Source organism: Hylemonella sp. GW821-FHT10B10 (assembly GCF_059415585.1).
On sequence record NZ_JBWKNN010000001.1, the window covers coordinates 1,743,499 to 1,799,423 of the forward strand.

The 55,925-nt window shown below is 65.2% G+C and carries 53 protein-coding genes and 1 other RNA gene (2 of these 54 only partly in view); 17 read left to right on the forward strand and 37 right to left on the reverse strand.

All coding sequences use genetic code 11. The features are described 5' to 3' along the window. Both gloB and AC07NT_RS08480 read left to right on the forward strand, forming a co-directional pair. Positions 1 to 39: the 3' end of a hydroxyacylglutathione hydrolase gene (gene gloB / locus AC07NT_RS08475; protein WP_498596894.1), read on the forward strand. The gene continues 729 nt to the left of window position 1, outside the view; the window shows 39 of its 768 coding nt (coding positions 730–768); its start codon lies beyond the left edge, outside the window; its stop codon occupies positions 37 to 39. Then, complete coding sequence (locus AC07NT_RS08480) at positions 36 to 1,547, forward strand: transglycosylase SLT domain-containing protein (RefSeq protein ID WP_498596893.1); 1,512 nt, start codon at positions 36 to 38, stop codon at positions 1,545 to 1,547. The genes gloB and AC07NT_RS08480 overlap by 4 nt, the downstream gene beginning before the upstream one ends. Before the next feature lie 6 nt (positions 1,548 to 1,553). Here AC07NT_RS08480 and AC07NT_RS08485 read toward each other — a convergent pair whose 3' ends face one another. From AC07NT_RS08485 to AC07NT_RS08530, 10 genes are all read right to left on the reverse strand, one after another. After that, entirely contained in the window at positions 1,554 to 2,399 is an 846-nt protein-coding gene (locus tag AC07NT_RS08485) for an ABC transporter permease (RefSeq protein WP_498596892.1), read from the reverse strand. A gap of 1 nt (position 2,400) precedes the next feature. Continuing rightward, positions 2,401 to 3,222 carry an ABC transporter ATP-binding protein gene (locus AC07NT_RS08490; RefSeq protein WP_498596891.1) on the reverse strand — a complete coding sequence of 274 codons (822 nt, stop codon included), beginning with the start codon at positions 3,220 to 3,222 and terminating at the stop codon, positions 2,401 to 2,403. A 13-nt stretch (positions 3,223 to 3,235) separates the two neighbouring features. Beyond that, complete coding sequence (locus AC07NT_RS08495) at positions 3,236 to 3,856, reverse strand: hypothetical protein (protein WP_498596890.1); 621 nt, start codon at positions 3,854 to 3,856, stop codon at positions 3,236 to 3,238. Then, on the reverse strand, positions 3,853 to 4,410 hold the full coding sequence (locus AC07NT_RS08500) for a hypothetical protein (protein WP_498596889.1): 558 nt from the start codon (positions 4,408 to 4,410) through the stop codon (positions 3,853 to 3,855). Before AC07NT_RS08500 ends, AC07NT_RS08495 begins: the two co-directional genes overlap by 4 nt. An 88-nt stretch (positions 4,411 to 4,498) precedes the next feature. Continuing rightward, positions 4,499 to 5,545, reverse strand: a complete 1,047-nt coding sequence (locus AC07NT_RS08505; RefSeq protein WP_498596888.1) for an ABC transporter substrate-binding protein — start codon at positions 5,543 to 5,545, stop codon at positions 4,499 to 4,501. Positions 5,546 to 5,681: 136 nt separating this feature from the next. Then, positions 5,682 to 6,095, reverse strand: a complete 414-nt coding sequence (locus AC07NT_RS08510) for an MAPEG family protein (protein WP_498596887.1) — start codon at positions 6,093 to 6,095, stop codon at positions 5,682 to 5,684. 59 nt (positions 6,096 to 6,154) lie between these two features. Further along, on the reverse strand, positions 6,155 to 6,745 hold the full coding sequence (recR, locus tag AC07NT_RS08515; protein WP_498596886.1) for a recombination mediator RecR: 591 nt from the start codon (positions 6,743 to 6,745) through the stop codon (positions 6,155 to 6,157). A 10-nt stretch (positions 6,746 to 6,755) separates the two neighbouring features. Beyond that, positions 6,756 to 7,088: a YbaB/EbfC family nucleoid-associated protein gene (locus AC07NT_RS08520; RefSeq protein WP_498596885.1), complete on the reverse strand. Its 333-nt coding sequence runs from the start codon at positions 7,086 to 7,088 to the stop codon at positions 6,756 to 6,758. Positions 7,089 to 7,096: 8 nt separating this feature from the next. After that, positions 7,097 to 8,944, reverse strand: a complete 1,848-nt coding sequence (gene dnaX, locus AC07NT_RS08525; protein WP_498596884.1) for a DNA polymerase III subunit gamma/tau — start codon at positions 8,942 to 8,944, stop codon at positions 7,097 to 7,099. Positions 8,945 to 8,953: 9 nt separating this feature from the next. Beyond that, on the reverse strand, positions 8,954 to 10,342 hold the full coding sequence (locus AC07NT_RS08530; protein ID WP_498596883.1) for a tetratricopeptide repeat protein: 1,389 nt from the start codon (positions 10,340 to 10,342) through the stop codon (positions 8,954 to 8,956). 75 nt (positions 10,343 to 10,417) lie between these two features. Between AC07NT_RS08530 and ffs the strand changes: the two genes are divergently transcribed. After that, an RNA gene (gene ffs / locus AC07NT_RS08535) (signal recognition particle sRNA small type) lies at positions 10,418 to 10,514 on the forward strand. 86 nt (positions 10,515 to 10,600) lie between these two features. Here ffs and AC07NT_RS08540 read toward each other — a convergent pair. From AC07NT_RS08540 to AC07NT_RS08555, 4 genes are read right to left on the reverse strand one after another with little or no spacing between them, the layout of a single operon-like run. Then, positions 10,601 to 10,846, reverse strand: a complete 246-nt coding sequence (locus AC07NT_RS08540; RefSeq protein ID WP_498596882.1) for a hypothetical protein — start codon at positions 10,844 to 10,846, stop codon at positions 10,601 to 10,603. A 7-nt stretch (positions 10,847 to 10,853) separates the two neighbouring features. Then, entirely contained in the window at positions 10,854 to 12,185 is a 1,332-nt protein-coding gene (locus tag AC07NT_RS08545) for a TIGR03862 family flavoprotein (RefSeq protein WP_498596881.1), read from the reverse strand. Further along, on the reverse strand, positions 12,182 to 15,415 hold the full coding sequence (locus tag AC07NT_RS08550) for a UvrD-helicase domain-containing protein (protein WP_498596880.1): 3,234 nt from the start codon (positions 15,413 to 15,415) through the stop codon (positions 12,182 to 12,184). Before AC07NT_RS08550 ends, AC07NT_RS08545 begins: the two co-directional genes overlap by 4 nt. Further along, complete coding sequence (locus tag AC07NT_RS08555) at positions 15,412 to 17,895, reverse strand: PD-(D/E)XK nuclease family protein (RefSeq protein ID WP_498596879.1); 2,484 nt, start codon at positions 17,893 to 17,895, stop codon at positions 15,412 to 15,414. Before AC07NT_RS08555 ends, AC07NT_RS08550 begins: the two co-directional genes overlap by 4 nt. Before the next feature lie 103 nt (positions 17,896 to 17,998). On the opposite strand from AC07NT_RS08555, the gene trxA reads away from it, so the two are divergent. From trxA to AC07NT_RS08580, 5 genes are all read left to right on the forward strand, one after another. Further along, the gene (gene trxA / locus AC07NT_RS08560; RefSeq protein ID WP_498596878.1) at positions 17,999 to 18,331 is read left to right on the forward strand and encodes a thioredoxin TrxA; all 333 of its coding nucleotides are present in this window, start codon (positions 17,999 to 18,001) and stop codon (positions 18,329 to 18,331) included. A gap of 187 nt (positions 18,332 to 18,518) precedes the next feature. Further along, complete coding sequence (rho, locus tag AC07NT_RS08565) at positions 18,519 to 19,781, forward strand: transcription termination factor Rho (RefSeq protein ID WP_498596877.1); 1,263 nt, start codon at positions 18,519 to 18,521, stop codon at positions 19,779 to 19,781. 98 nt (positions 19,782 to 19,879) lie between these two features. After that, positions 19,880 to 20,137: a type B 50S ribosomal protein L31 gene (locus tag AC07NT_RS08570; protein WP_057676441.1), complete on the forward strand. Its 258-nt coding sequence runs from the start codon at positions 19,880 to 19,882 to the stop codon at positions 20,135 to 20,137. A gap of 93 nt (positions 20,138 to 20,230) precedes the next feature. Further along, on the forward strand, positions 20,231 to 21,952 hold the full coding sequence (locus AC07NT_RS08575) for a hypothetical protein (protein ID WP_498596876.1): 1,722 nt from the start codon (positions 20,231 to 20,233) through the stop codon (positions 21,950 to 21,952). 3 nt (positions 21,953 to 21,955) lie between these two features. Continuing rightward, entirely contained in the window at positions 21,956 to 23,299 is a 1,344-nt protein-coding gene (locus tag AC07NT_RS08580; protein ID WP_498596875.1) for an MATE family efflux transporter, read from the forward strand. A 19-nt stretch (positions 23,300 to 23,318) separates the two neighbouring features. Here AC07NT_RS08580 and phoR read toward each other — a convergent pair whose 3' ends face one another. Genes phoR through pstS form a run of 7 tightly spaced genes read right to left on the reverse strand, consistent with a single transcriptional unit; the run spans position 23,319 to position 29,849 of the window. Next, positions 23,319 to 24,680 carry a phosphate regulon sensor histidine kinase PhoR gene (gene phoR, locus AC07NT_RS08585; protein WP_498596874.1) on the reverse strand — a complete coding sequence of 454 codons (1,362 nt, stop codon included), beginning with the start codon at positions 24,678 to 24,680 and terminating at the stop codon, positions 23,319 to 23,321. Positions 24,681 to 24,710: 30 nt separating this feature from the next. Beyond that, positions 24,711 to 25,424 carry a phosphate regulon transcriptional regulator PhoB gene (phoB, locus tag AC07NT_RS08590; RefSeq protein WP_498596873.1) on the reverse strand — a complete coding sequence of 238 codons (714 nt, stop codon included), beginning with the start codon at positions 25,422 to 25,424 and terminating at the stop codon, positions 24,711 to 24,713. Next, complete coding sequence (phoU, locus tag AC07NT_RS08595) at positions 25,421 to 26,122, reverse strand: phosphate signaling complex protein PhoU (protein ID WP_498596872.1); 702 nt, start codon at positions 26,120 to 26,122, stop codon at positions 25,421 to 25,423. Before phoU ends, phoB begins: the two co-directional genes overlap by 4 nt. A 13-nt stretch (positions 26,123 to 26,135) precedes the next feature. After that, positions 26,136 to 26,921 carry a phosphate ABC transporter ATP-binding protein PstB gene (gene pstB / locus AC07NT_RS08600; RefSeq protein ID WP_498596871.1) on the reverse strand — a complete coding sequence of 262 codons (786 nt, stop codon included), beginning with the start codon at positions 26,919 to 26,921 and terminating at the stop codon, positions 26,136 to 26,138. 40 nt (positions 26,922 to 26,961) lie between these two features. After that, on the reverse strand, positions 26,962 to 27,819 hold the full coding sequence (gene pstA, locus AC07NT_RS08605) for a phosphate ABC transporter permease PstA (RefSeq protein WP_498596870.1): 858 nt from the start codon (positions 27,817 to 27,819) through the stop codon (positions 26,962 to 26,964). Beyond that, positions 27,816 to 28,781, reverse strand: a complete 966-nt coding sequence (pstC, locus tag AC07NT_RS08610; protein WP_498596869.1) for a phosphate ABC transporter permease subunit PstC — start codon at positions 28,779 to 28,781, stop codon at positions 27,816 to 27,818. The genes pstA and pstC overlap by 4 nt, the downstream gene beginning before the upstream one ends. 24 nt (positions 28,782 to 28,805) lie before the next feature. Beyond that, the gene (gene pstS, locus AC07NT_RS08615) at positions 28,806 to 29,849 is read right to left on the reverse strand and encodes a phosphate ABC transporter substrate-binding protein PstS (protein WP_498596868.1); all 1,044 of its coding nucleotides are present in this window, start codon (positions 29,847 to 29,849) and stop codon (positions 28,806 to 28,808) included. A 172-nt stretch (positions 29,850 to 30,021) separates the two neighbouring features. On the opposite strand from pstS, the gene AC07NT_RS08620 reads away from it, so the two are divergent. Beyond that, a complete protein-coding gene (locus AC07NT_RS08620; RefSeq protein WP_498596867.1) occupies positions 30,022 to 31,164 on the forward strand; it encodes an ABC transporter substrate-binding protein in 1,143 nt (380 codons plus the stop codon). A 74-nt stretch (positions 31,165 to 31,238) separates the two neighbouring features. Beyond that, positions 31,239 to 32,735 carry an exopolyphosphatase gene (gene ppx / locus AC07NT_RS08625; RefSeq protein ID WP_498596866.1) on the forward strand — a complete coding sequence of 499 codons (1,497 nt, stop codon included), beginning with the start codon at positions 31,239 to 31,241 and terminating at the stop codon, positions 32,733 to 32,735. A gap of 54 nt (positions 32,736 to 32,789) precedes the next feature. On the opposite strand, the gene AC07NT_RS08630 is transcribed toward ppx, so the two are convergent. From AC07NT_RS08630 to asd, 4 genes are all read right to left on the reverse strand, one after another. Next, the gene (locus AC07NT_RS08630) at positions 32,790 to 33,083 is read right to left on the reverse strand and encodes a hypothetical protein (RefSeq protein WP_498596865.1); all 294 of its coding nucleotides are present in this window, start codon (positions 33,081 to 33,083) and stop codon (positions 32,790 to 32,792) included. A gap of 150 nt (positions 33,084 to 33,233) precedes the next feature. Next, positions 33,234 to 33,887 carry a GDSL-type esterase/lipase family protein gene (locus tag AC07NT_RS08635; protein ID WP_498596864.1) on the reverse strand — a complete coding sequence of 218 codons (654 nt, stop codon included), beginning with the start codon at positions 33,885 to 33,887 and terminating at the stop codon, positions 33,234 to 33,236. A gap of 75 nt (positions 33,888 to 33,962) precedes the next feature. Continuing rightward, positions 33,963 to 34,532 carry a YdeI/OmpD-associated family protein gene (locus AC07NT_RS08640; RefSeq protein WP_498596863.1) on the reverse strand — a complete coding sequence of 190 codons (570 nt, stop codon included), beginning with the start codon at positions 34,530 to 34,532 and terminating at the stop codon, positions 33,963 to 33,965. A gap of 220 nt (positions 34,533 to 34,752) precedes the next feature. Beyond that, positions 34,753 to 35,616 carry an archaetidylserine decarboxylase gene (gene asd, locus AC07NT_RS08645; RefSeq protein WP_498596862.1) on the reverse strand — a complete coding sequence of 288 codons (864 nt, stop codon included), beginning with the start codon at positions 35,614 to 35,616 and terminating at the stop codon, positions 34,753 to 34,755. An 86-nt stretch (positions 35,617 to 35,702) separates the two neighbouring features. On the opposite strand from asd, the gene AC07NT_RS08650 reads away from it, so the two are divergent. After that, positions 35,703 to 37,349, forward strand: a complete 1,647-nt coding sequence (locus tag AC07NT_RS08650) for an aminotransferase class III-fold pyridoxal phosphate-dependent enzyme (protein ID WP_498596861.1) — start codon at positions 35,703 to 35,705, stop codon at positions 37,347 to 37,349. Between the two features lie 43 nt (positions 37,350 to 37,392). On the opposite strand, the gene AC07NT_RS08655 is transcribed toward AC07NT_RS08650, so the two are convergent. Next, the gene (locus tag AC07NT_RS08655; RefSeq protein WP_498596860.1) at positions 37,393 to 38,040 is read right to left on the reverse strand and encodes a hypothetical protein; all 648 of its coding nucleotides are present in this window, start codon (positions 38,038 to 38,040) and stop codon (positions 37,393 to 37,395) included. Positions 38,041 to 38,221: 181 nt separating this feature from the next. Between AC07NT_RS08655 and AC07NT_RS08660 the strand changes: the two genes are divergently transcribed. Beyond that, positions 38,222 to 39,460, forward strand: a complete 1,239-nt coding sequence (locus AC07NT_RS08660; protein ID WP_498596859.1) for a glycosyltransferase family 4 protein — start codon at positions 38,222 to 38,224, stop codon at positions 39,458 to 39,460. Here AC07NT_RS08660 and lplT read toward each other — a convergent pair. From lplT to AC07NT_RS08675, 3 genes are all read right to left on the reverse strand, one after another. Next, positions 39,434 to 40,705, reverse strand: coding sequence for a lysophospholipid transporter LplT (gene lplT, locus AC07NT_RS08665; RefSeq protein ID WP_498598478.1), 1,272 nt, complete (start codon positions 40,703 to 40,705; stop codon positions 39,434 to 39,436). The two genes, AC07NT_RS08660 and lplT, sit on opposite strands and share 27 nt — an antisense overlap. 11 nt (positions 40,706 to 40,716) lie before the next feature. After that, positions 40,717 to 42,168: a UDP-glucose dehydrogenase family protein gene (locus tag AC07NT_RS08670; protein ID WP_498596858.1), complete on the reverse strand. Its 1,452-nt coding sequence runs from the start codon at positions 42,166 to 42,168 to the stop codon at positions 40,717 to 40,719. 113 nt (positions 42,169 to 42,281) lie between these two features. Then, positions 42,282 to 44,102 carry a GGDEF domain-containing protein gene (locus AC07NT_RS08675; protein ID WP_498596857.1) on the reverse strand — a complete coding sequence of 607 codons (1,821 nt, stop codon included), beginning with the start codon at positions 44,100 to 44,102 and terminating at the stop codon, positions 42,282 to 42,284. 238 nt (positions 44,103 to 44,340) lie between these two features. Between AC07NT_RS08675 and AC07NT_RS08680 the strand changes: the two genes are divergently transcribed. After that, positions 44,341 to 44,715, forward strand: a complete 375-nt coding sequence (locus tag AC07NT_RS08680; RefSeq protein ID WP_498596856.1) for a hypothetical protein — start codon at positions 44,341 to 44,343, stop codon at positions 44,713 to 44,715. 6 nt (positions 44,716 to 44,721) lie between these two features. Here the strand turns inward: AC07NT_RS08680 and AC07NT_RS08685 are convergent, their stop codons facing one another. The 5 genes from AC07NT_RS08685 to AC07NT_RS08705 all read right to left on the reverse strand — a co-directional run bounded on the left by AC07NT_RS08685 (position 44,722) and on the right by AC07NT_RS08705 (position 49,684). Then, a complete protein-coding gene (locus AC07NT_RS08685) occupies positions 44,722 to 45,183 on the reverse strand; it encodes a SixA phosphatase family protein (protein ID WP_498596855.1) in 462 nt (153 codons plus the stop codon). Continuing rightward, positions 45,184 to 47,301 (reverse strand): polyphosphate kinase 1, encoded by a 2,118-nt coding sequence (ppk1, locus tag AC07NT_RS08690; RefSeq protein WP_498596854.1) that lies wholly within the window; start codon positions 47,299 to 47,301, stop codon positions 45,184 to 45,186. Positions 47,302 to 47,406: 105 nt separating this feature from the next. Further along, the gene (locus AC07NT_RS08695) at positions 47,407 to 48,234 is read right to left on the reverse strand and encodes a UDP-2,3-diacylglucosamine diphosphatase (protein WP_498598477.1); all 828 of its coding nucleotides are present in this window, start codon (positions 48,232 to 48,234) and stop codon (positions 47,407 to 47,409) included. A gap of 47 nt (positions 48,235 to 48,281) precedes the next feature. Beyond that, positions 48,282 to 49,106 (reverse strand): GNAT family N-acetyltransferase, encoded by an 825-nt coding sequence (locus AC07NT_RS08700; protein ID WP_498596853.1) that lies wholly within the window; start codon positions 49,104 to 49,106, stop codon positions 48,282 to 48,284. A gap of 77 nt (positions 49,107 to 49,183) precedes the next feature. Next, positions 49,184 to 49,684: a hypothetical protein gene (locus AC07NT_RS08705; protein ID WP_498596852.1), complete on the reverse strand. Its 501-nt coding sequence runs from the start codon at positions 49,682 to 49,684 to the stop codon at positions 49,184 to 49,186. Positions 49,685 to 49,805: 121 nt separating this feature from the next. Between AC07NT_RS08705 and AC07NT_RS08710 the strand changes: the two genes are divergently transcribed. From AC07NT_RS08710 to arsB, 4 genes are read left to right on the forward strand one after another with little or no spacing between them, the layout of a single operon-like run. Continuing rightward, on the forward strand, positions 49,806 to 50,156 hold the full coding sequence (locus tag AC07NT_RS08710; RefSeq protein ID WP_498596851.1) for an ArsR/SmtB family transcription factor: 351 nt from the start codon (positions 49,806 to 49,808) through the stop codon (positions 50,154 to 50,156). Beyond that, positions 50,153 to 51,475 (forward strand): hypothetical protein, encoded by a 1,323-nt coding sequence (locus tag AC07NT_RS08715; RefSeq protein ID WP_498596850.1) that lies wholly within the window; start codon positions 50,153 to 50,155, stop codon positions 51,473 to 51,475. Before AC07NT_RS08710 ends, AC07NT_RS08715 begins: the two co-directional genes overlap by 4 nt. Then, positions 51,472 to 51,975 (forward strand): arsenate reductase ArsC, encoded by a 504-nt coding sequence (locus tag AC07NT_RS08720; protein ID WP_498596849.1) that lies wholly within the window; start codon positions 51,472 to 51,474, stop codon positions 51,973 to 51,975. The genes AC07NT_RS08715 and AC07NT_RS08720 overlap by 4 nt, the downstream gene beginning before the upstream one ends. A 1-nt stretch (position 51,976) precedes the next feature. Further along, positions 51,977 to 53,053 carry an ACR3 family arsenite efflux transporter gene (gene arsB / locus AC07NT_RS08725; protein WP_498596848.1) on the forward strand — a complete coding sequence of 359 codons (1,077 nt, stop codon included), beginning with the start codon at positions 51,977 to 51,979 and terminating at the stop codon, positions 53,051 to 53,053. 3 nt (positions 53,054 to 53,056) lie between these two features. Here the strand turns inward: arsB and glmM are convergent, their stop codons facing one another. From glmM to ftsH, 3 genes are all read right to left on the reverse strand, one after another. Beyond that, positions 53,057 to 54,388, reverse strand: coding sequence for a phosphoglucosamine mutase (glmM, locus tag AC07NT_RS08730; protein ID WP_498596847.1), 1,332 nt, complete (start codon positions 54,386 to 54,388; stop codon positions 53,057 to 53,059). A 38-nt stretch (positions 54,389 to 54,426) separates the two neighbouring features. After that, positions 54,427 to 55,290 carry a dihydropteroate synthase gene (gene folP / locus AC07NT_RS08735; RefSeq protein ID WP_498596846.1) on the reverse strand — a complete coding sequence of 288 codons (864 nt, stop codon included), beginning with the start codon at positions 55,288 to 55,290 and terminating at the stop codon, positions 54,427 to 54,429. 71 nt (positions 55,291 to 55,361) lie between these two features. After that, positions 55,362 to 55,925, reverse strand: partial view of an ATP-dependent zinc metalloprotease FtsH gene (ftsH, locus tag AC07NT_RS08740; RefSeq protein WP_498596845.1) — the final stretch only. It continues 1,353 nt past the right edge of the window; 564 of the gene's 1,917 nt are visible here — the last part of the coding sequence; its start codon lies off the right edge, out of view — the gene reads right to left on this strand; its stop codon occupies positions 55,362 to 55,364.

The window sequence follows — 55,925 nt, forward strand, 5'->3', positions numbered from 1 at the left end:
TTTGCCGCCCTGCGCGAGTGGAAGAACCAGTTCAAATGAAATTTTTCAGCTACGCCTGCCTCGCCGGCCTCTTCCTCGTCGTGAGCGGCTGCGCCAGCGTCGGCCCCGGCGACAGCATCGCCAGCCCGTCCCAGCCGACAGCCCCCGCTGTCGCCAGCACCCGGCCTTACAGCCCGCCCGCCGCGCCGCCCAGCCACAAGCCCGAGTACCCGGCCGGCGATCTGACCCCCATCACCCCGCACGAATCCGCATCGCGCACCGTGGCGGCCACCACGGCCCCCACCGACCTGTGGGAACGTATCCGGCGCGGTTTTGCCATGCCCGACCTGGAGAGCAGCCTGGTACCCGGCCGCGAGCAGTGGTACGCCGCACGCCCCGAGGAACTGGAGAACATGGCCGAGCGTTCGCGCAAGTACCTGTTCCACATCGTCGAGGAACTGGAGCGACGCAACATGCCCACCGAGCTGGCTTTGCTGCCCTTCATCGAAAGCGCCTTCAATCCCCAGGCCTACTCGCGCGCGCGCGCCGCCGGCATGTGGCAATTCATCCCCAGCACCGGCAAGCTCTACCAGCTCAAGCAGAACGCCTTTCGCGACGATCGCCGCGACGTGCTGGCCTCCACCCGCGCCGCGCTGGACTACCTGGAGCGTCTGCACGGCATGTTCGGTGACTGGCACCTGGCCCTGGCGTCCTACAACTGGGGCGAAGGCAGCGTGGGCCGCGCCATCGCCAAGAACAAACGCCAGGGCAAGGGCACGGGCTACCTGGACCTGACCATGCCCATGGAGACGCGTTACTACATCCCCAAGCTGCAGGCCATGAAGAACATCGTGGCGCGTCCCGAGGCCTTCAAGGTCAAGCTGCCGGTCATCGACAACCATCCCTATTTTGAAAGCGTCACGATCACGCGTGACATCGATGTGGCCCTGGCCGCCAAGCTGGCCGAGATCCCGCTGGAGGACTTCAAGGCGCTCAACCCCTCGCTGCATCGCCCAGTCATCCTGGCCGGCGGCACGCAGCAGATCCTGCTGCCCTGGGACAACGCCGCCATCTTCCAGCGCAACCTCGACGCCTACGCCGGCGACCGCCTCTCCAGCTGGACGGTGTGGATCGCGCCATCCACCATGAAAACGGCTGACGCCGCCAAGCGGCTGAAGATGAGCGAGAACGACCTGCGCTACGTCAACAACATCCCGACGCACATGATCATCCGCGCCGGGTCCACCCTGCTGGTGCCGCGACCGGCCAGCCAGGAACGCGACGTGACCGTGCGCATCGCCGACAACGGCCAGCTCTCTCTGGTGCCTGAGACCGTGCTCAAGCGCATCGTGCTCAAGGCTGGCAAGAAAGACTCCGTGTCCACCGTGGCGCGTCGTTACGGGCTGCCGCCGGCCAAGGTCGCGGAGTGGAACCATGTCAGCACCTCGGCCAGCTTCAAACCCGGCCAGGACATCGTGGTGCATCGCTGGGTGCCGGTGCGCCCGGCTCAGCAAGCCCCGGTCAAGGTCGCCGCGCGCAGCAAGCCGGCTACGACCGTCAGGCGCTGACAGTCCTCAAAGCTTCTCGGTCTCGCCCTGGCGCGGCTGCCACTTCATGAGGTGGCGCTCGATGCGCCCGACCAGGCCGTCGAGCAACAGGGCGAAGGTGGTGAGCACCACGATGCCGGCGAACACGGTGTTGACATCAAACGTCCCCTCGGCCTGCAGGATCAGGTAGCCCACGCCACGCGCCGAGCCCAGGTACTCGCCCACCACCGCCCCCACAAAAGCCAGGCCCACCGAGGTGTGCAGGCTGGAGAATACCCAGGCCGTGGCGCTGGGCAGGTAGACCGTGCGCAGCAGCTGGCGCTGGTTCGCACCCAGCATACGGGCGTTGGACAGCACCACGGGGCTGACCTCGCGCACGCCCTGGTAGACGTTGAAGAACACGATGAAGAACACCAGCGTCACAGCCAGCGCCACCTTGCTCCAGATCCCCAGGCCGAACCACATGGCGAAGATGGGCGCCAGGATCACGCGCGGCATGGCGTTGGCTGCCTTGATGTAGGGATCCAGAATGGCGCTGGCCAGGGGCGAGAGGGCCAGCCACAGGCCGCAGACCAGGCCCAGCACCGTGCCGATGCCGAAGGCCAGGAAGGTCTCGAGCAGCGTTGTGCCCAGGTGGCGGTAGATGTCGGCATTGCCACTCAGGCCCTCGGGAAAGAGCAAATTGGGCGCCACCGCCCAGGGCAGGAACCAGGACCAGACGCGCCCGGCCACCTTGATGGGCTCGCCGATGAAAAAGGCCAGCTGTACGTCGCGCGAGGCCAACTGCCACAGGCCCAGGAAAACCAGCAGCACGCCGATCTGCCACAGGTGCAGGTTGCCGGCACGGGGTTTGAAGCGCTGCCAGAGTCCCATCTCAGGCCGCCTTCTTCAATTGCTGCTGGTAGCCCTTGAGTACCTCTTCGCGCAACACACCCCAGATCTGCGTATGCAGCTCGATGAAGCGCGGCGTCGCCCGCACCTCGGCCACATTGCGTGGACGCGCCAGGTCGATGCTGAACTCGCCGATCGGGCGCGTGGCCGGCCCGGCCGACAGCACCACCACACGGTCACTCATGGCGATGGCCTCATCCAGGTCGTGCGTGATGAACAGCACCGCCTTCTTCTTGGCGCTCCAGAGTTCCAGCACCTCGTCTTCCATCAGCTGGCGGGTCTGGATGTCCAGCGCGCTGAAGGGTTCGTCCATGAGAATGATGTCCGGGTCCAGCACCAGTGTCTGGGCCAGGGCCGTGCGCTTGCGCATGCCCCCCGAAAGCTGGTGCGGGTAACGGTCACCAAAACCGGCCAGTCCGACCCGCGCCAGCCAGTCCTGCGCCTGCGCGCGGGCCTCGGCCGGCGGCACGCCACGGTACTGCAGGCCCAGCATCACGTTGTCCAGCGCGCTGCGCCAGGGCAGCAAGGCATCGGTCTGGAACATGTAGCCTGCGCGGCGATTCAGTCCCCGCAGCGCTTCGCCGAACACGCGCACCTCACCCGCGCTGGGCGCCAACAGGCCCGCGCCCACGTTGAGCAGGGTGGACTTGCCGCAGCCTGTGGGGCCGACCACGGAGACGAACTCGCCGGCCGCCACCCGCAGGGTGGTATCGGCCACGGCCGTGTAGGACGGTCCGCCGTCGGGAGCCGCGAAGGCGCAGGTGATGCCCAGCAGTTCCAGCGCGTGGTGAGAGCCCGTGGTCATGCGTTCAGGGATATCAGGGAAGGACCACCGGCACGGCCAGCGACTTGCGCAAGCTCGTGCTTTTGCCAAAGCGGCGCTGGAACTCCGCGTTGGCGCTGGCGTAATCGTCACGTACCATGACCTTGGTCGTGCCGAAGAACTCGTCGCGTTGGTAGCGGATGGTGCCGATATAGACCGCCTTGTCGCCAGGGCGCGCATCGACACGGAACAGGCCGTGCAGGGGCGCGGTCGCATCGCCCGGCGCCGACGAATTGCCTGAGCGGACTTCGACCTTGGCGTACATCACGACCCAGGACTTGAGGATGTAAAAAGGCTGCGCCGGATGGTTGACGAAGAAGTGCTGGCCGAAAGGCGCGTTGATGCGTCGCTTCAGATCACCCAGGCTCAGGCTGTCCATCTCACGCGGTTCATCACCCACGATCACCAGCGCCAGGCGTTCGTACTCCGCATAACGCTCGCTGAGCTTCTGCTCACCAGGCTTGAGTGGCGGGTCGAGTTCGATGCGACCGACCAGCACGGCTTCACCCGCGGGGACATCGGCCAGCTTCTCGACCGCCTGGATGCGGCTGGTGGGCACACAGGCCGACAAGAGCAACAGCGCCCCGGCCCCGACCAGCAGCCTGCCCAGCCTCACTTCCTGAGCTCCGCGATGCGGTTGCGCAGACGGGCCTCCCACTGCGTTCCCTTCACCCAATCCTCTTTCTGGATGCGTTGCAGCAGCTCAAGCTCTGTGGGTGTGTTGATGCGTTCGATGGCGAACTTGCTGGCCTCGAACACACCGGTCTTGACCTTCACATAGCGGTAGGAACCCATGAAGTAGATGCCGGGCTTCTGGATGCGCAGGGCCGTCTCGTTGCGGCCATAGGTGGGAAAACGGTAGACGTTGTTGCCGGCAAAGAAGCCAGAACCCTGCAGCGTGGCGAGCTGGTAAGCCCCAGGCGGCAGGTAGGACTGCGTCAGCAACTGGCCATCCTTGGCCACACCCATGTGCCAGTAGCCTTCCTCGCCCTGGGGTTTGAGGCTGGCACCGTCTATCTTGGTCGGCGCTTCGGACATGTCGACGAAGGCAAAAACCAGGGAATTGGTCGGATCGTTGATGTCGCGCTCGGGCCCGATGGAGCCGCTGCCGCAGGCTGCTAAAACGAGAGAAGCAGCGAGCAAACCGATGCTTTGCAAATGACGGATCATGATGTTTCGGCTTCTGAGGGTCATGACGATGAGAAGGGCGCAAACCCTGCGCCGGACCGCAGCATACGCGAAACCGGCACCCCGGCCCTCAGGCCTTGAAACGGGCCTTGGCCCGGGCCGCATACAGATTGGTGTAGGTCTTGGCCAGGTCGATCTTGTCCACCTTGAGCGTATCGTCAAAGCTGGCCAGGGCGCGCAGGGCCGTCTTGCTGCCCTCTTCGGGGAAGACACCGTCGAGTGCGATCGACTCGCGTACCTTGTCGAAGGAAGCCAGGTAGAGGCCGCGATCGCCCAGCAGATAGGACTCGGGCACGGTCTTGATGATGTCACCGGGACCGGCCGTCTGCAGCCATTTGAGACCGTGCACGATGGCATTGGTCAGCGCCTGAGCCGTGTTGGGGTTCTTCTGCAGGAACTCCATGGGCGCGTACAGGCACCCCGCCGGCATGGGGCCGCCGAAGACCTCGCGCGTCCCCTTGAGCGTGCGCGTGTCGAAAACAATGCGCACGTCGCCCTTCTGCTCCAGCATGGTCATGACTGGATCGATATTGCAGATGGCATCGATCTGGCCCGAGCGCAGCGCGGTCAACGCCCCGGCCGCGGTGCCCACACCTATGAAGCTCACGTCGCCAGCCTTGATGCCGGCGCGCGCCAGCACCATATTGGCCATCATGTTCGTGGAAGAACCCGGTGCCGTCACGCCGATCTTCTTGCCCTTGAGGTCGGCAACCGACTTGTAGCCGGCCAGGGTCTTATTGGAAATGCCCAGCGCGATCTGAGGCGCACGGCCCTGCAGCACGAAGGCCTGGAACATCTGGCCCTTGTTTTGCAGGTTGATGGTGTGCTCGTAGGCGCCACTGACCACGTCGGCCGAACCGCCCACCACGGCCTGCAACGCGCGCGCGCCGCCGGCAAAATCGCTGATCTCGACCTCCAGCCCCTCTGCCTTGAAATAGCCCAGTTGCTCGGCCAGCGTGAGCGGCAGATAGTAGAAGGAGGCCTTGCCACCGACGGCGATGGCCACCTGGGTCTTTTCCAGCTTGTTCTGGGCGCGCAGGGCTGGTGCGGCCAGCGTGGCGGCCGCCAGCGCAGCGCCGGCCGTGAACACACGACGGTTGATGGGTTGGGTGGACATTTTTAACAACTCCCGAAACACAAACGATCTTGATGTTTCCAGCCTATCAAGGCGCAAAAAAACCCGCATCAGGAAACATCCCGAGCGGGTTTACACCTAAAAGCGAGGCCTTGAGAGGGGGACCGCCGGTCCAGGCTCAGTGATAACCGAGGAAAAAGATGGCAATGTTCACAAGGAGGCCCGCGCCCCAGACCACCGACCGGGCCGTGCCCATGCCCGCGACGTAGGCCATGATGTAGATCAGACGCAGGAAGACAAATAGGAAAGCCAGCACATCCAGCCGGGCCTGATGGGCGCCCAGCTGGTGCGCAATGATGACCGCGCCGATGAAAAAGGGCAGCACCTCGAAGCTGTTCTTCTGTGCCGCGTTCGCGCGCGCCCGCCAGTCGGTCTGCTGGGCCAGCCAGGCACGCGGGTTGTCGTTGTCAAAACCGCCTTCGCGCCGAGGCCTGCCTTGCATGCCCGACTTGGCGATCCAGGAGCAGATGATGGGCAGCAGCGCGACGATCAGGACACACCAGTAGGCCAGGGTGAAGCGGGCAAAAGTCATGATGTTGAGGACAGAAGAATAAGTGTCGGTGGCTTATGGAAACTGCGGCGGATTATCCCTTAGCGCCGATCCACCAGGGCATGGGCGATGGTGCCGAGATCCACGTATTCGAGCTCGCTGCCTATGGGCACGCCACGCGCCAGCCGTGTGAAGGCCACACCACGGACTTTGAGCGCCTCGGCGATCACATGCGCCGTGGCTTCACCTTCGGCGGTGAAGTTGGTCGCCAGGATGACCTCGCGCACCGTGCCGTCGCTGGCCCGCTCCAGCAGGGTCTTGATGCCTATGTCGCGTGGACCGATGCCATCCAGCGGGCTGAGCTTGCCCATGAGCACGTAGTACAGCCCCTTGTAGGCACCGGTGCGCTCCAGGGCCATCTGGTCGGCCGGGGTTTCCACCACGCAGAGCTTGCTGGCGTCGCGCGCCGGATCCTGGCAGGTGGGGCAGATCTCAGCCTCGCTGAAGGTGTGGCAACGCGTACAGTGGCGCACGCTGGTGGCGGCCTGCTGCAACGCCCGTGACAGCAGTTGCGCGCCTTCACGGTCGTGCTGCAGCAGGTGAAAAGCCATGCGCGAGGCCGATTTCACGCCCACACCCGGCAAGCGGCGCAGGGCCTGGATCAGAACGTCAAGGGAATGGGCGCTGGACACGCGTCAGCGATCAGAACGGGAATTTCATGCCACCCGGCAGGCCGGGCATCCCGGCCGTCAGCTTGCCCATCTTGGTCTGGCTGGTTTCCTCGGCCTTGCGCACGGCGTCGTTGAAAGCCGCCGCCACCAGGTCTTCCAGCATGTCCTTGTCGTCGGACAGCAGGCTGGGATCGATGGTCACACGCTTGACGTCGTGCTTGCAGGTCATGAGTACCTTGACCATGCCCGAACCGGATTCACCTGTCACTTCGATGAAAGCCAGCTCTTCCTGGGCCTTCTTCAGGTTGTCCTGCATGGCCTGGGCCTGCTTCATGAGGCCGGCGAGTTGTCCTTTGTTGAACATGGCGTTCCTTAAGCGTTGTTGTCGATGGGCTTGATGCTGCCAGGCACGATTTTCGCGCCGAAGTCACGCATCATGGTTTGCACGAAGGGATCTTCGTAAATCAGTTTTTCTGCGGCCTGCTGTTTCTCTTCTGCGATGGCAGCATTGCGCTTGGCCGGGCTGTCACCCACGCGGCCAATCTCCACGGCCAGGGTCACAGCGTGACCAGCGGCTTGCAGGGCCGCTTGCAGACGCTCGCGGCTCGAGGCCGAATTCAGCGACTCGCGCTCCACACGCAGCAGCCACTGGTCGCTGTCGCGCGCCACCAGCTGCGACTGCAGGGCCAGTTCCCGCACCAGAGCGGTCACGGCCTCGCTGGCGATGAGTCCGCGCACCACTTGGTGCCAATAGCCGCCCTCCTCGGTCGGCACAAGGGGCGAGCCCTGGGTCGCGCCGGGTACAGGGGCGTCGGCCCGAGATTCAGGCGCCACCCGTACGGGCACGGCCACGACCTGGGCGGCCTGAACGGCCGTCATCGGCCTGGCTGGCTGCACGGGATGTTCGTCATCCACCACGGACAGGACCTGGCCCGGCGGCGTGCCGCCGGCAGGCCGAACCGGGGATGGCACAGACGCCGCAATAGGGCGCGCGGCCACGGGCGGCGCAGGCACAGGGGGCACGGGCCTCGGTGCGGCAGCCTGTGCTGCCGTCGCCACAGGCTGGGGCCGCGAAGCGACCTCAGGCGATTTCAGTGTTTTTTTTTCAGCCGACCCGGTGGCACCAGGTTTAAAGGCCAGCAGGCGCAGCAGCACCATGGTCAGCGCCGCATATTCGTCGGGCGCCAGGCCCAATTCGCCACGACCGTGCAGACACAGGCTGTAGAGCAGCTGGGTTTCGTCGGCCGGCAGCAGGGCCGCCAGGCGCGCAGTTTCAGCCGCGTCGGGATCGGATTCATCAGCACTGTCGGGCACGGCCTGCAGCACGGCCATGCGCTGCAGCACCACGCTCATCTCCTCCAGCGTGGAAGCGGCGCTCAGGCCGTTGACACGCAGGTTCTCCGAGCTTTCCACCACGGTCTTGCCGTCGCCTCTGGCCAGCGCATCGATGAGCTTGAACACGTGCGAGCGGTCCACGCTGCCCAGCATCTGGCGCACCGTGTCCAATTCCAGCTGGCCCGAACCAAAGGCAATGGCCTGGTCGGTCAGGGACAGCGCATCGCGCATGGAGCCACGTGCCGCGCGCGCCAGCAGGCGCAGCGCCGGCGGCTCGGCCGGCACATTCTCGGCTGCCAGCACCTTGACCAGGTGCTCCAGCACCGTCTCAGGCGCCATGGGCCGCAGGTTGAACTGCAGGCAGCGCGACAGCACGGTGACCGGCACCTTCTGCGGGTCGGTCGTGGCCAGCACGAACTTGAGGTACTCGGGCGGCTCTTCCAGCGTCTTCAGCATCGCGTTGAAGGCCGTGTTCGACAACATGTGGACTTCGTCGATCATGAAGACCTTGAAGCGTCCCTGCACCGGCTTGTAGACCGCCTGCTCCAGCAGGGCCTGGACCTCGTCCACGCCGCGGTTGGACGCGGCGTCGAGTTCGGTGTAGTCGACAAAACGACCGGCATCAATGTCCGTGCAGGCCTGGCAGACGCCGCAAGGCTGGTCGGTGATACCGCCTGATCCGTCCGGGCCCACGCAGTTGAGCGATTTGGCCAGGATGCGCGAGACCGTGGTCTTGCCCACGCCGCGCGTACCGGTAAACAGATAGGCGTGGTGCAGGCGCCCCGTCTGCAGCGCATTGCCCAGCGCCCGCACCACGTGCTCCTGCCCCACCATTTCGGTGAAGCTTTTCGGCCGGTATTTGCGCGCGAGCACGAGATAGGACATGCGGCGATTCTAAGGTGTGCGAGAGCCCGCCCCGGAGGCTGCCCAATCCGCCAGCGACAAGCGGACCTCTTCCACCACGGACGCCCAGTCCTGCCCCGGCCCCTGGCGGAACAGGCGCAGCAGGCCTGGGTACCAGGGCGTATCACTGCGGTCCTCAAGCCAGCGCCAGTCGGTCTTGTAGTGCGGCAGCAGCACCCAACAGGGCCGGCCCAGCGCGCCGGCCAGATGGGCCACGGCCGTGTCCACGCAGATCACCAGGTCCAGCCCGGCCACGATGGCGGCCGTGTCTGCAAAGTCTTCGATCTCCGAGCCCAGGTGCAGCAGGGACAGGCCCGGCGGCGGGAACCGCGCCTGATCTTCGCCCTCACCTTTCTGCAGGCTGATGAAACGCACACCGGCCACCGCGCCCAGCGGCGCCAGCAGCTCCAGCCCCGGCAGGGAGCGGTCCGCGTCGTTCTCGAAACGCGGGTTGCCTTTCCAGACCAGTCCGACCCGCAGACCCTCGGCTGGCAGGCATGCCTGCCAACGGTTGCGACGCTCCGGCAAGACCCGCAGATAAGGCAGCGCAGCGGGAATGCTCTCGACTCGTGTGCCGCAATACAAGGGAATGCTCAGCAAGGGCGTCCAGCAATCCCAGCCCTCGGCCGGCATGGGCTCGTCCCAGGCCAGCACGGCGTCCACGCCCTGCAACGTGAGCAGCAAGGGCTTGAGCGCGGGCGGGCACAGCACGGTGATGCGTGCCGCGCCACCTGCCTTGAGCAGGGGCGCATAACGCACGAACTGAATCATGTCGCCGTAACCGGCCTCGGGCCCGATCAGCAGGGATTTGCCTTCCAGAGACTCCCCTGCCCAGCGCGGACACTGGAGCTGCGCCTGCAGCGCGGCATACCAGGCACGCGCCTCCAGGCAGGGCCAGCCTTCCTCATAACGCCCCTGGCGTAGCAGCACATAGGCCAGATTGAAACGAGCTTTGGCGTGCTCCGGCTCGCGTACCAACGCCTGGCGACAGCAGAGCTCGGCCTCGGCATCGCGTTTCATGCCCGCATACAACCCGCCCAGGTTGGACCAGCCGCTGGCGGTCTGCGGCTCCAGCTCAATGGCGCGGATGTAAGCCGCCTCGGCCTCGGCTAGGCGCTTGCGGCCCGCCAGCAGGGTGCCGAAGTTCAGGTACAGCTGTGCGTGGTCCGGCTGGAGTTCGAGCGCACGCCGATAACAGGCCTCGGCCAAGTCCCATTCGCCACGCTCGTCATGCAGATAAGCCAGGTTGGCATGGGCCTCGGCCAGTTGCGGGTCCAGCGCCAGCGCGGCCCGCCAGCAGGCTTCGGCCTGCTCGGCATCACCCGCCTGCAGGTGTTCGGAACCTTGGTAGAACAAATCAACAGCAGAAACCACACTCATGCGCATAGGTTACAGCGTGTCTTTATTACTGCTGTTCGCCTTGAAGCCTGGCTCCCAGCCCTTACAATAGGAAGTGACGGGCCTCCCTGCATGGTGAAGCGGCCAACCGGGTCAGGTGGGGAACCAAGCAGCCCTAACTGTGGAGTCAGTGCCAGGATCCAGGTCCGTCACCTTATTCTTTCGAAGCGAAGTTCCATGCGGCTTGCCAGATGCTCGGGGCCGGTTGAGCTTCCTTGTCGATCACACGCGACTCCCGGTCTAGGTGATCTTGAAGACAGTTCTGATCTTCTTGCCCCCCGATTTTTCCTCGTAGGCCGCCCACTGCTTGATGCCTTTCACCAGCACGGCAGCACTGACATCCTTCACGGGTGACTTCGCCTTGAGCCGGCTGGTCACCCAGTCCTGGACATGGGGAAGGGTCGGCCCCTGCTCACCCGTGGGGATCAGCAACTCCTTGCCGGCAACGACTCCTGCCGTTGTGACCTTGATTTCGTTGGCGGGCATGTCTGTCCTAAGCAGGGGATGAGGAAACCAGATAACGCAGTGCCCCTTCGCCGGCCCGCTTGCCACTGGCAAAACAGGCCGTCAGCAGATACCCGCCCGTCGGCGCTTCCCAATCCAGCATCTCGCCCGCACAGAACACACCCGGCAGGGCCTCGCACATCAGGTCGGCGTTCAGCACCTCGAAGAGCACGCCACCGGCACTGCTGATGGCCTCGTCGATCGGCCGTGCCGCCACCAGCTGCAGCGGCAAGGCCTTGATGGCGCGCGCCAGCGCAGCGTTGTCGTGCATCTCTTCCTTGCCCAGCAGCTCGTGCAGGACGGCCGCCTTGATGCCCTCGATGCCGAGACGGCTCTTGAGGTGGCTGGACAGCGAACGCGAGCCGCGCGGGTGCGACACCTCGGCCAGCACTCGTTCGGGCGACATGTCGGGCAACAGGTCCAGCGCCAGCGTCGCGTGGCCCGTGCGGATGATCTCCTCGCGCAGCAGGCTGGAGGCCGCGTAGACCAGGCTGCCTTCTACACCCGTGGCCGTGGCGACGAACTCGCCCTTGCGCTGGAAGATCTGCCCTTGTGCATCGGTGCATGAGATGGAGACGGTCTTGAAGGGCTGACCCGCATAACGGCTCGCGAAGAACTCGCTCCAGCCGACGCGCGGCAGCACGGCCTGCACAGGCAACACCTGCCCCTGGGGCGGCAGCACCCGCTGCGCACTCACGTCGAAACCGCAATTCGACGGTAGCAAGGGCGCCACCGCCACACCACGGGCAGCCAGCAGCGGCACCCAGGCCCCATTGGAGCCCAGCCGCGCCCAACTGCCGCCGCCCAGGGCCAGCACCAGCGCATCGGCCTGCACCAGCACCTCACCCTCGGGCGACTCAAAACGCAGCGTGCGGCCATCCTGCGCCCAGCCGGTCCAGCGATGTCGCATATGGAAGGCCACTCCCGGGCCAACCCGCGCCGGATGGCGCAGGCGCTGCAGCCAGGCGCGCAACAGGGGTGCGGCCTTCATGTCCTTGGGGAACACTCGACCCGAACTACCGACAAAGGTATCGATGCCCAGACCCTGCGCCCACGCCCGCAGCTGCAATGCGCCGAAGTGCTGCAGCAAAGCCTCGATCTGCGCACGCCTGGTACCGTAACGCTCGGCAAACCGGTCGGCCGGTTCGGAATGGGTGAGGTTCATACCGCCCTTGCCGGCCAGCAGGAACTTGCGGCCCACCGAAGGCATGGCGTCGTACAGGTCCACGGCCACACCGGCGCTCACCAGCACCTCGGCCGCCATCAGCCCGGCCGGGCCGCCGCCGATCACCACCACTTGCTTCTTGCTGCCTTGGCTCATTCAATTTCTTCCAGAGTTCCCTGCGCGCTCAGAAAGGCCGCGCGCACCGTCTCACCGGGGCTGGCTGCCTGCACCGCGGCGCGGTAGCCACGCAGCTGCAATTTCAGTTCTTCCTGCGCTTGCGGCTGTGCCGCCGACTTGTAGTCCAGCACCCACCAGGTTCCGTCCTTGCGTTGAACCAGACGGTCGATGCGGCGCACGCTGCCCTGCAATGTCACCGGCACCTCGTTGCCCTGCCAGGCCAGTTCGCTGGCGCGCCATGCCCAGGCCCCTTCGCCCTGCAGGATGCGCATGGCCATGGCTGCGGCCTGGCGAGCCTGCGCTTCGTCCAGGCCGAACTCGGCAGCGGTACGCTGCACCTGCACCGGTGTCCAGCCCCTGGCGTCCAGGTGGATCCACTCCAGCAAGCGATGCATGGCCTGGCCCACCAGGGCTTCCGGGACAGGTGTTTCTTGTTTAGCTATATTTTTTATAGCAAATTTCCGGGTCTCGACGGACAGGCTGGGCAACACCGGCAGGACGATGCGTTGCGCAGCCTGCGCCGCGTCAACACCCGGGGCCACCGTCATATCCTCTGCCGCGACGGGTTCAGCACCTGTCTGCAGCCGTTGCCACCAACTCCCCTCATGGGCCTGGTATGGCTGCACCGACGACAGCACCAAGCGCCGCTGCGCGCGCGTCAGCGCCACATAAAGTGCATTCAATTCCTCGCGACGGCGTGCCTGCTCTTCCACCGCCATGGCGTCACGAACGCTGGGCGGCAGGCGGCTTTCGCTGGCCAGGAAAATGAAACTGCGCGGCGCCTCGTCCTCGCCCGGCCAATCCAGCAGGACGCTCATGGTCTGGGCACGTTGGGCCGGGGCATCGGTGTCCAGAAGAAGCACCAGCTGGGCCTCTAGGCCTTTCGCACCATGCACCGTCAGCAAGCGCACGGCATCGGCGTCAGCTTGTGTGGGCGCCGGCACACCACCGGCCTTGAGCGCACGCACCAAGGCATAGGGCGTGGCATAGCGCGCTCCGTCCACCTGCAAGGCGGCCGCCAGCAGGGCCTGCAGATTGGCGTGCATGCCATCGCGCAAGGTCGCGGGCGCGGCAGCGACAAAACGTGCCATCACGTCGCCATCGTCGTAGATGGCGTCCAGCGCATCGTGCGGCGGCAGCGTGTCGAGCCAGCGTTTCCAGCGCTGCAACTGCGGGCCTATGGCTTGCAGGGGCGGTGGCAGCCACTCCCCCGACAGCAGGTGATCGAACCAAGGCTGTTTCAGTTCGCGCTGACGCATGGCCAGCTGAGCCAGATCTGCATCGCTGACACCGAACAGCGGCGACCGGAGCGCGCGCGCCAGTGAGAGATCGTGTGCGGGTGAGACCAGCGCGTCAAGCAGCGCCACGATGTCCTGTACCTCGGGCGCCTCGCCCAGCCCGCTCTTCTCGGCCTGCTGGGCCGGAATGCCCAGCTCGCGCAGTTCCTCCTGCATCACTGCCAGACGGTCGCGCTTGCGCGCCAGCACCATGATGTGTTTCGGGTGCAGGCCACGCCCGATCTCTTGTGCCAGCCAACGTGCCGCCTGACGGCATTCCAGGGTGCGAAGGGTGTCTTCGGTTGTGACACGCGGCTGGGTCAGGCTGTCGCGCCAGAGGGTCGGCGCAGCCTCCTCCTTGGCGTCCTTGCCAGGCCGCAGGATTTGCGGCAAGGCCAACACCCCGCCCGCCGCATCCGACTCGGTGGTGTGGGCACGAAAACCCTCGTACTCACCCTGCGCCTGTGCCTGCCTCATGGCCTGGTTTACCAGGGCCAGCACGGGAGGCGCATTGCGGCGGGTGTGGTCACAACTCAGCAAGTCGCCGCCCAGCTCGCGCACAAACGTCTGCGCCGCGATAAAGACCTGAGGCTCGGCGCGGCGGAAGCGGTAGATGCTCTGCTTGGGATCGCCCACGATGAACAGGCGCGGCGCCTGCCCACCGCCGCCGCTGCCCGCATAGCCGCTGAGCCAGGCGTGCAGGGCCTGCCATTGCAGGGGGTTGGTGTCCTGGAACTCGTCGATCAGCAGGTGGCGCGTGCGCGCATCCAGCCGCTCCTGCACCCAGCCGCCCAGCACCGGGTCGGACAGGAGGTGCAGCGCCCCGCGCTCGACGTCGCTCATGTCCACCCAGCCGCGTTCGCGCTTGAGGGCGGCGTATTCGTCGATCAGCAGACGTGCGAGTCGCGTCAAACGTTGCTGATACAGCCAGGCTTCGTGCTGCATGTCCGCCTCCAGCACACGCAGCACTTGCGCCTGGACCTGTCGCACCTGTTCAATGCCCGTGACCTTGTCGCTGAACTTGCGCGGACTCCCCGTCTGTGTCAGCAGGGCCGCCAGTACCCCTCGAACGTCGTCGCTGGTCAGGGCCGTTTCCAGCTCGACACCCTTGGCACTGAAGGTGGCCTGACTGGTCTGGCCCAGCCAACGCGCAGCCTCCTGCAAAGCCTGGCGCATGGAACCGTCGGCCAGCAGGACGGCCAGCGGCTCCTCGAAGGCCGCCCACTCCGGATACTGCTCACGGAAATGCGGCACCGAAGCCATCACCGCACCCTGTGCATCGGCCAACATGAACTCCACACGGCGTTGCAAGGCGGCGGTCAGGGCGCTCTCGGTCTGGAAACGACCGTGGCTGGCCACCACAGCCTCGTAGTCTTGCCGCGCCTCGGCCACTTTCAGCAGACGCGCATGGAAGGGGCGCCAGACCTGGGCGACCGCCTGCGTGTCGTCTTCCAGCAATTCGTAGCCTGCCGGCAGGCCCAGGGTTTCCAACACGGAAAATGGCGCGTTGCGCAGCAGCGCGGCAAACCAGCTGTGAAAGGTACGGATCTGCACCGGTCTTCCCTGGGCGAGCAGCTGCCCATAGAGTTGACGCAGCGGTTCGACAAGCTCGGGAATCTGGGCCGCATCGACACCGCGAACGCGCAGCTCTTCCTGCAACTGCACATCACTTTCGTGCGCGAACTTTTCGAGCCACTCCATCAGGCGCTGGCGCATTTCGCCGGCCGCCTTCTTGGTAAAGGTGATGGCCAGGATCTCGTGCGGTTCCGTGCCTTCGAGCAAAGCGCGCAAGATGCGCGAGACCAGCATCCAGGTCTTGCCGGCGCCGGCGCAGGCCTCCACCGCGACGCTGCGCTTCGGGTCGCAGGCGATCCTGTAGAAGTCTGCGCGACTGACGGGATGGTTATTGAGTTCGTAGGCGGGCTGGGTCATCGGGCGCCCTCCCCGAGGTCTTCGGCCCAGAAGTCCTTGCGACACAGACCACGTGCCGCGCAGAACTCGCAGACAGCGCCCTCACCCAGGGCCGGCAGGGCCGCCCCTTCGGCGATGCGCTGCAGGTCGTGCACGATGCCGTGGATCAGCGCATCGCGCACCTCCACCACATCGTCCTGCTCGAATGCCCGCGTGCCATCCTTCTCACCTACATTGACGTAGGCTGCACGCAGCGTGTCCTGTGGCAACAGCGCGGCATAGAAGGCCAGCTGGGTGTCCTCCAGCGGCGTCTTGATGCGCTCCCGCGTGACGCCCTGCGGCTCGGTCTTGTAGTCGATCACCATGACCTCGTCCGCTGCGCCGCGGTCGACGCGGTCCAGCCGGCCCACCAGCATGAGTGTGCCCAGCGCCTGTGATGCATCACGCTCGCCTTCTGCAAACTGCAGACCTGATGCTTCGTGCTTGCCCAGCCAATCGAGGTAGCCCTCGCGCACGCGCGGCCAGGCAGCCTGGAAAGGCAGGAATTCATCCTCCGCCAGGCGCTGGGTTTCGGTCACTTGCCGGGCGGCGGCATCCAGCAGGGCACGCCGCTCCTCAAGACCCGACACAGCATCTTGCAGAAGCGCATCGTGAAAGGCCTTGAGCACAGCGTGCAGCCAGAGACCGAAGTCGCGCTTGTCGAGTTCACCCTCGATCTCCTCGGCCTCCTTCAGGCCCAGCTGGCGCAGCGCGAAGAAACGGTAAGGACAGTGGCGCAGGTCCTGGTAGGCACTGGCCGACAAACGTGTCACCCCCAGTTGCGGTGCCACCGGCAGCGGGCGCAGCACCGGCGCAGCCAGCAGCTCACGCCTGTCGCGTGGGTCCTCGGCTGGGCCGTCGCCCGATGCAAGCCGTATTTGCTGTACCAGCGTACTTGGCAACAAGGGTTCTCCCCCGTCGTCATTGCTGCGCCAGAGCAGGTCGACCCGCGGCATGGACAGGGCGTAGTGCCAGGCCGCGCGCAGGGCAGCATCCAATACCTCACGCGTCGGCAGCCCCAAGGCCGCACGCTGCGAAGAGGTCCACAGACCGGGCGGCTCGGGCGAGGGGTTCAGACGCACCTCGTCACAGCCGGGCAGTACGGCCGCAGCAAAAGACCGCCCCAGCATCTGCGCCAGTGGCAGGATGACCACCTGTTCGTGCAGGGGGTACTCCGGCTTGAAGCTCTGGGCCTCCAGCACCTGGTCAACCCAGTGCGTGAACTCGGACAGTGAAAGACGCCGACGTGCCCACAGCGCATCGGGCGGCAGCGTGGCCCCACCCTCGGCCAGCCGCAAGGCGGACAGCACCGTGTCGCCGGCCACGTCGTCCTGCAGCAGGTCCCATTGGCCGGTGCGCTGCAACAGCTCTCGCAGGGCGGGCAACCACAAGGCCAGGGTGCGCCCGCGCTGCAAGGGCTCGCGCAAGGCCTCCACCTCGGCCAACAGAGTGATCAAGGCGGGCTGCTCGCGCTCGTCCAGCGTGCCCGGCACATTGCGCCAGGCACGCTGAGGCTGGCGGCGCAGGCCGGTTTCAAGTTGGCGCACCGCCAGTGCCTCGAAGGCCGGGGCATTCTTGAGCCAGTCCAGCACCACGTCAGTGGCGGCGTTCCAGGCGCAGGCACGCAGGGCCCCCATGAGCTGGGCACCGGCGCGGCTGGTGGAAAGCTTCCAGCCGGTTTCATCACGGATCTGCACGCCCTGGCTGGCCAGCATGGCACGCACACGGCGCGTGAGCGCCCGGTCCGTGACCACCAGCGCCGCCGGCGTGCGCCCCGCCTGCACGTGCCTCAGCACACAGGCCGCGGCGCGCTGGGCTTCGTCTTGCGCGTCACACGCGCAGTGCAGGGCCGGCACGGTGCCCGTTGCGGCAGTATCCTCAAGTGGCAACACGGCCATGCGCTCACCCCAGACAGATTGCAGGGCGGCAGGCAGGGGATCGGGCTGGAAACCGGGTACGGCGATCAAACAGTCGGTCGCCTCCATCACCCGCGATTCAAAAAGTACATCACTGGGATAGGAAGAATTTGCGGCCCAGGCCACGGCCAGCTGGGTCACGGCCGCTTCCAGGGCCAGCGCGCCAGCCTCCATGCCGGTGGCGGCCGCGCTGCGGGCCCGCACACCCCAGGCGGCGCGCTGCGCCGGCGGCACGGCCGCTGCCAGAGGCCCCAGTTGCTGCGCAGCTTCCAGCAAAAGGGGCGTGGCCGCCTCGGCACGGGCCCCTAGGCCGGCCTGCTCCAGCAGGGCATGCGCCGTCAACACGTCGAGCGAGGCATCAAAGCTCAGATCGGTTGGCGAGGGGCTGAATCCACCCAGGCTGCGACACCAGTTCTGCGTGGTCTCGAAACGCGGCGCAAAGCCGTCAGGATGGGTCTGTGCCCACAGGCGGGCGGCCTGCGGCATGAGCTGCGCGTAGGGCAGCAGGACCACGGTGCGGGCCGGGTGAGCGCCGCGTGCGCGCATGTGGGCCTCGATGCCGGCAAGCCCCTGCTGCCAACGAAAATCCGTGGTTTCTGTCACAATGCCGCAACTGTAGCCGCATTGCCTCATCGAACAAGGAGCCCTCATGGCCAGCGACCTGATCAAGCACGTTTCCGACGCCTCTTTTGAAACCGACGTCCTCAACGCCAGCCAGCCCGTGCTGGTGGACTACTGGGCCGAATGGTGCGGCCCCTGCAAGATGATTGCCCCCGTGCTCGACGAAGTGGCCGGTACCTACCAGGGCAAGCTGCAGGTCGCCAAGATGAACGTGGACGAGAACCGTGACATCCCGGCGAAGTTCGGCATCCGTGGCATCCCCACGCTCATGCTCTTCAAGGGTGGCCAGCTCGCTGCCACCAAGGTTGGTGCCATGAGCAAGGCCCAGCTGACCGCCTTCATCGACCAGCAACTGGCCTGAAGCCGTCCCGTCCGCTCTGAACAGGGCCGCCGACGCAATACTGCGCGGCGGCCTTTTTTCCTGTCATAATCACCAGCAATCGCCGGTTGGCTTCAAACCGGCTCGAGTTCCCGGCTGGCAAGACCCCGGCGTCTGCTCAGTCCCACATCCCCCCGATTGTTAGCCACACCCCACTGGGGCTCCTTCCATGCACTTAAACGAACTCAAGGTACTGCACGTATCTGAAATCCTCCAGCAGGCCGAGGCCCTCGAAATCGAGAACACTGGCCGCATGCGCAAGCAGGAGCTGATGTTCGCCATCATCAAGAAGCGCGCCAAGACCGGCGAACAGGTGTTTGCCGACGGCGTGCTGGAAATCCTGCCCGATGGTTTCGGCTTCCTGCGCAGCCCGGATTCAAGCTACACCGCCAGCACGGACGACATCTACATCAGTCCCAGCCAGGTGCGCCGTTTCAACCTGCACACCGGCGACATGATCGAAGGTGAAGTGCGCACCCCCAAGGATGGGGAACGCTACTTCGCGCTGAACAAGCTGGAGAAGGTCAACGGCGGCTCGCCGGAGACCAACAAGCACAAGGTGATGTTCGAGAACCTGACGCCGCTGTTCCCCAAGGTGCAGATGAAGCTGGAACAGGACATCAAGGGCGAGGAAAACATCACTGGTCGTGTCATCGACATCATTGCCCCCATCGGCAAGGGCCAGCGCGCCCTGATCGTCGCTCAGCCCAAGAGCGGCAAGACCGTGATGATGCAGCACATCGCGCACGCCATCTCTGCCAACTACCCCGACAGCTATCTGATGGTGCTGCTGATCGACGAGCGTCCGGAAGAAGTGACCGAGATGCAACGCACCGTCAAGGGCGAGGTGATCGCCTCCACCTTCGACGAGCCCGCCGCCCGCCACGTGCATGTGGCCGAGATGGTGATCGAGCGCGCCAAGCGCCTGGTCGAACTGAAAAAGGACGTGGTGATCCTGCTGGACTCCATCACCCGCCTGGCCCGCGCCTACAACAACGTGGTGCCCTCCTCCGGCAAGGTGCTGACCGGTGGTGTGGACGCCAACGCCCTGCAGCGCCCCAAGCGTTTCCTGGGCGCCGCCCGTAACGTGGAAGAAGGCGGTTCGCTGACCATCATCGCCACCGCCCTGGTCGACACCGGCAGCCGCATGGACGAAGTGATCTTCGAAGAGTTCAAGGGCACCGGCAACTCCGAAATCCACCTGGACCGCCGCCTCTACGAGAAGCGCGTTTTCCCCTCCATTCAGCTCAACCGCAGCGGCACCCGCCGCGAAGAACTGCTGCTGCAGCCCGAAATCCTGCAAAAAACCCGGATCCTGCGCCAGTTTCTCTACAACATGGACGAAATCGAGGCCATGGAAATGGTGCTCAAGCAGATGCGCGCCACCAAGACCAACAACGAGTTCTTCGACATGATGCGTCGGGGCGGCTGATCAGCTTGCGCAAGTCCTTGATTTACTTGTATAATCTGCGTTTTCGCGGAAAGTAGTCTGGGTGGTCCAGGCCGGCTCCCGCAACTAGAGGAAGCATCATGAAAGAAGGCATTCACCCGAACTACCGCGAAGTCTGCTTCGTGGACCTGTCCAACGGTTTCAAGTTCGTGACCCGTTCCTGCGCCAACGCCAAGGAAATGATCAAGATGGAAGACGGCCGCGAACTGCCGCTCTTCAAGCTGGACACCTCCAGCGAGTCGCATCCCTTCTACACCGGCACCCAGAAGTCGGTGGACAACATGGGCGGCCGCGTGGAGAAATTCCGCAACCGCTTCGGCAAGACCGCCGCCAAGTAAACCGGCCGCAGTTTTCCAGTCAAGGGCAGCCCGGTACGCCGCGCTGCCCTTTTCCATTCTGAAACCACACCGCTCTCTGGCATCATCGCCCTCGTGAACCAGCCCAGCCCCGCCATCGTTCCCCAGGGTGCCGTGCGCCGCTTGCCGCACCTCGCACTCTGGCTCTTTGCCCTGGCCTATGTGCTGCCCGGCTTCATCGGGCGAGGCCCCTGGCGCAGTGCCGACATCACGGCCTACGGTTATATGGCCGAACTGGCCGCGGGCCGCGCCAGCTGGCTGGCCCCGACCCTGCTGGGACAGCCCCCGGATGTAGACGGCCTGCTGCCCTACTGGCTGGGTGCCTGGGCCCTTCAGCTCGCCCCCGCCTGGATCCCGGCCGACTTCGCTGCACGCCTGCCGTTCATCGCCCTGCTGGCCCTGACCCTGATCGCGGTCTGGCAGGGGATCTATTACCTGGCGCGCAGCCCGCGGGCTCAGCCCGTGGCCTTTGCCTTCGGTGGCGAAGCCCGCCCCAACGATTACGCCCGAGCCATGGCCGACGGTGGCATGCTGGCCTTCATCGCCTGCCTGGGCCTGGCCCAGCTCTCGCACGAAACCACGCCGGCCCTGGCCCAGCTCTGCTTCACGGCCCTGAGCTTCTACGCTTTCGCCGCACTGCCCTACCGACGCTGGACACCGACTCTTTCGGCCATCACCGGCCTGACCGGCCTCACGCTCTCGGGCGGGCCCTCCATGGCCCTGCTGCTGGCCATCGGTGGATTGCTGGCCCATGTGCTGGACCGCAGCCAGTCCCAGTTGGATGCAGGTCATTACCGGCGCGACCTGAAGCGCCTGCTGGCCCTGATCGGCGGGATCATCCTGCTGGCCAGCGCGCTCGGGCTCTGGCGTTGGCGCATCGGCCTGCCCGCGCCCACCTGGCAGGCCTGGCATGGCCTGGGCAGTCTGCTGCTGTGGTTCACCTGGCCGGCCTGGCCACTGGTGCTGTGGACGCTGTGGCGCTGGCGCCGTCAGCTGTTCGGGCTGAGGCCCAGCCGCCACCTGTCGCTGCCCCTCTGGTACACCCTGATCACCGTGGGCGCCACGGTCATCACCCCCGCTGGCGATCGTGCCCTTCTGCTGGCCCTGCCGGCCCTGGCCACGCTGGCGGCCTTCGCCCTGCCCACGCTGGGGCGCAGCGTGTCGGCCCTGATCGACTGGTTCACCCTGCTTTTCTTCACCAGCTGCGCCATCGTCATCTGGGTGGTGTGGATCGCCATGTTGACAGGGCTTCCGCCGCAGCCCGCCGCCAACGTGGCCCGCTTGCTGCCCGGCTTCGAGCCGCGCTTCATCATCCTGCCCTTTGTCTTCGCCACCCTCGCCACCCTCGCCTGGGGCTGGCTGGTGAAGTGGCGCATCGGCCGCAACCGTTCGGCGCTCTGGAAGAGCATGGTGCTGCCCGCTGGCGGCGCTGCCCTGTGCTGGCTGCTGCTGACCACGCTGTGGATGCCGGCGCTGGACTTCGCGCGCAGTTATGTGCCGCTGGTGCGACGCATCGAAGCCACGGTGCAGCCCTCGGATTGCATCGCGCACTTCGGCCTCTCGCGTGGCCAGCTCGCGGCGCTCCAGGTACATGGCCGCCTGCGGCTGGAACCAGTCTCGGACCAGGCCCGCTGCGACTGGCTGCTCATTGATGCAGACATCGTGCGGCAGATCCCCGAGATCGTGAACCCGACGCAATGGCAGCGCCACACCGAGCTGGGCCACCCCCGAGCAGGTGAAGAAGACCTGGCCATCTACCGCCGCATCACGACGACACCGGCCACGCCTGCCCGCTGAGCCGTGCCCGAGTTCAAGACCATCGCACGCCATGCCGGCACGGTGCTGGTGGGCCAGCTGGCCACCATGGCCTTCGGCGTGACCGACACCATCGTCGCTGGCCGTTACGCCGAAGCCTCGCTGGCCGCCCTATCGGTCGGCTCGGCCATCTACATGAGCGTGTATGTCGGCCTCATGAGCGTGCTGCAATCCCTGTTGCCGGTCTGGTCCGAACTGCACGGGGCAGCCAAACCCGCACAGCTCGGGCACTCCTTCCGCCAGGCCCTGTACCTGTGGCTGGCGCTGGTGCTGGTGGGTCTGTCCATCCTGCTCAATCCCGGTTTCCTGCTCGACTGGGCCGACGTGCCCGTCGACCTGCGCAGCGAGGTGCTGGCCTATCTGGGCGTGCTCGCACTGGCCCTGCCGGCGGCCCTGATGTTCCGGCTCTATGGCACGCTGAACCAGAGCCTGGGCAAGCCACAGCTGGTCACCTGGCTGCAGCTGGGTTCGCTGTTCATCAAGGTGCCGCTCTCGGTCTGGTTCGCCTTCGGTGGCCTGGGCCTGCCGGCCCAGGGTGCGGCGGGCTGTGCCTGGGCCACACTGGTCGTGCACGTGGCCATGCTGGCACTGGCCCTGTGGCTGCTGCGCACGCGACCCCTGTATGCGCCCTACCGGCTTTGGCACAGCCCCGGCAAGCCTGACTGGCAAGTGCTGGCCGCCTTTGCCCGCCTGGGCGTGCCCAGCGGCCTGACCATCCTGATCGAGGTGACCTCTTTCACGCTGATGGCCCTGTTCGTGGCCCGCCTGGGCACCACGGCAGCGGCCAGCCATCAGATCGCCGCCAACCTGGCCGCCGTGCTCTACATGGTGCCGCTGGCCATCGGCATCGCCACCAGCGCGCGTACCAGCTACTGGCTGGGCGCAGGCCAGCCTGAGCGTGCGCGTCACGCCGTGGGCGTGGGCTTCGGCCTCGTGGCCGGCAGCGCCCTGGTGCTGGCCCTCACGCTGGTCGCCGTGCGCGCGCCCCTGGCAGCCATGTATGCCAGCAGTCCCGAGGTGGTGGCCCTGGCCGTGCCCCTGCTCTTCTGGACAGCGGTCTATCACCTCTTCGACGGCCTGCAGGCCTTGGGCGTGTTCGTGCTGCGCTGCTGGCGCATCACGCTGGCGCCTTTCCTGATCTACGCCGTGCTGCTCTGGGGCCTGGGCCTCTACGGTGGCTTCCTGCTGGCCTACCGCGGGCTCGGCCCCTGGCCGGCACTGCAGACCCCGGCAGCCTTCTGGATGGCCGGGGCTGCAGCGCTGGCCCTCGCGGCCCTGAGCTTCTGGCTGATGATCTGGCAGGTGCTGCGGCGCGAGCGCCGGTCCTGAAGCCGAAGAAGCCTTGGCCTCAGACCGCGGCCATCGCCGCGGGCCGAGCGGCCAGGCGCACGCGACTCGCAGGAAAGACGATGGCAAAGCGCGAGCCCTTGCCCGGCGTGCTCTCGATGCGCAGCTCCGCGCCATGGCGCTGTGCCACATGCTTGACGATGGCCAGGCCCAGGCCTGTGCCACCGGTGTCGCGCGAACGGCTGCGGTCCACGCGGTAGAAACGCTCGGTCAGGCGCGGAATGTGTTCGGGCGCAATGCCGGGCCCGCTGTCCTGCACGTAAAACTCCATGCGGCCGTCCTCGTGCGACAACCAGCCGCAGTGCACCTCGCCGCCAGCCGGCGTATAACGCACGGCATTGCTGACCAGGTTGGACAGCGCGCTGTGCAGCTCCGACGGCGTGCCGGCGAGCTCGCGGGCTGGCGCGGGCTCGAACACCAGAACTTGTGCCGGGCCGGTCATGGGCGGGTTGAGCAAGGTCGACAGGGCCTGGGCCTCCTGCTCCACCTGGCTCATCAGCCCCGGCAGTGACGACCATTCCGCGGCCCCGGGCAGGGGACTGCCTTCAAGACGCGAGAGCATCAGCAGATCGCTCACCAGGGACTGCATGCGGCCGGCCTGCTGTGCCATCAGGTCCAGATAGCGGGCGCGATCGGTGGCGTCCAACGGCAGGGTCTGCAGCGTTTCGACAAAACCCGACAGCACGGTCAGCGGGGTGCGGATCTCGTGCGAGACATTCGCCACGAAATCCCGTCGCATGGCCTCGGCCTGCTCGAACATGGTGACATCGCGCGAAAGCAGCAGGCGTCGACCCCCGCCGTAGTCGTGCAGATGCACCGACAGGCGCAAGGGATGGGTGCTGCTGTGGGTCCGCCCCTGCATGACCACGCTGGCCTGGTAATTGCCCCCACCCACATAGGCCGTGAAGGCCGGATCACGCACCAGGTTGACCATGTGCTGCAGCAGGTCACGCCCGGACTCCAGGCCGAAGTGCTGGGCCGCCGTCTGGTTGAACCACTCGATGCGCCCCTGCGCGTCCAGCAGCACCACGCCGTTGGGCGAGGCCTGCAAGGCCGCCAGGAAGTCCTGCAGGCGTCGATCGCTGTCACGCGTTTCATGCTCGCGCTGGCGTACCAGCCGGCGCGCGCGCTCGGCCACCTCGCCCCACAGGCCCAGCTTGAGCGGAACATCGGATACGTCGCCGTTGCGCAGCCATTGCAGAACCTGCAGACCACGCGTGAAATCGACCAGTACCCAGAGCAGGCCCATGACCAGCATGCCGGCCAGCCCGCCCCGGATCTGCAAGGCCTCGGGTGCCAGCCAGATGCCGATCACCGCCCCCAGGATCTGGAGCAGCAGAAAAAGAATGAGATGCAGGAGCATGAAACGACGACCCCGGGGACGGGACCGTCCTCAGCCCCGCAGCGCGGCAGGCACCGGCGCGGGTTGGGCCGACAGGCGGTAACCGGCACCACGCACGGTCTCCACCATGGCAGCGGCTTCGCCCAGCGCTTCGCGCAGGCGCTTGATGTGCACGTCCACCGTGCGTTCCTCGATGAACACGTGGTCACCCCAGACCTTGTCCAGCAGCTGGCCGCGGCTGTGCACGCGCTCGGCGTGGCTCATCAGGTACTGCAGCAGCTTGAACTCCGTGGGGCCGAGCTTGAGCGCCTGCTCGGCGTAGCTCACGCGGTGCGTGGCCGTGTCGAGCTTCAGGCCACCGATCTCCAGCGCCACGGCACCCTGCTCGGGCGCACGCCGGCGCAGCACGGCACGGATACGCGCCAGCATCTCCTTGGTGGAAAAGGGCTTGGCCATGTAGTCATCGGCACCGGCATCCAGGCCGGCCACGCGGTCGGCCTCGTCGCCGCGTGCGGTCAGCATGATGATGGGCACGGTCTTGGTCCGCGGGTCGTTGCGCCAGCGGCGTGCCAGGTTCAGGCCGCTTTCACCGGGCAACATCCAGTCCAGCAGCACCAGGTCGGGCAACACGGCATCGATCTCGCGTTGCGCCGCCAGGCTGTCGGGTGCCACCGTAGGCTGGAAACCGTTGTGACGCAGATTGACGGCGATCAACTCGGCGATCGCCGGCTCGTCTTCCACCACGAGTACAGCAGGTTGTTTCATTTGAGGACGGATTCGATCTCTTCGATGGAGGCATGCCGCACGTCGGCACCCTTGACGATATAGATGATGAGTTCTGCAATGTTTTTCGCATGGTCGCCGACACGCTCGATGGCCTTGGCGAGGAACAGCAGGTCCAGGCTGGGAGAGATGGTGCGGGGATCTTCCATCATGTAAGTGATCAGTACGCGCACGAAACTGTCGAACTCCTTGTCGATCAGATCGTCTTCCTTCAGGATGGCCACGGCCGTCGTCGTGTCGAGCCGGGCGAAGGCGTCGAGCGCCTTGCGCAGTTGGCCCGCGGCCAGATCGGCTGCCGTGCGCAGCTCGGAAGCCGGCAAGGCACGCGGCGCGCCGCTCTGGATGATGGACAGCACCATGCGCGCCATCTTCTCGGCCTCATCACCGGCCCGCTCAAGATTGGCAATGGCCTTGGAGATCGCCATCAGCAGGCGCAGGTCGCGGGCCGTAGGCTGGCGCCGCGCAATGATGGAGGAGATCTCGTGGTCCAGCTCGATCTCCATGGCGTTGACGCGGTGCTCCAGCTCGATCACCTGCTGGGCCGAATCGGTGTTGAGACGCGCCAGGGCCTGCACGGCCTGCTGCAGCTGGGCCTCGACCAAGCCGCCCATTTCCATGACGCGGCTGGAGACGGAACTCAGTTCACTGTCGAACTGGGTGGATAGGTGTTTGTCAGGCATGTTCATTTCCTCTTTAGCCGAAGCGACCGGTGATGTAGTCTTCCGTTTCCTTGCGCGTGGGCTTGAAGAACATCTGCTCGGTGGAGCCGAACTCCACCAGGTCACCCAGGTACATATAGGCCGTGTAGTCGCTGCAGCGAGCCGCCTGCTGCATGTTGTGCGTGACGATGACCACCGTGTAGTCGTCCTTGAGCTCGGTGATCAGCTCCTCGATCTTGGCGGTGGAGATCGGGTCCAGCGCCGAGCAGGGTTCGTCCAGCAGGATGACTTCAGGCTTGATGGCGATACCGCGTGCGATGCACAGGCGCTGTTGCTGGCCGCCTGATAGGCTGGAGCCACTCTGCTTGAGCTTGTCCTTGACCTCGTTCCAGAGCGCGGCCTTGCGCAGGGCCCATTCGACGCGCTCTTCCATATCGGTGGCGCTGAGCGACTCGAACAACTTGATGCCGAACGCCACGTTGTCATAGATGGACATCGGGAAGGGTGTGGGCTTCTGAAACACCATGCCCACCTTGGCGCGCAGCAGGGCAACGTCTTCCTTGCTGGTCAGCAGGTTCTCACCGTCGAGCAGCACCTGCCCTTCGGCGCGCTGGTCCGGGTAGAGCTCGAACATGCGGTTGAACACGCGCAGCAGGGTGGATTTGCCACAACCGGATGGGCCGATGAAAGCCGTCACCTTGTTCTGCGGAATGTCCAGGTTGATGCTCTTGAGCGCATGGAACTTGCCGTAGAAGAAGTTCAGGTCACGCACCGAGATCTTCGGGGCAGGCGTGTCGGCCGGAGCGGAAGTGGGGTCCATGGGTTGCCTTGCTTGGGAGTATTCGCTGGTGTACACGTCGTCAACCTTTGTTGCGCGTCAGCACGCGCGCGATGATGTTGAGCCCGAGCACGGTCACCGTGATCAGCAGCACGCCAGCCCAGGCCAGATGCTGCCAGTTCTCGTACGGGCTCATGGCAAATTTGAAAATCGTCACCGGCAGGCTGGCCATCGGGTCCCCGAGGTTCGAGGTCCAGAACTGGTTGTTCAGCGCCGTGAAAAGCAGCGGCGCGGTCTCGCCCGAGATGCGGGCCACCGCCAGCAGCACACCCGTGACCACACCGGCGCGCGCCGCGCGCAGCGTGATCATCAGGATGACCTTCCACTTGGGCGTGCCCAGGGCGTAGGCGGCCTCGCGCATGGCGGCAGGTACCAGCTGCAGCATGTTCTCGGTGGTGCGGATCACCACCGGAATCACGATCAGTGCCAGGGCCATCACACCGGCCCAGCCGGAGAAGGACTTGAAACGCGCCACCACCACCGCGTAGACAAACAGTCCGATCACGATGGAGGGCGCCGACAGGAGGATGTCATTGACGAAACGTGTCACCTCGGCCAGCCAGCCCTTGGGGTCGTACTCGGCCAGGTAGATGCCGGCCATGATGCCAACGGGCGTGCCGATGAAGGTGGCCAGCAGCACCATCAGGAAAGAACCGTAGATGGCGTTGGCGATGCCACCGGCCTCGTTGGGCGGAGGGGTCATCTGCGTGAAGGTAGCCCAGGCCAGGCCACCCAGGCCCAGGCGCAGTGTTTCCCACAGGATCCAGAACAGCCAGAACAGGCCAAACCCCATGGCGCTCAGGGACAGCGCAAGTGCGAGGATGTTGACACGCTTGCGCCGCTGGTAGGCGACGCTGCGAAGCTGATCTTGCGCGTTCATGACTTGACTCCCTCGCTCTTCTTGAGTTGCTGCAGCAGCAGCTTGGACAGCGAGAGCACGACAAAGGTGATGAAGAACAGCACCAGGCCCAGGTAGATCAGCGAAGCCTGGTGCAGACCGCTGGCGGCCTCGGCAAACTCGTTGGCCAGGGCCGAGGTGATGCTGTTGGCGGCGTCGAAGACGCTGAGTGTGTTGAGCTGGTTCATGTTGCCGATGACGAAGGTCACGGCCATGGTCTCGCCCAGGGCGCGGCCCAGGCCCAGCATGATGCCGCCAATCACACCGGCCTTGGTATAAGGCAGCACAACTTTGGAGACCACCTCCCAGGTGGTGGAGCCCAGGCCATAGGCCGACTCCTTGAGCAGGGGGGGGGTCACTTCAAACACATCGCGCATCACGGCGGCGATGAAGGGAATGATCATGATGGCCAGGATGATGCCTGCCGACAGGATGCCGATGCCCACCGGGGGCCCCGACACCAGTGCGCCCAGATAGGGCACGCCTGTCAGCAGTTTTTGCAGCGGCTGCTGTACATAGGTGGCCAGGATAGGACCGAACACCAGCAGACCCCACATACCGTAGACGATGGAAGGCACGGCCGCCAACAGTTCGATGGCGGTGCCCAGCGGGCGCTTGAGCCAGGCCGGGCACATTTCAGTCAGGAAGAGGGCAATGCCGAAACTCACCGGCACCGCGATCAGCAGCGCGATGATGGAGGTGGCCAGGGTGCCGTAGATCATCACCAGGCCACCGAAGTTTTCCTGCACCGGATCCCACACCGGGCTGGTCAGGAAACCCAGGCCGTAGCGTTCGATGGCGGGCCAGGCGCCCACCAGCAGGGACAACAGGATGCTGGCCAGCAGCGCCAGGGTCAACCACGCCGCGCCTTTGGCAAGCCAACCGAACAGGACGTCGAACCAGGCTCCGGTTCGGGACAGTGGCGCGGACGGGGAAGAACTCATGACGTGCTGGTTTTTCAGGGTGGATTACTTGAACGCGACAGCCTTACCCGAACTATCCTTGATCTGGCCCCAGGCCTTCTCAATGGCGGTCTTCACGCTGGCGGGCATGGGCACGTAGTCCAGGTCGTCGGCCATCTTGTCGCCGTTGGCGTAGGCCCAGGAGAAGAACTTCAGGGCGGCAGCGGCGTTGACCGGCTTGTCCTGGCTCTTGTGCATCAGGATGAAGGTGGCGCCGGTCATGGGCCAGGCGTCCTTGCCGGGCTGTTCGGTCAGGATCTGGTAGAAGCTCTTGGCCCAGTCGGCACCGGCAGCAGCGGCCTTGAAAGCCGTGTCATCAGGCGCGACGAAGTTGCCGTTCTTGTTCTTCATCAGGGCGTAGACCATCTTGTTCTGCTTCACGTAGGCGTACTCGACGTAACCGATCGAGTTGGGCAGGCGGCCCACGAAAGCGGCCACGCCTTCGTTGCCCTTGCCACCGGCGCCCGTGGGCCAGTTCACGGCGGTGCCTTCACCGACCTTGTCCTTCCACTCAGTGCTGACCTTGCTCAGGTAGTTCGTGAAGATGAAAGTGGTACCCGAGCCATCGGCGCGGCGCACCGGGGCGATGGCGGCGTCGGGCAGGTTCAGGCCGGGGTTCACGGCCTTGATGGCCTCGTCATTCCACTTGCTGATCTTGCCCAGGTAGATGTCGGCGATCAGTGCGCCCGTCAGCTTGAGCTGGCCGGCGGCGATGCCGGGGATGTTCACCACGGGCACCACGCCGCCGATCACGGTGGGGAACTGCAGCTGGCCCTTCTTCTCGAGCTCTTCGTCCTTCAGCGGCATGTCGGAAGCGCCGAAGTCCACGGTCTTGGCGTCGATCTGGCGGATGCCAGCACCCGAACCGACCGACTGGTAGTTGATCTTGACGCCGGTGCTCTTGTTGTATTCAGAAGCCCACTTGGCGTACAGGGGGGCGGGGAAACTGGCGCCGGCGCCGGTCACGTCCTGGGCCGAGGCCAGGCTGGCACCGGCCAGCAGGGCCACGGCGGACAGGCTGAGCATGGCTTGCTTGAAAGTCGTTTGCATCAAAAACTCCTGAGGGTTGGTTGGAGAGATGGGCAAACTTTAAGAAGCTTTTATGTCAGCCGTATGACAGGTGCGTCGCGAATCCGGGCTTTCGCGTGTCGCAATTCTGTCACGAAAACGACACGAAGCCCACCTAAGCTGAGCTACCCCCTGACCTGCCCCCCCCACCAAGATGCCCTTGCCCGCCTCCCCGCTCCGCCGCCAACTCCTGCTCGGTACCGCTCTGGGCAGCCTGCTGCCACGCACCCAGGCCCAGCCCCTGAAAGCCGGCAGCGCGGCCCGGGCGCCGGAAATCGTGCAGATCGTAGACGTCTCGGCCAGCCAGCTCGACGTTTCACGCGACTTCCTGATCGGCTCGCGCGCCGCCTGGCAGGAGTTCAACGCCCGTGGCGGCTGGCGTGGCCGCGCCGTGCAACACACTGTGCTGGAAGTGGACGGCAGCCTGCCCAGCCTGCAGCTGGCGGTGGAAACCGTGCGCGCCCAGCCCCAGTGCCTCGCCCTGTGTGGCACGGCCGGCGACCACATCGCCGCGAAACTGGTGGATCTGCTGCGCAACGACCCACTGGAAATCGCGCATGTCGCGCCCTGGTTGCACCAGGACCTGACACCTGATGTGCAGGCCCGCACCTTCCCCATCTTCGCCTCGCGCCAGGAACAGATCAGCCACGCGCTCAAGTCCCTCTCGGTGATCGGCGTGCCTGCACTCGGCGTGGTCTACGCCTCGACGCAGGAACAGCGCCTGTACCAGGCCGAGGTGCAGCGCGTGGCCGCAGACCTGAAGCTGCAGCTCGTTCCCTACGCACCCACGGGTACCCTGCAGCAACTGGGCCAGCAGCTCACGCCCCAGACCCCACCCATCCTGCTCTTCGTGGGCGGCACGCCCGAACTCGCGCAGTTCACCCTGGGCCTGGAAAAGCAGAACCGCCAGCGCTACGTCATCGGCCTGGCCGACGTCAACCTGCAGACGCTGAACCAGCTGGGCCAGTCGCGCAACACCCCCGTCATGGCAACGCAGGTCGTGCCCATGGTCACGGCCGGCCTGTCCATCGTGCGGGCCTACCGCGAAACGCTGAACCGCCTCTTCGACGAACCCCCCACCCCGCAAAGCCTGGCCGGCTACATCGCCGCGCGTTATGCGCAGGACATGCTGCTGACCCTGGAGCCCGGCGCCACGCGCGCCCAGGTGCTGCTGGCTTTCCAGCGCCGCACCCAGCTCGACCTGGCGGGTTTTCGCATCAGCTTCCAGTCGCAACGGCGCACCAGCGCTTACGTGACGCAGAGCATGCTGACAGCGGACGGCCGCATCCTCGGCTAAAAACTTGTGCCTCCATCGACTTTGCAAGCTCTGAGGCCGGGTACCATGGCCCCGACTCCAATTCAAACGCACGCATGAAAAACGGCACCGACCTCGCCGCCATCGACCTGGGCTCCAACAGCTTTCGCCTGGAGATCGCGCAGCTGGACCACGGCCTGCTCAAGCGCCGCGAGTACCTCAAGGAAACGGTGCGCCAGGGCAACGGCCTGGATGCCGAACGCAACCTCACGGCGGACGCCATGCAGCGCGGCTGGGACTGCCTGGGCCGCTTTGCCGAGCGCCTGGCCGGTTTCAAGAAAAACCAGGTGCGCGCCGTCGCCACCCAGACCCTGCGCGAAGCACGCAACCGCGAAGTCTTTCTGGAGCGCGCTCAGCAGATCCTCGGTTTCCCCATCGACGTGATCTCAGGCCGCGAGGAAGCGCGCCTGATCTACCAAGGCGTCGTCCACTTGCTGCCCCAATCCAACGAGCGCCGTCTGGTCGTCGACATCGGCGGGCGTTCCACCGAGCTCATCCTGGGCCAGGGTTACCGCCCGCGTTTCATGGACTCCTACCGCGTGGGCAGCGTGGCATGGTCCATGCGTTATTTCCCCGAAGGCGACTTCACTGCCGAGGCTTTCGAGACCGCCGAAGTGGCCGCCCAGGCCGTGCTGGACGAAGCGCTCAACAGCTGCCGCCGCGCAGATTGGGATGTGGCTTATGGCTCGTCAGGCACTGTGGGTGCTGTGGGTGACGTACTGCAAGCCGCTGGCTGGGCCGAAGGGCTGGTCACGCGCGAGGGCCTGGACTGGCTACTGGACCGCCTGCTCAAGGCCGGCAGTGCCGAACGCCTGCGCATAGAAGGCATGAAGGACGACCGGCGCGCCGTCATCGGCGGCGGTGTCAGCGTGCTGCGCGCCCTCTTCACCCTGCTGGACATCGAGGAAATGCACGTGGCGCAGGGCGCATTGCGCCATGGCGCGCTCTATGACCTGCTGGACCGCGAGCACGAACAGAGCGACCAGCGCAGCACCAGCGTACAAAGACTGGCCCGCAACTTCAACGCCGACCCGGCCCAGGCCCGCCGCGTGAGCCAGGTGGCCGAAGCCCTGTTGCAACAGTTGGCCCACGGGAACGAACTGCCCGACCTGGAGCGCTACCTGCACAAACTAGGCTGGGCCGCGCAGCTGCACGAGATCGGCAGCGCCATCTCGCACAGCGACTACCACAAGCATGGCGCGTACATCCTGGACAACGCCGACGCGGCTGGCTTCACCATGAACGAGTTGCACCGCCTGGGCCAGCTCGTGCTGGGCCACCGCGGCAAGCTGCGCAAGTTGGACCTGGAGCTTGGCGATGAGGCCTTCACCCTGCAGCTCATGGCCCTGCGTCTGGCCGTCATCCTCTGTCACGCAAGGCGTGATCCGGACCTGCAAGGCCTGAAACTGGCGTGGAACGGGAGACGTGAAGTTCAGCTCACCTGCCGCGCGGACTGGGTGCAGCGCTACCCGCAGTCAGCCCATCTGCTGCTGGAAGAAGTGCAGGCCTGGCAGAAAACCGCCTGGGCACTGGAAGTCCTGAACGCGGACTGACTCTCTCCGATACTGAGTCAGACGGCGCCGGTATCGGTACCGTTTGACGGGCCCCTAGCGCGAGATCTTGCGCTCGATCTCGACCACGGCCCCCGACCTGAAAGTGATGACCGTCAGCGTATCTGGGTCCTGCGGATGCGGGAAGTAGCTCCAACTCTTCTCTTCAGGCAAACCCCTGAGGGCGTTGTTGGCAACCACCGATTCGTGATCAGGCTTACCTACGCGCGCGAGGACTTCGCCCTCAGACATGCCCTTGCGGATGAAACCGCGCTCGCGGGCATCCTGGGCAAAAGCCACGAAACTGGCAACAAGCAGCAGAGGCAGGACAAGTGCTCGGAAAATGTTCATGTGTGATTCCCCTTGATGGCGCTTTGGAGAGTGCACGAGAAGGGGTTTGACACCATGGCCAGACGGTCATCGCGCGTTCCTCCCATGCTCAGGTCAAGCGCTTCATTTATATCTGAAATCGACCAGAAACAGGCTGAACCGCGCTGGGCTTCAGGCCAGCCAGCCCGCGCGGCGCAAGGTCTGCAACAAACCCTCGGCGAACCGGCGGTACCCCTGGGCATTGGCGTGCACGGTGTCGGCGCGCCAATCGGGTTTGGACAACACAGAAGCCCAGCCACCCTCATGCAAGGGAAGCTTCAACTCCTGCGCCAGCTCGGCATACAGCGGATGATCCTTCAGGCTGCCCGTGCCAGCCGCCAGCAGCGAGACCTGGGGCACAGCAACCAGCAACACCTGGGCACCGCTTGCACTGGCCGTGCGGCAGATCGTGCGTATCGTCTCCTTGGCCCCGGCCGCACTCATTTGGCGCAGAAAGTCATTGCCGCCGATGCTCACGATGACCAGCTTGGGCTGCTGCTCCTGCAGCAAAGTCGGCAAGCGCGCCAGTGCCTGGGCCGTGGTGTCGCCCGAGATGCCACCGTTCACCACCTGCCAACCTGTCAATGCCTGCAGCACCGCGGGGTAAGCCGTGTCCGCCGTAGCGCCTACACCCAAAGTCAGAGAATCCCCCAAGGCCAACACCGTGCTGCCAGCGGGCAAGGGTTGGGCCTGGGGCACGCGCTTGCCGCAGGCGGACAGCAAGGCGGCAACCGCCAGGACCCCGAACAGATGGCGACGGGACCGATGAAGATAAGAAGGAATCATGGGGAACGCCTAGGTTAACGGGCAACGCTGCAAAGCGGCGACATCCAAGTTGAAGGACCAGTCAGGCCACAGGTGCTAGGGATGGAGCTTTTCACCATGGGCTAGCATTTCGACAAACTGAGCGATCTTCCTTGCGCGAGTTTCCACCTTTTTGACGTTCTGGATTCTGAAAAGGATGGCGTATCGGTTCTGGCTATTGAGCGTGGCAAAAAACGCCTTGGCCTTTTTGTTGGCATCGAGGGCTTTTTGCAGGTCATCAGGGATGGTCGATTGGCTCGCTGACAAATACGCCCTCTCCCAGCGACCATCTTGCTTGGCTCGCTCGACTTCATCCATTCCAGCGGCTTGCATTCTTCCTGCAGAGATAAGCGCCTCAGCTTTTGCTTTGTTGATCTTGGACCAGATACTTCTGGCAGTCCTGGGCGTGAATCGCTGGAGCCAGTAGTGATCGCTCTCTGTCTTCTTTTGACCATCAATCCAGCCGTGACAAAGCGCGCTTTCGAGAGCTTCGGCATAAGTGACGGTTTTTTGATTGGCGGTCCTTTTTGCAAGGCGAAGCCACGCACCGGCTCTCGCGCGTCCATTGAGTTCAAGCCAAGACTCCCACTCGGCTTGATTCGCAAAGGTGAGTATCGGATCGCTCATTGCATTTGTAAGGGACCTGGGGTGATATGGATCGCAAGAGTGCAGAACGGCATGAACGATTATTCATCCTCGCGATTTTCCTGCCGCAATCTAAGTGCTTGTTTTATTTGAAGAATTTTCACGAATATAGCGCAGGGCCCCGTTCCTGGCAGGACGTTTAAGCCCGCCGTGTTTACGCAAACACCCGGCCATGCCGCTGCCCGGCAAGTCCCTGGTCTTTTTAGATCTGCCGCGCCAAGGCCTGTCCAGCCTTCACCTCCGTCCCAGTGTCCAGCCCATCCGCCAGTTCCATCTCCTTCGGTGCCAGCACCACGATGGTCGAGCCGTGTTCGAACCACCCCATCTCCTGCCCACGCCTGAGTGGGGCGTTGCAATCGATCACCTGCTCGCCTCGGTAGCCGTGGTGCAGGTTCAGGTCCAGGAAATGCAGGCGTACGCTGGCCACCAGGATGGCGCCCACGGGCACGATGGTCAGCACCTGGCCTGAGGGCAGCGCGGCCTCGATCACCGCGCGGTCGTTACGGCAGTAGAGGCTGGGCACACGCTTGAGCGCGATGGGGTTGACGTTCCACATATCGCCCTGGATGTGCCTGACGCGTTTCACCGTGCAGTCCGCTGGCGCATGAAAGCGGTGGTACATGCTGGCGCGCAGGCGCAGGGTGACGTAGCTACCGCCCTGGTGTTTTTCTGCCAACTCGGCACTCCCTAGCAGATCCGTGAGGCTGTAGGGCATGCCCTTGATCTGCAGCAGTTCATCGCCTGCGATGCGGCCGTGGCCGCCGACGATGCCGTCGCTGGGGCTGCAGACCACCTGGGGGTCGGCATCAAAAGGCCGTGCGCCTTCTTTCAGTTCACGCACAAAACAGTCATGGAGGCTGTCGAAGTTCTGTTTTTTGGCCTCGCTCAGGTCCAGATCACCAAAAAACTTGAACAGGGCAATGGAGGCCCTGCGTACCAGCGGCTGGCGCACCTTGCTGAAACGCCCCATGAACCGCGTCAACGCCACGCGGGGCAGGCGGTTGGTGAGCACGAAGTTCAGGCCTTCCTGTTGCAGAAGGCGGTCGCGTAATGTCTTGAATGTCATCTGGTTTTCACATGCCTGTCAAATGATTTGAATACAAAGAGTCATCGTCGTTTCACACGGCTGCCCAAAAGGAAACCGCAAGGACCATGACTTACGAACTCGCCTGGATTGCCGGCGCCGCTGGCGCCACCCTGCCCTATATCAAACGTCGGCTTGAGCTCTCGCGTGCCAAGCACCCGTCCCTGGCCGGCCACTCGCGCATGGCCAAGCGCCTGGCACGCTGGATCCCGGGTTACGCCTATGACGAGGCCACCTTCTACGCCTGCGACGGCGCGCCCGACACGGTGGCGCAACAGCGCCGCGCCAGCTTTCTGGCCCTGGCCGGCCGGCTGCAGGCCAAGGCCCCGCAGTCGATCGCGCTGACCAAGGCAGCACGCGAAGGCCTGCCGGACCTGCGCTTCACGGGCGCCTATCGTGTGCCCTACCAGTTCAGCCCCTACCTGCGCCAGCACCTGCAGGTGGGCGGTTTTGTGCAGGCCAGCGAGGGCGTGAGCGTGACGGACATCGACGGCAACCGCTACATCGACCTCACCGGCTCTTACGGCGTGAACGTCATGGGCATGGATTTCTACAAGTCCTGCATCGCGGCGGGCTGCGCAATAGCGCAGGATCTGGGCCCCGTGCTCGGCGCCTACCACCCCTGCGTCGCCGACAACGTGGCGCGGCTGCAGCAGATCAGCGGACTGGACGCCGTGTCCTTCCACATGAGCGGCACCGAAGCCGTGATGCAGGCCGTGCGCCTGGCGCGTTACCACACGGGCAAACGCCATCTGGTGCGCTTCTGCGGCGCCTACCACGGCTGGTGGGAAGACGTGCAGCCCGGCCCGGGCAACCCCCTGCCCCCGCGCGAGACCTACACCCTGCGTGATATGCATGAGGCCAGCCTCAAGGTGCTGCGCACCCGCCGCGACATCGCCTGCGTGCTGATCAACCCGCTGCAGGCCCTGCATCCCAACAAGAACGCGCCCGGTGATTCCACCCTGCTCGACAGCAGCCGCAGTGCCGGCTACGACCGCGCGGCCTACACGCGCTGGCTGCAGCAGCTGCGCGAGGTCTGCACCGAACGCGGCATCGTGCTGATCTTCGACGAAGTCTTCCTGGGCTTCCGCCTGGCGGCGCGCGGTGCGCAGGAGTACTTCGGTATCCAGGCCGATCTCGTCACCTACGGCAAGACCCTGGGCGGCGGCCTGCCGGTGGGCGTGGTCTGCGGCAAGAGGACGCTGATGCAGCGTTTCCGCGAGGATAAGCCGGCCGATATCTGCTTCGCGCGCGGCACCTTCAACGCCCACCCCTATGTGATGGGCGCCATGAACGAATTCCTGCGCCGGCTGGAAACACCCGCGGTGCGCGCGATCTACCAGGATCTGGACACCACCTGGGACACGCGCCGCGAGCGCTTCAACGCCCGCATGCTGGCCGAGGGCTTGCCGCTGCAGGCGGCGAACATGAGCAGCGTCTGGACGCTGAGCTACACCCGGCCCTCGCGCTACAACTGGATGCTGCAGTACTACCTGCGCGATCATGGCCTGGCCCTGAGTTGGGTAGGGACGGGGCGCTTCATCTTCAGCCTGAACTTCAGCGAAAGCGATTTCGAGGACATGCTGGAGCGTTGTGTACAGGCCGGCCTGCAGATGCAGCGTGATGGCTGGTGGTGGCAGGCCCCGGGTCAGACGAACAAATCCATCAAGCGCGGACTGCTGCGGGAGATGCTGCGCCATCTGGTGCGGCGCTGAGCAAGTAAAACCCCGGGGCGGCAAACCGCACCGGGAAACGAGTTCAACCTTGCTGACGGGCCAGCTCGGCCTCGTGCTCGGCACGCTCCTCGAGCAGGTACTCGGGTTTGGCGATCAGTTCGCCCTGCAGCAGGTACAGCGGAGATTTCCAGTAGAGCAGGATGTCGTGGAAGGGGTCGGTGATGATCTTGGTGGCCCAGACGATGCCGGTGTACAGACTCTGGCTCACGGCCAGCTGCAGCACGCGGAAGGTAAGACCGCCCACGCCCAGCCACAGCCAGAGCCAGCCGACGTTGAGCACGTAGCCACTGGGTTGGCTGTGCGCCTCCAGCAGGCCGAAGAAGTCCGGCTGCAGCCAGAGCACCACGGGCAGGCCGGCCCAGACGGCCATGAGTACCACCTTGCGCTGCAGGTTGTAGCCCACCTTGATCTCTTCCTTGTACTCGTGCGTGGCTTGGTTCACCTCGTCGTAACCCTTGGGCTCAAAAAAGAAGTGGCCCGACTGGCGCGAGACCATGGAGATCAGCCAGGCGATGAGCGCAGCCACCGGCGGCTGGATGAAGAGGAAGGCATAGGCCACCAGGAAGGAGATGGCGCTCAACAGGTGCAGGGACTGGTTGATGCGACTGTGGTGGTAATAGCGATGGTCGTCCCAGCGCTGGACCTTGAGGGCTTGCAGGAATTGGCTCACAAAGACTCCTTGGTGTGTCGTGAAAACGAGAGGGCAGCAGGGCTGCGCCTGGGTGCATGGTCGGGCCCGCGCGTGAAAGAACGATGACAGCGCAACACCTGTCATCAAAATTTCACAGGCCACCGACGCGATGGCGCCACGCTGTCATCGAACTGAGATAAACGGTGCGCAAGATGGCGGCATGAAACCCGACACCACCGACCTGCTGATCGAAGACCTGCCCGCGGCACAGACGCATCTGCGTGTTGCTGTGGTCACCGAGACCTACCCGCCCGAGATCAATGGCGTGGCGCTCACGCTGCAGCGTGTGGTGCTGGGCCTGCGCGACCGCGGCCACCATGTGCAGCTGGTGCGCCCGCGCCAGGGGGGCGATGGGCCGGCCACACCCCATGAACACGGCAAGGACGTGCTCATGCGCGGCATGTCCATTCCGCGTTACCCGCACCTGCAGCTGGGCCTGCCCTCACGCCGCCAGCTCGAACCCCTGTGGACGCTGCAGCGGCCAGACTTGGTGCACATTGCCACCGAAGGCCCACTGGGCTGGTCGGCACTGCGGGTGGCGCGCAAGCTGCGCATCCCCACCACCTCGGATTTCCGCACCAATTTCCACGCCTACAGCAGCCACTACGGCATGGGCTGGCTCAGCAAGCCCATCATGGCCTACCTGCGTCGTTTCCATAACCAGACGCTGACCACCATGGTACCCACGCGTGGCCTGGCCGAGCGTCTGGCCCAGGCCGGCTTCGAGCGCCTGCAGGTGGTGGCGCGCGGTGTGGACACCAGCATCTTCGACCCGGCCCGCCGTGACGAGACGTTGCGCACCACCTGGGGGGCCACGCCCGACACCCCCGTGCTCCTCTGTGTAGGCCGCCTGGCGCGTGAAAAAAACCTGCCCCTGCTGGTGCGCGCCTATGCGCAGGCGCGGCTGGTGCAGCCCGACCTGAAACTCGTGCTGGTGGGTGACGGCCCTCTGCGCGCCGAGCTGCAGACCCTGGCGCCCGACGCCATCCTGACGGGCCAGCTCGACCGGCTGGAGCTGGCGCGGCATTACGCCAGCGCCGACATCTTCGGCTTCCCCAGCCAGACAGAAACCTTCGGCAACGTGGTGCTCGAAGCCATGGCCAGTGGCCTGGCGGTGCTGGCCTACGACTACGCCGCGGCCTCGGAAAACATCACACCCGGCCGCACCGGCCTGTTGGTGGGCATGGACGATGAAGAGTCCTTCGTACGCCAGCTCACCGAATTGACACAGGACGCCGGCCTGCGGCTGCGGCTGCGCGGCGCGGCGCGTGACGTCGCCCGGCAGAACGACTGGGCGGGCATCGTGGCGCAGATCGAAAGCGTGATGAAGCTGGCCGTGGCCGGACACATCACGTCCGGCGGCCAGCCGCTCTCAATCCCCGCGCAGCAGGTGGCCTGAGAGAGTCTTCAGCCCGGGCCGGCGGCCGCGGCGCCAGAGTGTGCCGACGATGAACAGGATCAGGCCCAGACCACCCAGGGCCATGACTCGTTGCGCCGGCAGTTCCAGGGCGACCAGGCCGGCATAGAGACCCAGCATCAGCAGGATGCTGAGGTTCTCGTTGAAGCCCTGCACCGCGATGGACTGCCCTGCTGTCAGCAGGCGGTGGCCGCGGTGCTGCAGCAGCGCGTTCATGGGCACCACCATCATGCCCCCCAGCGCCCCCACGGCCAGCAGCACGGGCACGGCAACGCGCCAGTCGGAGATGAACAACGCACTCACCATGCAGGCGCCCATGAGCTGGCCCAGCGGCAGCACCGCCGTGGCGTAACGCAGGCGCAGGCGACTGGCCACGAGCACTGCCCCCCCCACCACCCCGAGGGCCACGATGCCCTGCAGGTAAGCCGCCTGGTCCAGGCCCAGGTCCAGCGCCTGCACGGCCCACAGCAGCACGGCGAACTGCAGCATGGCACCCAGGCCCCAGAACACCGTGGTCACTGTCAGCGAAAGGCCGCCGCTGCGGTCGCGCCAGAGCATGGCATTGGCGTGCCGGAAATCCGCCAGCATCTGCAGCGGACGGCGACCGCGCACCGGATAGCGCGCGCCGCTGGGCACGATGCGCAGATTGCACAGGGCCGAGAAGCTGTACAGCAACACCACAAAGGCCAGGGAGACGTTGAGCGTGGGCGTCGAGGCACCAGCCGAGAGTGGCCACCATGTGCCAACCCAGGCCGCGACCGGCGACTGCAGCCACAGCGGCGCCACCAGCAGACCGCCCAGCACCGTGCCCAACAGCACCGAGATCACCACCGTGGATTCGACCCAGCCGTTGGCGGCCACCAAGGCAGCCGGTGGCACGCTTTCGGTCAGCAGACCGTACTTGGCCGGCGCATAGGCCGAGGCCCCCAGCCCGACCAGCGCAAAAGCCAGCATGGGATGTACGCCATACAGGAGCGCCAGCGCGCCCAGCAGCTTGAGCCCGTTCGTCCAGGCCATGAGACGGCGCTTGCAGACCGCGTCGGCCAGCGCCCCGATGAAGGGCGCCAGGAAGACATAAGACAGCGTGAAGCTGAACTTGAGCAGAGGCGCCCACCAGACCGGCGCACCCAGTACCTGCAGGTGCGCGATGGTGACGATGAGCAGGGCGTTGTCGGCCAGCGAAGAAAGAAACTGGGTGGCCATCAGCCACCCGAAACCCTGCGGCAAATCCCTGGACACTAGACAGGCACCGCCGCACGAGCCGGCGTGGCCGACCGGGCCAGGCTCTCCATGCCCACCGCACCGGCCATGGCTTGCACGGCCAGGGCATTGCGCCGGCCCACACCCTGGTAGGCAATGCCCAGGGCCTGCAACTGCTGCGGGTCGTACAGGTTGCGACCGTCCAGGATGAGCGGCTGACGCAGCGTATCGCGGATCTGCTCGAAATCCGGGTTGTGGAACTGTTTCCATTCGGTCACGACCAGCAGCGCGTCTGCGCCCTCCAGGGCAGCATAGGCATCGGCCATGAAACGCACGCGAGAGAGGCCGGGGTCGATGTCGGCCAGGTCTTCGGCCAGCACACGCTGGGCCGCGTCCATGGCCACCGGATCGTGCACCTGGACCTCGGCACCGCGCTGCAGCAGCTGGCGGATCAGCCCGCGGCTGGGTGCCTCGCGCATGTCATCGGTCTGCGGCTTGAAAGCCAGGCCCCAAAGGGCAAAACGCCGTCCCTGCAGGTCTGCACCAAAGTGCGCCATGACACGATGGGTCAGCACCTGGCGCTGGGCCTGGTTGATGCGCTCCGTGGCTTCGACCAGATGCATCTGACTGCCATGCAGCTGCGCTGTCTGCATCAGCGCGCGCGTGTCCTTGGGGAAACAGCTGCCGCCATAACCCGTTCCCGCGTAGAGAAAACTCGGGCCGATCCGGCTGTCGCTACCGATGCCGCGGCGTATCGCGTCCACATCAGCACCCACAAGATCGGCCAGGTTCGCCATCTCGTTCATGAAGGAGATGCGTGCGGCCAGCATGGCGTTGGCCGCGTACTTGGTGAGTTCGGCACTGCGCACGTCCATCCAGACGGTGCGCTCGTGATGCCGGTTGAGCGAGGCGTAAAGTCGTGTCATGGCGGCGCGCGCCAAGTCACCCATGGCGCCATCGGGCAGACCGATCACGATACGGTCCGGGCGCATGAAGTCATCGATGGCCGCCCCCTCCTTGAGGAACTCGGGGTTGGAGATCACCGCGCAAGGCAGTTCGGAACGGTCACGTTCCTGCAGCGCCGCCGCGACGACGGCCCCGACCCGCTCGGCCGTGCCCACGGGCACGGTAGATTTGTTGACAATCACCAGGGGCTTCGACATGGCCTGCCCCACCTGGCGCGCCACCTCCAGCACATGGGCCAGGTCGGCCGAGCCATCCTCCTGGGGCGGCGTGCCCACCGCGATGAACAGCACCTCGGCGGTCTCCAGTGCGTCGGCCAGGCGGGTAGTGAAGAACAGCCGCTGATCCTGGGTGTTGCGCTGGATCATGCTGTCCAGTCCGGGTTCGTAAATCGGCACGACACCCGAGCGCAGCAACTCCACGCGCAGCGGATCGTTGTCCATGCAGACCACCTCGTGGCCCAACTCGGCCAGACAGGTTGCCGTCACCAGTCCCACATAACCCGCACCGATCACTGAAACTTTCATGTTCACCTCGCTGTAGATATGGCGGTGATCTTGGAAGCGTCATGTGACTTCGGCGTGTCCTTTGCATGAACATTCGATGACCATGGGCATGGCCACCGGATGCGCTGCGACGCTCAGGCGTGCAGAACAGCGCGTCGCGGCATGATGAAGAGGCCGCTGCCCGATAGCTTGGCCTCGCGCTTGGCGAGTGCGGCCTGGGTGGCGACCTCCTCCGCATCGCGGTAGGCCTGGCTGCCAACCTGCACGGCGCCGATCGAGACCGTGGTGCAGGGAAAGAAGCGCATGACGCCATGGCGGTCTTCGGCATGGATGCCGCCACACAGACGGGCTGCCTCGTCGAAGAGTTCGAACGCCTGCAAGGCAAACTCTTCAACGATGTGCAGACATCGTTGCTCCCAGTCGCTGCTCTGGAACAGGATGAGAAAGTCGTCACCGCCCACATGGCCCACGAAGTCGCGCTGCGGGTCGCTGTGCGCCGCCGCCAGGCGCGCCAGCAGGCGGATCATCTCGTCGCCCCGCCAGTAACCGTAGTGGTCGTTGAAGGGCTTGAAATTGTTCATGTCGATGTAGCAGGCCACGAACTCGCCCTGGCTCTCGATCAACCGCTTGATGTGCAGGCTGATCGGGATGTTGCCCGGCAATGCGGTCAAAGGGTTGGCGTGGCGGGCCGCTTCCAGGCGCAGCTCGGTCACCGAGCGCACCAGCTGGTCGCCGGTGCCCAGGCCAACATAACGACCGTTCTCGGTGACGATGAAACCGTCGCTCAGGTAACGCTGGTCCTGCGACGTCAGGATGCCGATCAGCTCCTCGATGTCGTGGCTTCGCTCGATCAGGCGTGGCTGCTGGTTGGCGCTCAGCATGCAGGACTTCTTGCCGTAGATTTCCCTGAAATACAGGGTGGCGTAGTGGTCCATGAACTGCTGGCGGTTGATGATGGCCCGGGGCTGTTCGTCGTCCACCACCGCCACCGCATGCAGATCGGGATGGGCCTGAAAAATCGCCGCAACTTCGTCGTTGCAGGCGCTGCGGCCGACGGCCGGCGCGTAGATGAGGGAAAGATGGCGCAGCTGCCCCATACGCACCACATAACGCTGCTCGGGCATGACCGCCACCCGCGTGTCGTGCAGGACGTCGAATGCGGTGCTCAGGATGTCCGATTGCGCTTCTACCGCAGGCCTGCCAAGGAAATAGCCCTGACCATAGGCAATACCCAGGTCACGCACGACGCGCAGGTCGGCCTCGTTCTCGATGCCCTCGGCCACCAGCGCCGTGCCGAAGACATCGGCGATCTGCAGCAGGGCCTGCAAAGTCTTGAGCTTGTCGGCGTTGCAGCTGATGTCGAGACTGAAGTACTTGTCGATCTTGACGATGTCGGGCCGGATCTGTGACCACAGTCGCAGGCTGGAACGGCCGTCGCCAAAATCGTCCAGCGCCAGCGACAGGCCGACGGCATGCAGGGCCCGGGCCACCTCGACGAGGCCGTCCATGTCGTGCACGCGCTCATGTTCGGTGATCTCCAGCACCACCATGCGCGGTGACACGGCCAGGCCGCGCATGGCCCGCGCCAGCGTCTGCGTGCCGCCCACCGCGACGAGTCGCTCCAGCGCGTGGGCGCTGATGTTGAGAAACAGGCGCCCGGGCTGGCGCTGCAGGCCCCATTGGCGCAGCGCGACGTAGATGCAGAACAGCTCCAGTTCATAGAGCAGGCCCTCGGCCTGCGCGGCGGACAACAGCGCGTCAGCCGACTGCAGCGGGCTGCCCTGCGGGCCGCGGATCAGCGCCTCGTGCGCGTGGACACCGGCCGACTTGAGATCGACGATGGGCTGGAACACCGGGTACAGAACATCGGCACGCATCAGCCGTGCCAGCGGGCCATCCCGGCCACTCAGGGCGGGCCAGAATTCGGCAGCAAACAGACGAACGTGATCGATCATGGGTGGACGCTCCGGAGCGAGCGCATCCTCCGGGTCATCAAGCAGGTTTTCCAGCATTCCATTCCAGGGGCATGGCCCCAACGACATTCAGAGGCCTACTCTGACGTACCAAGATGACGGCCAAATGACATGCAGATTTCAGTTTGATGACAGAGCAACGGATGTGGTTCTGGTGTGGCATTGCATCGGAGAGATAAACTATATAAACTGTTTTGTTCCAACCTCATCCCCCTCACACATGCAAGAATCCGCTCAGTCCACCGCCCTGCCTGCCACCAAACGCAGCAAGGCCGCTCCGAAAAAAACCACCCGCAAATCCCTCGCCAAGCCGGTCGTGAAAAACGCCAAGACCAGCAAACAGGCAACGGGCCCGGCCAAGCCCCCCAAGATCAAGAAGCCCAAACTGGTGCGCGACAGTTTCACCATACCCAAGGACGAATACGGTGTGCTGGCGGAACTCAAGCAGCGCTGTATCAAGCTTGAGCACCCGGCCAAGAAGAGCGAATTGCTGCGCGCCGGCATCAAGGCGCTGGCGGGTCTGAGCGACAAGAGCCTGCTGGCAGCGCTCAAGGCCGTGCCCTCGATCAAGACCGGCCGGCCCAAGAAAGCCTGAACGGTCCTACAAGACGTCGGGCGACTGCACCGACACCAGGGTGGTCTGAGAGGCGCCGTCGCGCAGGCGATGGCGCAGCCACCAGACGGCACCCTTTTTCACACTGCACTCGCTGCCGTGTATGGCCAGCAGGCGCGCGATGGTCTGCCCCAGTACCGGTTGGTGACCGACCACCACGGTGACACCGCGGCCATCGGGCCATTGCACGGCCTGTAGCAGCTGCTCCACGGTGGCGTCCGGCCCGAGTTCCTCGCGCAGCTTGTACTTGCGCCCCAGCGCCATGGCGGTCTGTTCGGTGCGGCGTGACGGGCTGGCCAGGATGCGCGCGCCTTCGGGCAGTTGCCGGTCCAACCAGGCCCCCATGCGGGCTGCCTGCTTCTCGCCGCGCGAGGTCAGCGCGCGCGCAAGATCATCCCCACCCGGCTGGGCCTCATGCGCTTCCGCGTGACGCCACAGCAGCAGGTCCATCTAGCCTCCACGGAGCTCGCGTTGCGCGTAGCGCGCCATCAGGGCATCCTGTGCGCTGATGGCCGGGCGGCCGGCGGTCGGCTCCACGCGCGTGTAGTGACCGTCGGATTGCAGTTCCCAGCAACCCTGGCTGTCGCCCATGGCTGCGACCAGACATTCGTCAATGATGCGCTGGCGCAGCTTCGGATCCAGCACTGGCCAGGCCAGCTCGACCCGGCGCAGCATGTTGCGGTTCATCCAGTCGGCGCTCGATAGATAGAGTTCCTCGTTCTCGCCTTCGCGGAAATAGAAGACCCTGGCATGCTCGAGGAAACGCCCGATCAGCGAACGCACGCGGATGTTGTTCGTCTGCCCCGGCAGCTGCGCGGGCAACATGCAGGCGCCGCGCACGATCAGGTCGATCTTCACCCCCTGACGGCCCGCGGCGATGAGGGCGCGGATCAGCGCCTCGTCGGTCAGGGCATTCATCTTGGCCACCAGACGCGTCGGCTGGCCGGCTGCGGCGGCGGCCCCCAGGCTTTCGATCCTGTCCAGCAGTTTGCGATGCAGCTGGAAAGGGGCCACCCACAGGTGCCGCAGGCGCGGCAGCCGGCTCTGGCCGGCCAGGTGCACGAAGACCTGTTCGATGTCGGCCGTCAGCGCCACATCGGCCGTGAGGTGGCTGATGTCAGTGTAGAAGCGCGCCGTCACCGGGTTGTAGTTGCCGGTGGACAGATGGGCGTAGCGCCTGAAATGTCGGCCCTCACGCCGCGTAACCAGCATCATCTTGGCATGGGTCTTGAGGCCGACCACGCCATAGAGCACCTGCACGCCGATGGATTCGAGTTGCTCGGCCCAGTTGATGTTGACCTCTTCATCGAAGCGCGCCTTGAGCTCGAGCACCACGGTGACTTCCTTGCCGCGACGCACGGCCTCGCGCAGCAGGTCCATCAGCACGGAATGGGCGCCGGTGCGGTAGATGGTCTGCTTGATGGCCAGCACCTGCGGGTCGTTGATGGCTTCGCGCAGGAAATCGAGCACACCATCGAAGCTCTCAAAAGGCTGGTGGATCAGCACGTCACCGCGTCGCAGCTGCTCGAAGATCGATTGCCCGGGCACCAGTTGCGCGGGATAGGAGGGCTTATAGGGCGGGAACCGCAGGCGCGGCTCGTCCACCAGATCGACCAGCTGCCCCAGTCGTACCAGGTTCACCGGGCCGTGCACACGGTACAGCGCGCCCTCGGGCAGCTCAAACTGGCGCAGCAGGAAACCAGCCAGGTGGTCGGAACAGCCGGCTGACACCTCCAGGCGCACGGCCTGGCCATAGTGTCGATGCTGCAGGCCCTGGCGCAACGCCGTACGCAGGTTCTTGACGTCGTCCTCGTCCACCGCGAGATCCGAGTGGCGCGTGACGCGGAATTGCGAGAACTGGCTCATCTCGCGCCCAGGGAACAGTTCAGCCAGATGAGCGCGGATCACGCTGGAGAGCGAGACAAAAAGCCGCCGCTTGCCGCATAGCGCTTCGGGCATCGGGATGAGGCGTGGCAATGCGCGCGGCACCTTGACGATGGCGATGTCGTTCTCGCGCCCGAAGGCGTCGTGCCCGCCCAGGCGCACGATGAAGTTGAGCGACTTGTTGGCTACCTGCGGGAAGGGATGGGAGGGGTCCAGGCCCACGGGGATCAGCAGGGGGCGAACATCCTGCTCGAAGTACTGCTTGACCCAGCGCCGCTGCGCAGAGTTGCGCTCGCCATGCGAGATGATCTTGATGCCTTGCTTTTCGAAGGCAGGCATCAGTTCTTCGTTGTACAGGGTGTACTGGCGTTCAACCAGCTTGTGGATGGCCACCGAGAGTGCATCAAACGTGGCGGCGGTATAGATCCCCAAAGGGTCGCGGCCCTGCTTGGCGCTGAGGTGCGGCTCGGCCCGGACTTCGAAGAATTCATCCAGATTGGAAGAGACGATGCACAGGTAGCGCAGGCGTTCGAACAGGGGCACCTCCGGCCGGCAGGCCCAGTCGAAGACACGCTCGTTGAAGGCCAGGATGCTCTGGTCGCGGTCCAGCAGCGCCGGCAGGGCCGTCAGGGGATGGGTCTCGGCAGGCACACTCGAATCCAGGCTGGGAGGTAACAAGGTCATGACAAATTGTTTACAGCTTTGATGACAGTGATGTGACAGCTTCGTCCGGCAACTGCGGTACCGCCAGCGCTGGTCGTGCCAGGACCAGATGCGCCAGCGTGATCTTCATACCGTGACAGCGGTGCTCACCGGTGTCGACTGGGACTGCACAGGTGCCAGCTCACCCCAGCGCAGGATCTCGAGCCGACCATCGTGGTGTTCGACAAGGGCCGTCAGGCTCTCGACCCAGTCACCATCGTTGCAGTAGAGCAAACCGCCGATGTCGCGGATCTCGGCATGGTGGATGTGGCCGCAGACCACCCCCTGGTGGCCGCGCTTTTTTGCCTCATGCGCCACGGCCTGCTCGAAGTCGTTGATGAAGCTCACGGCCTTCTTGACCTTGAGTTTGAGATAGGCTGAAAGCGACCAGTAGGGCAGACCGAACTTGGCGCGCAAGTGGTTCAGGTAGCGGTTGAGCTTGAGCGTGAACTCGTAGAGGTTGTCGCCCACGTACGCCAGCCATTTGGCGTACTGGATCACGCCGTCGAAATAGTCCCCGTGTGTGACCCACAGGCGCTTGCCATCGGCCGTCACGTGCACGGCGTCGTCCACCACCTCGATGCCTCCGAACTGGTGACCGATGAACCCCCGCGCGAACTCATCGTGGTTGCCCGGCACGAAAACGACGCGGGTGCCCTTGCGCGCGCGGCGCAGCAGCTTCTGCACCACATCGTTGTGAGCCTGGGGCCAGTACCAGCGCCGGCGCAGCTGCCAACCATCGATGATGTCACCCACCAGGTAGAGGCTGTCGCAGGAACTGCTCTTGAGGAAGGCCAGCAAAGCTTCCGCCTGGCAGCCTGGCGTGCCCAGATGCAGGTCGGAGATGAAGACGGTGCGATAGCGCCGTGCGCCGCCCTTGTCATCATCGTGTTCGTCCTCAGGTCCCTGGCGCATCAGGGCCTGCTCCAGCCAGTTGCCACGTTGCTCAAGTGCGCTCTTCATCAGGCGCCAAAGAAATGTTTGCGATAACGCGCCGGCAGGTCGGCGATGCGCATCAGCATGGGCAGGTCGGCGCTGTTGAAGTCCGGATCCCAGGCTGGGGCGCCGAGTACCTTGGCGCCCAGCCGCAGATAGCCCTTGATCAGGGCCGGGGGCTCGACGTCCAGATCGCTGTCGAGCTCGTCGACCGGCAGCGGCAGACGCGGCCAGACCTGGTGCTCGATGGGCGCCATGTGCGTCTCGCGCACCTGGCGCCAGATGCTGGCCGCCACGTCGCCACTGACCACGCCGTTGTGCAGCATGGGGATGCTGGCGCAGCCGATCATGGTGTCGAGCTTGTTGCGCACCATGAACTCGGCCAAGGCCCCCCACAGGGCCATGATGATGCCGCCGTGGCGGAAATCCGGATGCACGCAGCTGCGGCCCAGCTCGACCATGCGCTCGCGCAGGGGCCGCAGGCGCGTGAGGTCGAATTCCAGTTCGCTGTAGGTGCTGCCTATGCGCTGCGCCTGCTCGGGTGTGAGCACACGGTAGGTGCCGATGACCTGCCGGGTTTCCTGGTCACGCACCAGCAGGTGCTCGCAGTAGTCGTCGAACAGGTCGACATCGTGTCCCGGCACCGTGGTGGACAGACGCGCACCCATCTCCCCGACAAAGATGTCGTGCCTCAGGCGCTGCGCCGCGCGGACTTCATCGAGGTGGCGCGCCCACGAAACTTCAAAACCGCCGCGCTCTTGCGCCAGGACAGACTGATCAGGGCGGTGAAGTGACCCCCGAGGCATGGCGACGGGTGACAGCGGGAAAGTGGGGCTCGGTAGTTCTTTCATTTTTCTCTCCTTGTTGTGTTTCGGTTCAGCGGATCCACTAGTAAAAAAGCCCCGGGTCAGCGGGGCAAGCAGGTGTTTCATGTGACGGCAAGACCTTCGTCCAGACGCCGCTCGACCAGGGTCGTGGTACAGCCCTCGAACCGCGTGTTGAAGAAGATGAAACGACGGTCCGGCGTGCCCACGATGCTGGACCGCGGGGTCATCCGCCCCCCGGAACGAACCAGTGCCGCCACCGCCAGCGTGCGCGCCCGCAGGCCGTCGGGCATGACCAGCCAACGCCCCTGGCGTTCCAGGATCTCGATGGCGCCATGCAGTTCACCCTGGTCCAAGAACAGGGCCAGCACGCCATGACGGGGATTGCCGTCCAGCGGCTGGAACAGCAGGCCAGCAGCGCGCTGCTCGGGGTTCAGCACCCATTGATGCAAGGTCTGGGTACGCCTGGGCTGCGACAACCCCTCGTTGCCGCGGACAGCGGGCATCCAGCCGGCGTCGCGCAGACGGCCCACCTCCATGCCCATGGCCAGGCCGGACCCGAGATCACCGGATTCGCGTGCTTTGGAGCTGCTGGCTGCGTTCATGCACGCCAGTGTGCTGAGCCTTCATGACGTCTTTATGGCCGATAAATGACATATGCATGACATCGATGACCCCGATTCGTAGGGCTTGCCATTGATTCAATATTTCAAGTATCATTGAAACATGAAGAAGGCAAAAACCACCGAAACCGAAGTCCTGCGCTCGCTGGCGGCGCTGTCCCAGGCCCAGCGCTTGCGCGCCTTCCGCGCCCTGGTGGTGGCCGGCCCCGCCGGGCTCACGCCGGGCCTGCTGGCCGTGCAGTTGGAGATCAGCCCCAGCGCCCTCTCCTTCCATCTCAAGGAACTGGTGCATGCCGGGCTGGCCAGCAGCGAGCCCGATGGCCGGCACTTGGTCTACCGCGCCAACTTCGCGCAGATGGATGGATTGCTGGCCTATCTGACCCTGCACTGCTGCCAGGGTGCCAGCTGCGAGGTCACACCGGCAGGCCGCAAGGCCTGCGCGCCCGCCCCATGAACCTCGCCGAAAGCCTCAACCTCGGGTGTGCCTGCCGCACGCTGGACGCGCAACAGTTGCGCACCGAACTCGAAACCACCCCGGCGCTCGCCGGCCTGGTGGACCGGCTCGCGCTGAGCCATCCGCATCTGTTCGCCTCCACCGTCGTTTTCCTGGACCCGCAGACGCACGAGGAGATCCGGCAGGCCGTGGCCACGATTGATCGCGTCTGCGCCCTGCCAGCCTGGCAGGAGCAAGCGCTGAAGCATGCCGATCCGCAGACGAGGCAAGACCGTGGACCGCAGGGCGTGTTCATGGGCTACGACTTCCATCTCAGCGCCGAGGGGCCCCGGCTGATCGAGATCAACACGAATGCCGGGGGCGCCTTCCTCAACGCGGCGCTGGCGCGGGCGCATCGCGCCTGCTGTGACGCCATGCCCGCCTTCATGGACCCAGACGGCGAATTGGACCGGACCGAGGCCGTGATCGTGGACATGTTCCGCAGTGAATGGCGGGCCCAGCGCGGCGAGCGCCCCTGGCGCAATGTGCTGATCGTCGACGACGAGCCCCAGGCCCAGTACCTGGCGCCCGAATTCTCCCTGGCACGCGACCTTTTTGCCACGCAGGGTCTGCACGCCGTGGTAGCCGATGCGCGTGAGCTGCAGTGGCGCGACGGTACGTTATGGCACCCGGCCCTGCCCGTAGACCAGCCGGTGGACCTGGTCTACAACCGGCTGACCGACTTTGCATTGGCCCAGCCCGAACATGCCGCCCTGCGCTCGGCCTGGGCCGCGGACGCGGTCGTGCTCACCCCGCACCCGCGCGTCTACACCGTAGCCGCAGACAAGCGGCGCCTGATCGATCTCTCCAACTCGGCCGTCCTCGAAGCGCTGGGCGTAACCCCGTCCGACCGATCGCGGCTCGCACGTGTGGTGCCGGCCACCGAGGCGGTCACCGCTGAGGGCGCCGAGGCCCTGTGGGCACGCCGGCGCAGCCTGTTCTTCAAGCCCGCCACCGGCTTCGGCGCGCGCGCAGCCTACCGTGGCGACAAGCTCACGCAACGCGTGTGGCGCGAGATCGTCGCGGGCGACTACGTGGCCCAGGCACTGGTACCGCCCAGCGAGCGCCTGGTGAGCGTCAACGGCCAGGCCCAGCGCCTCAAGCTGGACCTGCGCGCCTACGCCTACCGCGGCCAGGTGCAGTTGCTGGCGGCGCGCACCTGGTCCGGCCAGACGACGAACTTCCGCACCGAGGGCGGAGGCTTCTCGCCCGTCGTGGTACTGCCCGATTTCCTCCAACCTGACGGCTCCGCCGTTCCCATATCGTCTGACTCCGCATGAACCCGCCTGTCCTGAACGTCCTCTTCCTCTGCACACACAACTCGGCGCGCAGCATCCTGGCCGAGGCCACACTCAACCACATCGGCGGCGGCCGCTTCAAGGCGTATTCCGCCGGCAGCAGCCCGCGCGAGAACCAGCAGCCCAACCCGCTGGGCCTCAAGGCCTTGCAGGCTGTCGGCATCGACACGACCGGCCTGCGCAGCAAGAACTGGGACGAGTTCGCCGGCGCGAACGCGCCGCAGATGGATCTCATCATCACGGTCTGCGACAACGCCGCGGGTGAGGTCTGCCCCGTCTGGCCGGGCCACCCGGCCACCGCCCATTGGGGCTACGCCGATCCATCCGAAGTGCAAGGCACGGAAGAGCAGAAGCTGGAAGCCTTCCGCCAAACCCTGCTGGCCATCCGCCGCCGCCTGGATCTGTTGGTCAACCTGCCACCCGAAAAACTGGCCCGCCAGTTGATACAGGGCACGGCCCGTGATCTGTCCGGGAAAGCCTGAGATGAGTGCGCAGTGTGAAGTGACGGCCAAGCAGGCTGCTGGCGCCCCCATGAGCGCATTCGAGCGCTACCTCACGGTCTGGGTCTTCCTTTGCATCGTGGCCGGCATCACGCTGGGCCAGCGGTTACCGGAGCTCTTTCAGGCCATCGGCCGCGTGGAACTGGCCCGGGTCAATTTGCCCGTGGGCGGGCTGATCTGGGTGATGATCATCCCCATGCTGGTCAAGGTGAACTTTGGTGCGCTGCATGAGGTGCGCCAGCACGTGAAGGGCATAGGCGTCACGCTCTTCGTGAACTGGCTGGTCAAGCCCTTTTCCATGGCCCTGCTGGGCTGGTTCTTCATCCGGTATCTGTTCGCGCCGCTGTTGCCGGCCGAGCAGATCGACAGCTACATCGCTGGCCTGATCCTGCTGGCCGCCGCGCCCTGCACGGCCATGGTCTTCGTCTGGAGCCGTCTGACCGGTGGCAACCCGCTGTTCACGCTGACGCAGGTGGCCGTGAACGACAGCATCATGGTCTTCGCTTTCGCACCGCTGGTGGCCCTGTTGCTGGGCCTGTCGGCCATCACCGTGCCCTGGGATACCTTGCTGACCTCGGTGGTGCTGTACATCGTGATCCCGGTGATCCTCGCGCAGCTCCTGCGCAGGCAATTGCTGGCGCGCGGCCAGGCTGCCTTCGACGCCGCGATGCTCAGGATCGGCCCCTGGTCCATCACGGCCCTGCTGGCCACGCTGGTGCTGCTCTTCGCCTTCCAGGGCGAGGCCATCCTGAAGCAGCCCTTGGTCATCGCCCTGCTGGCCGTGCCCATCCTGATCCAGGTCTTTTTCAATTCGGCCCTGGCCTACTGGCTCAACCGAGCCGTCGGTGAAAAGCACGAGATCGCCTGCCCCTCGGCGCTGATCGGGGCCTCCAACTTCTTCGAGCTGGCCGTGGCTGCCGCCATCAGCCTGTTCGGCTTCAACTCCGGGGCTGCACTGGCCACCGTGGTCGGTGTGCTGATCGAGGTCCCGGTGATGCTGCTGGTGGTACGTATCGTGAATCAGTCCAAGGGCTGGTACGAACGCGGCAACGCCACCTGAGTCTCAGACGCGCAGAGTGGCGGCCAGACGCTCGGCGCAGCCCTGGGCCTGGGCCGCGTCACGCGCCTCCACCATCACGCGCACCAGAGGTTCGGTACCGCTGGCGCGGATCAGGACCCGACCGCTGTCGCCTAGCTCGGCTTCCACGGCTTTCGTCTCCGAGGCAAGCCGCGTGTTGGCCTTCCAGTCCTGCCCGGGCCGCAGGCGTATATTGATCAGGGTCTGCGGAAACAGCGTGACGCTGGCCAGCAGCTGGGCCATGCTCTGCCCGCTGCGCACGCAGGTCTGCAGCACCTGCAGGGCTGACACCAGGCCGTCGCCTGTGGTCTGCTTGTCCAGCGCCAGTAGATGACCCGATCCCTCGCCGCCCAGCAACCATTTGTGTTTGCTCAATTCTTCCAGCACATAGCGGTCACCGACCTTGGCACGCACGAACTGCACGCCACGCTTCTTGAGCGCCACTTCCACCGCCATATTGGTCATGAGCGTGCCCACGACGCCGGGCACATGCTCGTCACGGCCCAGCCTGTCGTCCACCATCAGGTAGAGCAGCTCGTCACCGTTGTACAGTCGGCCCGCGGCGTCGACCATCATCAGGCGATCGGCGTCGCCATCTAGCGCCACGCCGTAGTCGGCATGATGGGCTTTGACCGCTGCGACCATGGCGTCCGTGTGTGTGGCCCCGACCTCGTGGTTGATGTTGAGGCCATCGGGCGCGCAGCCTATCGCGATCACCTCGGCACCCAGTTCGTGAAAGACCTTGGGGGCGATCTGGTAGGCCGCACCATGCGCGGCATCCACGACGATCTTCAGGCCCTTGAGCGTGAGGTCTGTCGAGAAGGTGCTCTTGCAGAACTCGATGTAGCGACCGGCCGCATCGTCGAGCCGGCGCGCGCGGCCCAGGCTGGCCGAGTCCGCCCAGACCGGTGGCTCGTCCACCGCGGCTTCCACCGCCAGTTCCCAGGCGTCGGGCAACTTGCTGCCCTGGGCGCTGAAGAACTTGATACCGTTATCGGGATAGGCGTTGTGGCTGGCGCTGATGACCACGCCCAGGGACGCACGCTGGGCGCGCGTCAGGTAGGCCACACCCGGCGTGGGCAGAGGGCCGAGCAACACCACGTCGACGCCAGCAGAGTTGAACCCGGATTCCAGCGCGCTTTCCAGCATGTAACCGGAGATTCGCGTGTCCTTGCCGATCAGCACCACGGGCTTGTCCTCCGTGCGCTTTAGCACACGGCCCACGGCATGGGCGAGGCGCAACACGAAATCAGGCGTGATGGGCGACTGTCCCACCGTCCCGCGGATGCCGTCGGTGCCGAAGTATTTTCTGCTCATGGAGAGGTCCCTTGGGATTTCGTTGGAATGGACGCTATTCATTTTATAGCTGCCAGCACCTTCAGTGCCTGCGCGGTTTCCCGCACATCGTGCACACGCACAATGGCCGCGCCCCGCTCCACCGCCAGCAGCGCCGCTGCCACGCTGGGCGCCATGCGCTCGTGCTGGCCTTCCGGTACTACGCTGCCTGGCGGCGGGGCGGCCACAGCACCCAATGAAGACTTGCGTGACCAACCGGCCAGCACAGGATAACCAGCCACCAGCAACTCGCGCTGACGGGCCAGCAGGGAAAAATTCTGTGCCACCGTCTTGCCGAACCCGATGCCGGGATCGATCACGACGCGCTCCCTGGCCACTCCGAGTGACTGCAGCTCCTGTGCCGCCTGCTGCAGAAAGGCCAGCACGGGCGGCAGGACCTCGCCCTCCATGGGGCGGATCTGCATGGTGCGCGGCTCGCCATGCATGTGCATAAGGCAGACGCCGCAATTCGGATGATGGGCCACGACTAGCCGGGCGTCGAGCGCACCGGTAGCGTCCTGCCAGCGCAGGGCCCAGATATCGTTGACGATATCGGCGCCCAGGTCCAGCACGGCCTGCATGACTTGCGGTTTGTAGGTATCCACCGAGAGCGGAACACCCAGCTTGAGCGCCTCGCGCAGCACCGGCAGCAGGCGCGCCAGCTCTTCGTCCTGCGGTACCTGCACAGCGCCTGGCCGGGTCGACTCGCCGCCGAGGTCCAGGATGTCGGCGCCGTCCTTGAGCAACTGCTCGCAATGCGCCAGCGCGGAACGCGTGTCGGAATGGCTGCCCCCGTCCGAGAAGGAATCTGGCGTGATGTTGACGATGCCCATGACCTGCGGCCTGGACAGGTCGATGGCGTAACGGGTGGTTTGCCAGATCATGGGCATCACTGTAATTGCCGGTCAAAGCAAAACGGGGCAGCAAGCCCCGTTTTTTTACATCAACTCGACACTCAGGCCGCGGTAGGCGAAGGATCGGTTTTCACAGCCGGTGTGCCGCCAGCATCGCCGCCGCCGGAGTTCGGCGTGCGCGGGGTCCAGTCCTTCGGGGGACGGGGCTCCTTGCCGGCCATGATGTCGTCGAGCTGTTCGCCATCGATGGTTTCCCATTCGAGCAGGGCCTTGGCCATGGCGTGCATCTTGTCGGAGTTGTCCTCGATCAGCTTGCGCGCCTGGGCGTACTGCTGGTCGATGATACGACGCACCTCGGCATCGACCTTCTGCATGGTCTGCTCGCTGATGCTGGTGGTCTTGGTCACCGAACGGCCCAGGAAAACCTCACCTTCGTTCTCAGCATAGACCATGGGGCCCAACGCATCGGTCATGCCGTAGCGCATGACCATGTCGCGCGCGATGTGGGTGGCGCGCTCGAAGTCGTTGGAGGCCCCGGTGGTCATCTGGTTCATGAACACTTCTTCGGCAATACGGCCGCCGAAGAGCATGCTGATCTGGTTCAGCATGTACTCACGGTCGTAGCTGTAGCGGTCCTTCTCGGGCAGGCTCATGGTCACGCCCAG

Coding starts and splice junctions, on each gene's coding strand:
- AC07NT_RS08680 (WP_498596856.1), top strand. CDS start 44,341: ATGCAAGAATCCGCTCAGTCCACCGCCCTGCCTGCCACCAAACGCAGC.
- AC07NT_RS08640 (WP_498596863.1), bottom strand. CDS start 34,532: ATGAGCGATCCGATACTCACCTTTGCGAATCAAGCCGAGTGGGAGTCT.
- AC07NT_RS08715 (WP_498596850.1), top strand. CDS start 50,153: ATGAACCTCGCCGAAAGCCTCAACCTCGGGTGTGCCTGCCGCACGCTG.
- AC07NT_RS08505 (WP_498596888.1), bottom strand. CDS start 5,545: ATGTCCACCCAACCCATCAACCGTCGTGTGTTCACGGCCGGCGCTGCG.
- AC07NT_RS08485 (WP_498596892.1), bottom strand. CDS start 2,399: ATGGGACTCTGGCAGCGCTTCAAACCCCGTGCCGGCAACCTGCACCTG.
- AC07NT_RS08695 (WP_498598477.1), bottom strand. CDS start 48,234: ATGCGCCAGGGACCTGAGGACGAACACGATGATGACAAGGGCGGCGCA.
- AC07NT_RS08490 (WP_498596891.1), bottom strand. CDS start 3,222: ATGACCACGGGCTCTCACCACGCGCTGGAACTGCTGGGCATCACCTGC.
- phoB (WP_498596873.1), bottom strand. CDS start 25,424: ATGAAACAACCTGCTGTACTCGTGGTGGAAGACGAGCCGGCGATCGCC.
- AC07NT_RS08660 (WP_498596859.1), top strand. CDS start 38,222: ATGAAACCCGACACCACCGACCTGCTGATCGAAGACCTGCCCGCGGCA.
- dnaX (WP_498596884.1), bottom strand. CDS start 8,944: ATGTCCTATCTCGTGCTCGCGCGCAAATACCGGCCGAAAAGCTTCACC.
- folP (WP_498596846.1), bottom strand. CDS start 55,290: ATGATCTGGCAAACCACCCGTTACGCCATCGACCTGTCCAGGCCGCAG.
- AC07NT_RS08480 (WP_498596893.1), top strand. CDS start 36: ATGAAATTTTTCAGCTACGCCTGCCTCGCCGGCCTCTTCCTCGTCGTG.
- AC07NT_RS08710 (WP_498596851.1), top strand. CDS start 49,806: ATGAAGAAGGCAAAAACCACCGAAACCGAAGTCCTGCGCTCGCTGGCG.
- AC07NT_RS08670 (WP_498596858.1), bottom strand. CDS start 42,168: ATGAAAGTTTCAGTGATCGGTGCGGGTTATGTGGGACTGGTGACGGCA.
- AC07NT_RS08700 (WP_498596853.1), bottom strand. CDS start 49,106: ATGAAAGAACTACCGAGCCCCACTTTCCCGCTGTCACCCGTCGCCATG.
- ppk1 (WP_498596854.1), bottom strand. CDS start 47,301: ATGACCTTGTTACCTCCCAGCCTGGATTCGAGTGTGCCTGCCGAGACC.
- AC07NT_RS08550 (WP_498596880.1), bottom strand. CDS start 15,415: ATGACCCAGCCCGCCTACGAACTCAATAACCATCCCGTCAGTCGCGCA.
- asd (WP_498596862.1), bottom strand. CDS start 35,616: ATGACATTCAAGACATTACGCGACCGCCTTCTGCAACAGGAAGGCCTG.
- trxA (WP_498596878.1), top strand. CDS start 17,999: ATGGCCAGCGACCTGATCAAGCACGTTTCCGACGCCTCTTTTGAAACC.
- AC07NT_RS08675 (WP_498596857.1), bottom strand. CDS start 44,102: ATGATCGATCACGTTCGTCTGTTTGCTGCCGAATTCTGGCCCGCCCTG.
- AC07NT_RS08500 (WP_498596889.1), bottom strand. CDS start 4,410: ATGATCCGTCATTTGCAAAGCATCGGTTTGCTCGCTGCTTCTCTCGTT.
- phoU (WP_498596872.1), bottom strand. CDS start 26,122: ATGCCTGACAAACACCTATCCACCCAGTTCGACAGTGAACTGAGTTCC.
- pstB (WP_498596871.1), bottom strand. CDS start 26,921: ATGGACCCCACTTCCGCTCCGGCCGACACGCCTGCCCCGAAGATCTCG.
- pstS (WP_498596868.1), bottom strand. CDS start 29,849: ATGCAAACGACTTTCAAGCAAGCCATGCTCAGCCTGTCCGCCGTGGCC.
- AC07NT_RS08630 (WP_498596865.1), bottom strand. CDS start 33,083: ATGAACATTTTCCGAGCACTTGTCCTGCCTCTGCTGCTTGTTGCCAGT.
- AC07NT_RS08705 (WP_498596852.1), bottom strand. CDS start 49,684: ATGAACGCAGCCAGCAGCTCCAAAGCACGCGAATCCGGTGATCTCGGG.
- pstA (WP_498596870.1), bottom strand. CDS start 27,819: ATGAACGCGCAAGATCAGCTTCGCAGCGTCGCCTACCAGCGGCGCAAG.
- AC07NT_RS08635 (WP_498596864.1), bottom strand. CDS start 33,887: ATGATTCCTTCTTATCTTCATCGGTCCCGTCGCCATCTGTTCGGGGTC.
- AC07NT_RS08720 (WP_498596849.1), top strand. CDS start 51,472: ATGAACCCGCCTGTCCTGAACGTCCTCTTCCTCTGCACACACAACTCG.
- pstC (WP_498596869.1), bottom strand. CDS start 28,781: ATGAGTTCTTCCCCGTCCGCGCCACTGTCCCGAACCGGAGCCTGGTTC.
- AC07NT_RS08650 (WP_498596861.1), top strand. CDS start 35,703: ATGACTTACGAACTCGCCTGGATTGCCGGCGCCGCTGGCGCCACCCTG.
- AC07NT_RS08510 (WP_498596887.1), bottom strand. CDS start 6,095: ATGACTTTTGCCCGCTTCACCCTGGCCTACTGGTGTGTCCTGATCGTC.
- ppx (WP_498596866.1), top strand. CDS start 31,239: ATGAAAAACGGCACCGACCTCGCCGCCATCGACCTGGGCTCCAACAGC.
- AC07NT_RS08685 (WP_498596855.1), bottom strand. CDS start 45,183: ATGGACCTGCTGCTGTGGCGTCACGCGGAAGCGCATGAGGCCCAGCCG.
- AC07NT_RS08620 (WP_498596867.1), top strand. CDS start 30,022: ATGCCCTTGCCCGCCTCCCCGCTCCGCCGCCAACTCCTGCTCGGTACC.
- phoR (WP_498596874.1), bottom strand. CDS start 24,680: ATGCTCCTGCATCTCATTCTTTTTCTGCTGCTCCAGATCCTGGGGGCG.
- AC07NT_RS08545 (WP_498596881.1), bottom strand. CDS start 12,185: ATGAGCCAAGGCAGCAAGAAGCAAGTGGTGGTGATCGGCGGCGGCCCG.
- AC07NT_RS08520 (WP_498596885.1), bottom strand. CDS start 7,088: ATGTTCAACAAAGGACAACTCGCCGGCCTCATGAAGCAGGCCCAGGCC.
- AC07NT_RS08555 (WP_498596879.1), bottom strand. CDS start 17,895: ATGCGCGCACGCGGCGCTCACCCGGCCCGCACCGTGGTCCTGCTGCCC.
- AC07NT_RS08540 (WP_498596882.1), bottom strand. CDS start 10,846: ATGCCCGCCAACGAAATCAAGGTCACAACGGCAGGAGTCGTTGCCGGC.
- AC07NT_RS08570 (WP_057676441.1), top strand. CDS start 19,880: ATGAAAGAAGGCATTCACCCGAACTACCGCGAAGTCTGCTTCGTGGAC.
- AC07NT_RS08530 (WP_498596883.1), bottom strand. CDS start 10,342: ATGAGTGTGGTTTCTGCTGTTGATTTGTTCTACCAAGGTTCCGAACAC.
- glmM (WP_498596847.1), bottom strand. CDS start 54,388: ATGAGCAGAAAATACTTCGGCACCGACGGCATCCGCGGGACGGTGGGA.
- arsB (WP_498596848.1), top strand. CDS start 51,977: ATGAGTGCGCAGTGTGAAGTGACGGCCAAGCAGGCTGCTGGCGCCCCC.
- rho (WP_498596877.1), top strand. CDS start 18,519: ATGCACTTAAACGAACTCAAGGTACTGCACGTATCTGAAATCCTCCAG.